This window comes from Leucobacter luti, from assembly GCF_019464495.1.
GTDB lineage: Bacteria > Actinomycetota > Actinomycetes > Actinomycetales > Microbacteriaceae > Leucobacter > Leucobacter luti_A.
Genome location: NZ_CP080492.1, coordinates 1267834 through 1323080, shown reverse-complemented (window position 1 = coordinate 1323080; position 55247 = coordinate 1267834). Strand labels below are relative to the sequence as shown.

Sequence of the window (55247 nt, the reverse complement as noted above, 5' to 3'; positions counted from 1 at the left end):
CATGAACCCGGTCCCACAGCACGGCACCCCTCGAACCCTCACCACGCCGAGTGAGCTTCCCGGCAGCACGCGGGTGAGCGCGCTCCTGAAACAACTGTGTGAAAACGCTCCAGTCGCAGGTGGCACCCTCGCGGTGGCGACCCCGCACGGTGCGGTTGCCTACGCCTTCGGCTCCCGCGGTGCACACGGCGGTCCGGTTACCGTCGGTGATCGCTTCGAAATCGGTTCGATTTCCAAGACCGTTGCTGCGCTCGCCGCAGCGCGACTTGCCGTGACGGGGCAGTGGAGCCTCGACGATCACGTGTGTGATCTCCTGCCCTGGCTTCGCCTCCCCGCGGAGGCGGGAAATCCCAGCATCCGGCATCTGCTGACACACACCACCGGGTGGATCACGGGCAACGATGCCCTGCCAGGAGAGGCGGGCCAAGCGTGGGGACTGGCCAGCACGCGTGCCGGGAGTCCGCCAGGCGCTTTTTTCCACTACAGCAACATCGGATATGTGGTGCTGGGCCTGGCCATAGCGGAAGTGACGGGCACGCCATTCCACCGTGCGGTGCGCGAACTCGTGCTCGATCCGCTCGGGATGAGTGGGACGCTTGCGCAGGTGACCGGTGCAGAACGCGAGAGCATCGTTCCTGGCACCGTGCCCTCCCGCGACGATGCTCCGTGGACGCCGGGTGACTCGCTCGCAGATGCCGCCTGGGTGGAACCGGCCGGAGCAGACGGAAACGTCGCAGCGAACGTGAGCGAGTTGCTTGCCTTCGCAGTGCATCTCACGGACCCCACCGCCACCCCAGAGGCGGAGTGGCTCCCCGCGGCGGTCGCACTGTTGTCGCGCGAACGCGCTCCCGGCGGCGAGGACGTTCTGGCCGCCGGACGCCACCTCCCCGTCGTTGCGGCGCGATACGGGCTTGGCGTGAATGTGGAGGAGACGTCCGAGGGGACGCTGCTCACCCACGGCGGCGGAATGATTGGCTACGGCTCATTCATGATCTCCGATTCCGCTTCAGGAATCGCAGTGGCGGTGCTGCTGTCCGCACCGGGTGAACGGCCATACGCCGAGCTCCTGGCGCGCGAGGTGCATGCATCGGCTGTGCTCGACGCCGCCAACGCGATCAACGTCGAAGCTCCCGTGCTGAGCGCGGGGCAGCTGGATCCCGTTGCATCACTCCTCCCAGTCCGTGCCCCACTGCAGCCTGGCACCGACGAGCTCGCTGGAATCACCGGGTGCTTCCGCAGCTACTCTCCGTGGTTCCCCCACCTGGAGCTCGGAGTGGACGGTGCGGGAACACTGGTGCTTCGGGCGTACGCCGGAGTCGAAGCACCGACAGCAGACGTGCCGCTCGTGCGGTTGCCCGGCCACAGACTCCGCTTCCGGATCGGCGCCGATCCCCGGCTGCCAGAAACCATCGAGTGTGATGCGATCATCGACGGAATCGTCCATGTGCTCGATCGCGATGGCTGCCGCTACTCACGGGTGGCAGCCCGATGACCACGACGCGATCCCGGAATGACCACGCCATGCGCACAGTGCCAGAACGAGAAGAGGCCCATCCGATGAATGTTGCTGTGTACACCTCCCGTGAAGCGCTCGGACGTGCAGTCGCCGCGCGAATCGTCGCTGAGATCCGGGTCAATCCTCACACCGTCGTGGGGCTGGCGACCGGATCATCGCCCGTCGCCGCGTATGCCGCCTGGGGTGAACTCGCTCGGGCGGAGGAACTCGATCAGAGCCGTGTTCGCGGCTTCGCGCTTGATGAGTACATTGGTATCGATCCAGCGCATCCCGAGAGCTTTCACGCGGTCATCGCTCGGGAGGCCGTCGGGCCGGCGGGGTTGGTTCCGGAGCTGGTGCGGGTGCCGCGCGCGGCAACGCTGGCGGAATCACAGGCCGCTGGAATCGAGTACGAGCGGGAGATGGCGCAGGCCGGCGGGGTCGCGATTCAGATCCTCGGAGTGGGACGCAACGGCCACCTGGCGTTCAACGAACCAGGATCTGATCTTGAATCCCGGACCAGAGGGGTCACACTGACCGAGGAGACTCGAGCAGATAACGCCCGGTTCTTTGACCAGCCGGAGCAGGTCCCTGAGCACGCAATAACACAGGGAATCGACACCATTTTTCAGGCCGATGAACTGCTGGTGATCGCGAGTGGGGCAGCGAAGGCCGCAGCAGTAGCTGCTGCGCTCGAAGGCCCTGAAACGCTCGAGGTGCCGGCAAGTTTGCTGCGTCGGCACCCGCGTGTGAGGTGGTTCCTCGATCAAGCTGCTGCGGCTGATTTGAGCTCCGAAGCGCTCGTACTCGCGCAGCAGGCTTAGCGTTCGTTTCGCGCTACAGCGCTGCGCACGAGCGCGGTGAGAGCTGTCTCATCGACCGTATCGGTTTCGTGAAGATCAATGGCGCGGCGTGTGCCTGCGGTGAGACTGGCATTGAACAGCCCAGCTGGATCCGGCACCGAGGCTCCGCGTGCGAACGTGATCTTGACGGTATCGCGATATGTCTCGACGGTGCAGATGAGGCCATTGAGCGAGAACGCCGGCACCCCATCCGGGTTCGAGGCCTTCGCCCACTTCCGCTCTTCGGTGATACCCGGGTGCGCAGCCAAAATCGCAGATCGTGCTCTGTCGACCGTGGTTGCGCGCCAATCTTCTGCGGTCATCGTGTTGGCCCTTTCCGCTCGGAGCACGCTAGGCCCGGCTCAGCCTGGGCGCCCGGTGCGCGCCAGCCTAGCCCCATGGAAGCGGAAGCGGAAGAACCCTGTCGGATCAGGCTCTGGGGCGACTGCTCCTTGAATTCGCCGGAAATCGATAGGCTCGGGGCATGGGTGATTACGTCTCGACCGGCATGTTCTGGGGTACGCTCGCCCTGATCAATGCTGGGCTGGCGGAGCAGAAGGGGAGATCTCGGCTGAACTGGTTCCTGCTGAGCCTCGTGTTCGGACCCATCGCGACCGCGCTGATCGTGGTATGGGAGCGTCCGGACTCGCCTCACGAGACCTACGGTGATGCCTGGGCTCGGAGCTGGTCGCGGCGGAACGCGAAGCGTGCTCGGAAACGGTCTGGGGCAGAAACACGCTGAGGCGAGTGCAGTCAGTCCGGCCGATCCCCTGATGCGGAGGCAGCAACCAGGCGAATCTCTGCGAGCGTGCGTGGGTGCGCGAGAATGCGGAAATGACCGCCGGTATCAACGCACACATTGTGAGCGCCCAAGAGAGCACTCTGCTCGGGAACGTGCGGATCAAAACGGGGATACACCGAGGTGATTCGCGCGTTGACGGCGGTTGTGTGCATGAGGTGCACGAGTGTCGCATCCGCTGGCGAGAATGCGCGCAGCGTCGGTCCACGAAAGTACTGGGCGTAGCGTGAGCCACCAAATGGGGTGGCGATCGCCACCATCGTCTGGATCCGAAAGGTGTCGGCACCGAAAGACATTGCGTGTTTTCCGATCAAGCCCCCTTTGCTGTGCGCAACGATGGCCACATCAGTTAGATCCTGTGCCGCCAGGTAATCTCCAACGAGGCGTGCTCCGTCCGCAACCGGAACTCGGTTGTATCGCAACGGGTCGAGGATATGCACCGGGTGGCCCCGATCGGTGAGATCGGTGATGATCGGCATCATGAATCGCCAGGGCTCGTAGACGCCTGGCAGGATCAGAACCGGCCTGGCGCTGCCACGCAGCAGCAGTTGCGGGTCTTGCCGTCGCCAGAGCGCACTGAGCTGCCACTTCGCGGCATACAAGTAGTCGGCCATCCACCAGTAGGTGCGCTGCAAGATCGTCATCGGTGGCCTCCGGTGAGCACACTACTTCATCGAAGGCTCGGGCGGCCCGAAGCGGATCAGGAAATGGCCTGACCCGCCCCGACCCGACTCGAAAGTGGCCGGGCTCTGTCGCGCACCCTTCGCCCCGCGACAGGCGCGCCACGACTCGGCAGTTGCGTGCTTTGATATGGTGAAGAGGTGCTCGCGCGGTGATTCGTTTGGGTACCTGAAGCGAATGAGGTGGCCTTGGGAAACGAGTCGCTCCTGGGAAGTGATGAGGTCGCTCTCACGTGGTCATGCGTCGAGGAAGGCTTCTACGTTGCAAGCGTTGGCGTCCTCATGGTCGGGTTCATCGACCAGATCGAGCCAGCCCTCTTCGAAGTGTGTGATTCGCGCGCGCGGGTGCTTGGCCTCTTTGACCGGTTGGAGACTGCCATGGGTCGACTGTCAGAGGCAGGCACAACCGTGAGTGCGGACCCGCAGATAGACGCGCTCGGCGCAGCAGAGGAGCCGCGTGATGAGCAGTAACCCAGTGGATCTGCGCGCGATTGTGTACTCGAGCGATGCCACCGCTCCGGTGGACGAACCGCAGCTCATTGAGCTGCTTGAACGGGCGCGGTCGAAGAATGGGCGGCTGGGGATCACCGGCATCCTGTTTTTCCGGGGCGGGCGTTTCTTGCAGTACATCGAAGGTCCGCGCACAGCGCTCGATGAACTGTACGACGATATCTCGCGGGACTCGCGCCACACCCATCTGCGGGTACTCCTCAACGCGGAAATCTCCGAGCGCAGGTTTGATACGTGGCGCATGGGCTACGAGGCTCTGCGCCCCACCTCGCCGCAGCTGCCCGAAGGGTTCCGCGACACATTCGCGGAGATCGAGCGGGCGGACTCCCCAGAACACGTGATGCGGGCGCTCAACGAGCTCACCATCTGGTTCCGTGCGAGGTCCGCGCGCGGGTAACGCGGAGGTGACGATGCGAGCGAGCAAGCGGCAGGAGCAAGATTCACACACAGTGCCGGATCCCGGCGTCCAGTGCGTGGCGAAGCTCACCGGTATGCGCGAGAGCGCGGCGCTCCTGCGAGCGAAAGGTGCAACCACGCAGGCGGGGTTCACGTCGGAGCGCATTCCCGCGCGGCTCTTCAGACACCGGCCGATTCTGATGGACGACGGTCCCGAGCATCTTGAGCATCGGAAGCGGCTGGTCAGGTTTTTTAGTCCGCGCACACTGGAAGTCACGCATCGCGCGTTCATCGAGCGCGCAGCCGCGGATCTCGTGGCGGATGCGCAGCGCGAGGGGAGGTGCCGGATCGACGATCTCGCGCTGATCTATTCGGTGCGTGTCGCATCGGAGATCGTGGGGCTGAATGGCGGAGATACGGAAGCTCTCGCACGGCGCCTTGAAGCGTTCTTCCGGCAACCACCGGTAGACCATACGCGCAGGGATCACGGCCGCACGCAGCGTCAGTGGGCGCGGGCCGCCAAAGAAGCGCTGGTGCCACTTATGAGCTTCTACTGGCGCGACGTGCGTCCTGCGATCCGGGCGAGACGGGCCCAGCCTGCCGACGACATCATCAGCCATCTCCTCGCGCACGGATACCGTCCCCGTGAGATCCTGATGGAGTGCCTCACGTACGGTACGGCCGGGATGGTGACCACGCGCGAATTCATGACCATGGCGCTGTGGCGGCTCTTGCGGGATCCTGCCCTGTGCGCCGAGTATCTCGCGGCGGACGTGACCGGGCGCACTGAGCTCTTGAGTGAAATGATCCGGCTTGAGCCGCCGGTGGCTCACCTCTATCGCCGGGTGCGCGAACAAGCCGCGGGCTGCCCGCACGACCCGGGCACGCTCGTGGATATCGACGTGCGCGCAGCAAACCTTGATCCTGACGTCTTTGGTCCGGAACCGGCAACGATCGAGCGGGGCCGGGGCCTCCCAGCGGCCGAGCGGACCGGTCTGAGTTTTGGCGACGGGGCGCACCGCTGCCCAGGGTCGCACCTCGCGCTGCTCGAGACCGAGACACTGCTCACCACGCTACTCGAAGCCGGGATCACGCTTGCGCGAGAACCAGATCGCGGCTTCGACACTCTGGTGCAGGGCTATCAGCTGCGTGGGCTTGAGGTGAGCTTCACCTCCACGGCAGCTGCGCCATAAGCTTCCGCGACACCCTCGGCCACCGGTGGCGGCCGTGGGTAGGCACGCTCCAGAGCGTGTGTCCCGCAGCTCCCCAGCCGCAGAGCAGTTCGTTCGCCGCCATCCAGCCAGTCGTCGCGGCCCGTTCCATGAGCGCGATCGGGAGGTCGCTGCGCACCCAATCGCCCGCAAGCACCAGGCCGTGAGCCGGAGTGATCACCTGCGGACGATCGTCCCAGGAGTCCGTGCCGATGAGTGCGCAGTCGCGTTCAACAAGGAGGATCTCCGCGGTCGCAGTCAGCGCAGCGGTCTCAGGGTACACGCGTTCGAGTTCCCTTCGGAGCTGAGCGGCAAGCTCCCGCTGCCGCTCAGGATCGTCCAGGTCTGCGGGGTCAATGGCATACGCGTGGAGTTCCACCACGCTCCCGCCGTGTTCGCGCGACCACGCCAGAGCGCCGGCCTCGAACCGTTCGAGCACACTGACATTGTCGAGCGGCCCGAACCCCGCGGTGCCGAGAAATGGTGGACGGTCCGGGTGGACCACCCCGTCGAACCAGAGCCGAAGCACAGCGAACGGCGGTGCGAGCTCAATGCGCTCGATGCTCTGCCGCCAGCGGTCCGTACCGAGCTCTGGCGAGGCCGCAATGATCTCGCGCGTGGCTTCGGGGCCCGCAGCGAGCACAATGGCATCTGCCGTTTCGATGCTTCCATCGGCTAAGAAGACGCGCCACTCGGGTTCCGGAGCTGCCAGCGACTCCGGAGTTCCTTCTCGCCCGGTTCCGGAGAAAGCTTCCGGCCCGGACTCATGGTGCGCTCGGCGCTGCTCGACGCTCGTCACGGCTCCGCGCACTCGCCGCATCCCTGCCGCTTCGAGAGCCCGACCCAGTGGCGCCCAGAGTGAGGTGTCGAAGTCATCGCGTGGCACGTCGAAGAGCAGGCCTTCCGCGGAACCGAGGAAGTACGCGTGGAACATTGCGACGAGTTCGCCCGCGGAGAAGTCGCTCGGATCCGCGAAGAAACTGCGCGCGAAGACTTCGAGCGCGAGATGTCGGGCTCGATCTGGGAAGCGCAACTGGTCGAGGAACTCGGCGGCGCTCACTCCGTCAAGTTTCCGGAACGTCTCAGGAAACTCGACGTCCAGCAGCGAAAGCGCCGTGTCGATGTCGACGTGCGCGAGGTCGCGGGCCCGGAACGTCGGGCTCCGCGCGACGAACGTCATGAAGTTCCAGGGAGGAGTGCGGGGGATCTTGGCGAACGAGTCGGCGTCGCCGCGCGCGCTCACTACCGGGTAGTCGGCGATGGGGCTGAGCATCGTATCCAGATCGCCCGCCCGGGTGAGGAGCTCGCGCAGGTTGTAGTACTGCCGGAAGAATGCGTGGAACCCGCGGCTCATCGTCACGTCTCCGGCGTCGGTCGTGGCCTCCCAGGAGCGCACTCTGCCGCCCAAACGATCCTCTGCCTCGATGAGTGTGACCTCGACGCCGCGCTCAGCGAGTCCGCACGCGGCGGCGAGCCCGGCGATCCGCCCCCAACCACCACCACTTTGCGCGGTTGGGTCACACGGGGTGTGCCGGGGTGGGCAGGGAATTCAGCGGCGCGGCGATCGCGCCGGGGGCTCGCTGGGTCATACTCAGCCTCTCGTCGTTTCGTGCGGCATCTGCGTCGGCGTTGGGATCTGCGGTGGCATCTCCGTCTGCGTTGGCGCGTGCCTCCGCGTTGGCGAGGGGCGCACCGAGCGCCGTGCCGTGACTTTCCACACCAGAAGCGTGAGGGTGAGCATTGCAAAACCAAACCCGAAGTCCTCAACCGGAATGTCCCAGGGGAACCTCACTCCGAGCATGGTCTCGGGCGTGTAGATCACGATCGGGTTGGAGAGTTTGGTGAGCCAGCCGTCGACGAGCACTTGGAACGAGAGCATGATCACCATTGCGACCCAGTACTGGGCGGTGCGGAAGATCCCGGTCTTCAGCCAGAGCAACTCGATGAGGATCACCGCGATCATGGTGAGGAGTGTTGCGACGGGGTACAACGCCCAGGGATTCATCGTTCGTTCCTCATTGAATCGGTCGTGTGCCGTCGTGTGAGGCGACGCAGCCACGTGAGGACACGGCCCACCGCCTCATAGGTGAGCACACCACAGATGGGGATCGCGATAAAGAAGACGAGTTCTTCGAGCGGGAGACCAAATGGAAGCATGATCCCGGTGGTGAACTGTGGGTTATAGCTCCACATTCCAGCACCGATAGCCGCGATATCCCAGACCGAGAACACGATCACCGTCACCAGAATCGCCTGAAGGAGCCGCAACGGAGCGCGGTAGACGCGCGCTCCCAGCACGAACTCAAGCGGCAGCGTCAGGAGGAGACAGCCGGCCATGAGCGCGAGGTACTGGAGAGAATCGGGGATTGTCATCGGGTCGTGTGCTCCCTTCGAAGGGTCGAACGGGGTCGTGGTTCGGGGGCAGGGTCGCCCCAGTACCGTGCGAGAGATCTGAGGCGTCGTCCGCGCCAACGCCAGGTGACCCACAGCACGGGTGCACCTATCAGTGCGGCACCGCCGGAAACGGTGAGTTCGTCGAGCCAGATGGTGCGTCCGTGTGCATCAGACTGAACGGTCATCTCATGGTGCCACCCTCGGAGGAGTGCGAGCGGACCGGACACAGGATGGCCGATGTCTCGCATCGTGCGGTGTGCGGGACCCAGCTCGCCGGGAGCTGCGTCCTCGATCACGATCAGTTGCCTCCCGAGCGGCACGACTCCGAGGAGCCTGATCCGCACGAGCAGGCGAGTCCCAGACACGAAGGCTTCGGGGAGTGCGCCGCGCACGGGGGCCATGCGAAGGATCGGCGCGTACAGCTGGGCCGCAACCGTGGGGTCGTGGAGCGCTCGCCATGCGCTGTCGGAATCGCAGTCGAGCAGGATCTTGACGCGGATGCGGGGCGCGCGCAGCCGGGCAGCGAGCGAGCGCCGCCATGCCGGGCCACGGTGCCGGGTCACGCCTGCCCTCCTCGGTCACGCCTGAGTGGCTGGGCTCGGTCGCGGTCGCCTGATTTCGCGGGGCGATCGGGGCGGTGGGGCCCGCAGTGCGATCACCGCGGATCCGCTTCAGCACGAGCTCGGCGCTGATGAGACACATGGGCACTCCCACCCCCGGGGCGGTCGTGGCCCCGGCGTAGTACAGCCCCGAGACCCGAGGTGAGGCGTTCTGCGCCCGAAACATCGCGCTCTGGCGAAGAATATGCGAGGGTCCGAGCATGCCGCCCCGCCAGGAGTGGTAGTCGTGTGCAAAATCGTTTGGCCCGATCGTTTCACGGGTGATGATCCGATCAGCGAGATCGGGGATCTGGGCCCAGCTCGCGATGTGTGCGATTGCACGATCCGCCACTGCCTCGATCGCTGGGTCACCTGCGCCGTCGATCCCGCCTGAGCCGTAGGACACGTCGGCGGGGATGGGGACGAGCACGAAGAGGTTTTCGGAACCCGGGGGCGCCACCGCAGGGTCTGTCGCGCTCGGCTTGCACACGTAGAGAGATGCCGGATCTGGCAGCTCCGGCTCGGCGCCAAAGATAGCGTCGAAGTTCGTGTTCCAGTCTGAGGTGAAGAACAGCGAATGGTGAGAGAGCTGCGGCAGTTCCCCGCGCACCCCCAGCAGCACAAGGACCGCACCCGGCCCGCTCTCCCGGTGCTGCCACCAGTGCTCGTCATAGCTGCGCGCCTCGGCAGGCAGCAGCACCGTTTCGGTGTGGTGCAGATCGGCGGCCGAGACGACCACGTTTGCGTGCTCGACGCGCTCGGTGCCCGATGCGTCGCGCCATCGGACGCCGCTCGCGTGTAGCCCCGCCTCCTCACGCCGAGTGAGGATCTTGGTGACCTCCGCCCCGGTGACGATCTCCACGCCTTGTGCGCGGGCAAGTGCCTCGAAACGTTCGACGAGGCCCCAGAAACCCCCCATCGGGTACTGCACCCCCTCATCGAGGTCGAGCGTGCTCATGAGGTGGTAGATCGCCGGTGCTGTGCGCGGATCGGTGCCGAGGAAAATCGCCGGATACTCGAGTATCTGTCGCAACACCGGGTGTGTGAAGCGCCGCTCGACGAAGCGCTGCAGCGTGGTCGTGAGGAGGGTGGTGAGGCGCGGCAACCCGCGGAGCACCCGCGCAGTGAGGAGCGAGCGCCAACTCGTGAACGGGTTGTAGAGGAAGGTGCGCTCTGCCATGTCCGAGGTGTATTTGGCCGAACGGAGATACCGGCGTAGCTTGGCGGAGCTTCCTGGTTCGAGCTCCTCGAAGAGCGTGACAACGCGATCTGAGCCGTAGGGGACCTCCACACAGTTCGGTCTGGTGTCGGCTCCGGGCTCGGTGAAGACACGGTACCCGGGATCGAGCGTCCGCAGGTCGAGCTGCTCGCGTGCGGAAGTGCCCAGGAGTGCGAAGAAGTGTTCAAAGACGCTCGGCATGAGGTACCACGATGGGCCGGTATCGAAGCGGAACCCCGCTCGGGTGACGGTGCCGGCGCGCCCACCCACGCGGGAATTCTGCTCGAGCAGGAGCACCTGGTGTCCCTCGCGTGCGAGGAGCGCCGCAGTTGCAAGGCCGCCGATTCCGCCGCCGATCACAATGGTGCGGGTCATGCTGCACGTCGACTTCCTGCGCCGGCCACTGACTGGAGCACGAGGAGCGTCTTTGCCGCGCCGGAGACGCGCACCCGGTGCTCGAGCAACTCGGTGACCGGGGTGTGTTCGATCCGATCAGTCAGACGAGTGAAGAGCCTCCGCGCACAGTCGACCGCCCTGCGGGCGTCCGGCGGAAGCATGGGGATGACTTCCTGTGCGTCGGCGAGCTGAGCGCGGATCGTTGCGATCCACTGCGCTTTGAGGGCTTCGGTGAGCTGCGCGTCAGCGCTGAGATAACTGCGTGAGAGCTGCTGGGTGTCCTCGGCGAGATCGCGGAGGAAATTCACATTCTGAAACGCGGCGCCCAGGCTTCGCGCACCCTGCTCAAGCCGCGCCAGCGCCTCGGGAGTGACGCGGCTGTCGCGGAGGAATACGCGGAGGCACATGAGGCCGATGACCTCCGCGGATCCATACACATACGCGCTGTGTGCCGCGGCGTCGAAGCGATGATGTACCTCGCCGTGTGGCACGCCGTGCACCACAGCGCCCGCTGGTGTGGGCGCCGCCATCAGGTCGGTGCGCATAGACGCGAAGAACGGAGACGTGAGTGTGGCGTCAATGCCCGAAGCTCGTGCGGTGCAGGCAAACGCGTGCACGATCGGGTTGCTGCTGTATCCGGAACGCAGCGCTCCGTCCGTTTCGGCTTCGAGGGCTCCGAGACGTTCCTGCTGCTCGACGAGGGAGAGTCCGCTGCCAGCTGCGACGCCATCGACCAGCTCATCGGCGATGCGCACCAGTGCGTAGATATTGCGCACGTGCCGGCGATGCCGTGCTCCCAGGAGGCGCGTTGCTGCGCCGAACGACGTCGAGTACACACGTATCACCTGGTCTGCGGCCTGTTCGCACGCTTCTCGGTAATCGTCGAGTGCGTTGCACTCCGACGCACGCCGCTTCATGCGCGCCTCCCGTCGAGCGAGTCGACGAGCCCCAAAATGAACCGGGAAGTCGCCTGGGGGACCGCGCAGTCGTCCCGTGTGAGGACCTGGAGCGCGGTCCGGATCTGATCCTGCACGAGGGTTTCGATGAACTCACGCGCGCCGCATTCCGTGAGCAGCCGCTGAATCCTGCGGCCAGAATCGTCAGAGAACCCCTCAGTGCCGAGGAGCTGCTCGACGCTCGGCCACGCATTCGTCATTCGTGCGTACGCAATGAGCGCGGTCTCCTTGCCCTCCCGGAAATCGGAGAACTGGTCCTTGCCGTGGGAGTCGCTCGGTGAAAACGCGGACAGGAGATCGTCCTGCAACTGGAAGGCGAGGCCAAGATGGCGGCCGACCTCTCCGAGTTGGATCTCTGCGGCAGGAGGCGCTTCGGAAATGACCGCCGCGATACGCAGTGGCAACTCAAAGGTGTAGCTCGCCGTCTTCATCCGCGTCATGTCGAGCACGAGGCTCAGATCAGGAACGAACGCTCCGTCCGCGAGCCCCACGTCACAGTACTCTCCGGCCACGGTTTCGGTGACGGCGGCCTCGAGGAGATCAAGGACCCGCGTGCGAGCGTGCTCAGGGAGGTGAAGCCGCGCAATGATCTGGTGCGCGATCGTGAGCATGAGATCGCCGACCAGGAGGCCGCTGCTGCGGGCCCAGTGGAGCGTGCGGTTCGTGGTGTCTCCTGAGCCGTCCGCTGGGGGCGCTGCAATCGTGTTGCCGGGCATCTTGCCAGCGACGAGACAACCGACCAGATTGGGTTCGCCGCGGCGAACGAGATCCTCGTCGATGACGTCATCGTGGAGCAAGAATGAGAAGTGCAGAATTTCGAGGGCCGCCGCAATTTCGAGTGCGGCGGCACGCGGCGCTGCTGTGGTGCCGCTCGCGAGCGAGTCGAACGCACCCATCACCAGGCGGGGGCGGAGGAGCTTTCCGCCCTGGAGCCGCCGAACGGCGAGTTCCCAGAGCTCAGCGAAGTGCGGCCCGTGCGCGGCGACGCGGGCTGATCGGGCGTCCACCAGTCGGTCGATCTGTGCACAGATCTCCCGGGTCGTGGTGTCTCTTGCGGCTGGCGATCGCGTGTCGGTCCTGGTCATGCCGTGACCATCCTGTCGAGTGCGCCGCGTGCGGTGAGGAGCGGGAGCTGCTCTCGAAGCCAGGGGCTGAACACGAAGGGAGTTGCTGCAAGTGCGACAGCCAGATCGCCCGGGGCCACCCACGCCCACTCCGCCACTTCACTGGCTTCGGGCGCGAGATCGCCGCGGACTCGCGCGGTGAACACCGGGCAGATCTCGTTTTCGACCGTGCCAGCTGAGTCGACTGCCCGGTAGCGGAAGTCTGGGAGCGCCGAGTTCAGCTCATCAAGTTCGACGCCCAGCTCCTGGTGGGCGCGGCGCGTGAGTGCGCGCTCGAACGATTCGCCTGGGGCAGGGTGTCCGCAAAAACTGTTGGTCCACACGCCCGGCCACGCCTGCTTGCTGAGGGCTCTGCGGGTCAGGAGGACGCGGCCTGCCGAGTCGGTGAGGTAGCAGGAGAAGGCGAGGTGGAGCGGGGTGTCGGCACTGTGGACCCGAGATTTTTCTGCGGTGCCCACGGCTTCTCCCTCGGCGCTCATGAGCACCACCAATTCGGGATGTGTGGTCATCTCGCCTCCTTGCGCTGTGGTGACTCAGTGCCGTGCAATTTAGTAGCTATCGAGTTATATTAAACCACAGGATAATAAATCCTGAAGGAACCAACGCTGATTCGAGGGATCCACGAGGCAACTACTATTGACTGCAATGGAAGAGCGCGCGAACCACGAGACCCCACCGTTCGCCGCACTCGGCGAGGCGGGGCTCGAGGTCCCCGGCGATCCTGCAACTGAGGCGCATGAGATCGCCGAGGTGACGCGCGCGCTCGAGCGGCTCCGTGAGGCCGAACGGGGCCTCGCGCTCGCCTCTCGCGCTGCACTCGGGGTGAACTCGACGGAACTGCGAGCGTTGCAGTACGTCGTCGCAGTCCGGCAGCGCGAGGAACTCGTGACGCCAAGCGACCTTGCCGCGCGCCTGCGCATCTCGGCAGCATCCACCACCAAACTCTTGAATCGACTCGAACTCAATGGGCACATCATCAGGGGCGTGCATCCGCGCGACCGCCGGGCCTTCAGCATCGATGTGACCCCAGCCACTCAAGCCCGCATGCAGCGGGCAATCGGGCGTCAGAACGCGCGGCGAATGACCGCTGCCGAGGGCCTGAGCCGTGATGAGCGTCTTGTTGTCGCGGGCTTCCTCAACCGCGTCTCACGGGAGATCTCGGGGGACAGTGAAACGCTCTCGGGAAGCCGCTGAAGTGGGCTGCGCTGGCTGTGCTGGCTGCCTGCGTTGGCTGAGTTGGCTGCCTGCCTGCGTTGGCTGGCGTGATCTCGAGCACACTCATGCCCGATACCGTGCTGGTGCTCGGGCTCCCTCTCGTGCTCAAGATCGCCCGCTAGCTTCTCAGTAGGATCGCCACGTTCTGGACCCTCTGGGCGGCCAGCCGTTCAGCGATGCTCTCGGCGTTGCGCATGCACGCGGCAGAGTGGCGGAGATGCCGCGCGCCTCAGGGCCACCGCGGTGCAGGTCGGCGTGCACGATGCGGTTCGCGCGGCACATGACAAAGGCCCTGACTCTCCCGAAGTGTCGGGGAGTCAGGGCCTTCGCGCTGGCGGTGACGGTGGGATTTGAACCCCCCAGGGCTGAATCTAAGTCAGGGCTTCCTTGCCGTCGAGCCAAGTTTGGGGGAGCGTGAGGGGGTATCAAGGTAGGTGAAATAGGTGCGAGTGTGGGCAAAAAGTGGGCACGGGGCTCCCCCCGATACGCTGGCATCATGTTTGCTCGTGCTCGTATTGCTCTCGGTGCCGCCATGGTCGAGCACCCCCACCTCCGCGACTTCTCCACGTTCGAGATCATCGACGTGGTGGGGGAAGGTGCGGACTGGACGGCCGCGAAAGCCGCATGCCAAATCCCGGACGGCGCCCTGCTGTTGTCCTGGATCAACGAGTGATTCCGATATCTAGATCGTGACTCAAGCAGAGTCAGAGTCAGAGGGCTGGCTCTTGTCGTGAAAATCGATGGAGCCGGTCGAGAACCAACCGACGATTAAGGATGCAAGCATTACGTGGGCCTGCGCTTGCCCAAAAGTCGGATCCTCGCCACCATGCCGATTCTGCTGTGCTAGCGCAAGTGTTTCTAAGGCGCCAATGACCAATGAATGATGGTCGGGGTGCCCATCATCGCGTTGATCGAGAACGAGGTCCCAGTCCTGCTTGTCCTTGAGTCGGTTGACATACTTGGCCATGCGCAGCCGGTCGTCTTTAGGCGCGACGACACTCGCTACTGCAACTTCAGCGGCCTTCATTGCTTCAGTCATCGCCTTGCCCGTGTCGGGATCGAGCGCTCTAATGGCATCCCAGGCCGCCGACAGGTGTCGACCCGCAACGCCTGGAGCGGCTTCCGTTGCAACGAGGCCAGCCTCCTCAACGCCTGACACCAGACGATTGCTGAGCCTATAAGCGCCGTCGACTCTCGCGACCTCCACAGCAGATCCCGTGTGATCCAGATGCCAGATGAGGTTTTCAACTGAGTTAGGATACGAATTCGAGTAGTACTCGCTTTCGTGAAGCAAGAAGTCGACGAGTCGGAGAAGCCAGTCGTCACCAAGGGCGGCTGCTGACTCAACGAAGAAGTCGGCCTTCATGCGGTTATCCGCGCGTATTGTGCCATCCAAAAATGGAAACTGAACTGCCGAGCAGAGCATGTGTATACGATCTCCCGAGGTCCAGCCATAGGCGTCGCGGCCAACGTGTTTGATGGCCCAGGCTTGAATTGGGGCGTAAAGCTCCTTGGGAATCTGCTCGCGAATCGTCATTCGCTGCTGGATCTCGGATTCGTCAGCGTCCCAGGGTATCCAAACATTCATGGTTCGACTCTACTGAGAACCCACTTTCGAGCAACCCAGCCCCTATGAAGATTTACCCCATCCGCTTGACGGCGGACGCCCATATCCAAATCTCGCGTGGCGCCGTTGAGGGTGGAATGACGACGCGGATCTTCACCGCAACTTTCGTCCACTCGATCACCTTGCACTCGGCTATGAGGACATCGTTGAACGAGTAGTTGACAGGGATCGCAGCTCGCACCTTCACCCGGTTGCCTGTGCACCGTGGACCCGTGCGAGTCACGGGGCTGTGCGGCAGGGTGATGGGTTGCGGGGGCGCGTTCCCAACGTTGCGCCAAGCCCTCGATGTCCCGCATGCCTTTCGGGGGGCGGCTTACTGCTCACCGGGAACCTCCTCGGCCCTCCACAGGGTGCCCTCGCGGCGCACGGCCAGCACGAGCTTCGTGGTGAGGTCTTCGGATCCCATCACGCAACGCCACCCCATGAAAGCTGGAGTTGGGTGGGTGATGAGCGGGTGGTACTGGTGATTGGGGATCTCCGTGATCGCCACGGGCTCGCCCTCAACGCTCCACCTGGCCTCCCTGAAGAACAGTCGGACGGGGCGATCGCGCTCGGTCCACACGACAGCCCTTTCGTCCTCGGCAAGCGTTTCTACACCAGTCCATCATTCGAACATTTGTTCGATTGTGAACCTATCTCAGCGGAGTATTCATCTGTGACAGCACGGGCAAAAATGTAAAACATGGGCTCCGGTCAGCTTCGGGCGAACAAGCCTGCATTTGTGCGTCCGCTTTGAGAAACTAGGGGAATCTCTTCCGTCGGCGAGGAGTGTCAAATTCAAACAGGGAGGATCCTTGATTTATGCAACTGATGTAACGAAGTATCCGTACAACGCTTTCTGCTGCGGCTGCGGGATGCCGATCGAGTTCTGTGATCGCCGTGGACTATTCCACGTCAACGAAAGGCTCACGAGACATGGCTTCGCCCCGATACGGGACGCACAAACCACGTAGTTACCAACAGAAATAGCCCCCTCGCTCAGCGTAATGCTGATTCGAGGGGGCATTTTTGTTTCTGGACTAGGTAGTGCCGTGGCGTCCTTCAACGTTCTTCGCTGACGGCCAGAGCAGCGTGTATGCCGCCTGTGACACGACGAGGGCGAGAAGTAGCAGCACAGGCCATTGCGGGATTGTGTCACCGGTTTGGAGGTAGTACAGCGCGAGCACCGCGACCGTGAGCATGAAGCTCACCGCGATTGCGACGAGGCGCTTTGAGCCGGCCTTCCAACCGGGATGGTTGATAAGTGCGATCGCATACGGCGCGAAGAAGCTCAGCAGCGTGAGCACTCCGACCGGGATCGCGGGAATCTGAATCTCCAAGGTGTGTCCTTTCAGCGAGGGAGGTCCGACGGATACGGCGGGAGCGGGATGCCATGCTCGGCCATGTGGTCACGCTGCACGCCGATGAAAGCTCGGTAGCCGCGGTTCTCCGCGGTGAGGTCTTCGACGCGCTGCTCGAGCCGGTCGACACGCTTGTCGTTGTCGTCCCGATAGCGGCCGAGCTCTTCCTGCAGCTGATCGATGAGGCGGTCCTGGGCGGTGCGCTCTGTGGCTTTCACAGTGGCGGCAGCCGTGACCTCGGCGGTGTGCTCGGAGGCCTCAGCAACGCGCTTCTGCGCACGCGAGGTGAGCCCCGCTCCAACGACACCGCCAAGCGCGGTGCAGACGATCGCAAGTCCACCGATCAGCGCGACAAGTACCGTCGGACTCATTCGCGCCGCCGATTGATCGACCAACCGATCGCGAGCACCGCACTTAGCAAGAGCAGCGCGAAGCCCGCGACGGCGAGGGTCGCAGCTATTGCACTCACGCCTTCCCCGATCGCAGCGCCGCCGCATCGCGCTTGACAGCGTCGTAGTGCGACACCGAAACGAGCGACGTCGGGTCTTTCACGCCGAAGGTTCGTGCGACGTTCGTGTTGTACACACCGTCCTTGGACTCGAACTCGTGGAAGAATCCCGACGTCGTGTTGAAGATCGCATTGATCTGCCTGCCTGCCGGCATCGGACTTCGCGATGTAGTGATTTGCCATTTCAGTCTCCTCGGTCTTCTCACTCGCGGTGAGCGTTGGGGTTTTCTCTGCATTGGGGGTGCCAGCGATCGCGACTCGCGGCCGCAAATAGCCGACGATGCCGTTGGTAATCAGGTCTGCGATCTGCACGGCGCCCGGGTTTTGAGTGAGGCAGCGCAGCATTCGCCCGCCGGGCAACACCTCGAGCACGGTCGCGACGTGTGACCACGGATACCAGGCGGATCCGTAGTCCCAGAACGCAACGTCGCCTTTGCGGGGCGCCGCGCTAGCGGGCAGAATCTCGAACCATTCGCCCAGTCCCGCCGACGCTGCGTTGTGGTGCACGTTGCAGGGGTATCCACCGTGCGGAAAGGACCCGCCTGCGCTGGTGTAGGTCGGCCATGCTGGGACGCCCAACCACATTGCGTAGTGACTGAACTGGTCCCAGCACTGTGCTCCGAATACGCCGTCCACGTCGATGAACTGACCGCGTACGCCAGCGATATATGCTTCTATGTCTTTCGCCATAGGTCCTCCTGGAATGAATAAAGCCCCGCTACTCGGCGGGGCTTGCGTGGGATGAGAAGGGGAAGGCTGGCTAGAGCGCGTAGGTGATGGTGAATTGGGCCGAACTGCGGCTAGCGCCCGAGCGGTTCGCTACAGCGATCGTCCCGTTCGGTCGAATCCAGGCGACGCCGGCGTAGCCACCATCGAGCCAGGCTGCGGCCTGCCTGTTTTGCGGCGGGCAGAGCGCTCCACCCACACCAGACCACACATCGACACCAGCGCCTTGTGGGATCGTCCCAGTCACGTTCAGCGTGATGGACACAATGCCCTGTGTTTGAACCGCTACAGCGGTAATGACGGTAAACCCTGGTTCCCGGCTCCCACTGAGCGCGCCCCTGTAATCACCGACAAAAGTCGCAAACCGAAAATCAACCTCACCAGTTACATAGAGCTTTCCAGTCTGGAGGTCGCTGGTGGTGGTCTTCCCGCTGAGTGACACGCTCTTGTACCCAGAAACCGAGAATGCCGCGTTCTGCTTTCCGGAGGTGGTGCCTACTGGCCCTCGAAAGTAGGCGTGCCCCTGGGTTACGAAATCACTTTCGCCAGCCATCAGGAAACGAGTGGTCCTATTGCCGGGGAGCACTTGGACAGAAAAGTCGCTCCCCGGGCCTGAGGATCTTCCCCTGCCATGCGCCGCATGCGCTACACGCAGAGGATCCAATCACAGGGGTGAATGTCGTGATCCCGGCCTGGGCCATGCTTGCGACGCTTTGGTCTCGCCATGCGCGCGCTGACGCGCTGCGGGTGGCCATTTCGGAGTATGCGCCGATCGTCCACCGGCGCCCGCTCTTGTCGATGAAGCCGGTGACACTGTCGGCAATGTACTCGTCGAGCATGCGCCGGTGCAGCGCCCGCGACGTCGTCACCCCTGCGAGGAGATCGCCAACGTGCTTCGACGTCATCGCCTGGTATGCGTCTACGGGGGCGCGGAGGATGCGCTCGTTCAGTGCGCGTAGCGAGTCGCGCAGATCGAGCTCCGCCGCTGCCACGGCGTACGCGCCGCCTGCGGTGAGTGCGGTTACACCTGCACTGGTGTAAGCGGGAAAGTCAAGCAGTGTGCGCGCGATTCCGGCAGATGCGCCAGTCGCGGCCTGCTCAGCCGTCCAGCGTGCGAGCTCGTCCGGGTCGACCGTCCGGACCAGCTGCTCGGCCTGCTCGCGCAGTTCCCGGATGATGCGATGCCGTGTCGCGAGGTCTGCCGGGGTGGCGACGTGCTGGTCGGCAAGCGCTTCTAACTGGGCGCGGAGGACGTCCTCGATGCGGCGGTAGCGTTCCGCGATTGCGTGCCCGATGTCGTCGATCCATGTGGCTGGTGAGTCGCCTGGCCAGGTTTGATTGGTTGCCATTTGATCCTCCAAGTTGGGGTTGAAGGGAGGATCTTGTCGGGGCGGAAGCCAGACCCGTGTTGCTTAACTGCTTGACTTACTCGCGATCTCTCGCAATAGCGGCGTTCGCCCAGAACATCGCCTGTTCCAGATTCGTTATCGCGAGCGACTTCTCATAGCCCTCGGGCACGTGCTCGTTGATGAAGTGGGCGAGCGTTGCGCAGGCGTTGCGCACGCTGCCATGCTCTCCGCGCTTCTCTACTGTGGTTGCGGGGTGGAAGTCGAAGCGGTTGTTGATGTCTTCGGTCTGCACGGTTATTTCTCTGGTTCGTTGACCCGGTCGATGGTGAACGGATCTGGTGGTTGCTCGGCGTCGCGCTTGTTCTGGATGCGCTTGACCTCTTCGGTGACAGTGGTGTCGTCCCAGTCGGGGTTCGCACGCCGCACCGCGGTCTCGGTGCTGATCGCCCCGGCGACGTTGAGCAGCCCGATTGTCTCGGCCTCGGTCTTCGGGTCCGTGCGGCTCAGGTCGGGGAACACGACGTTGAGGTCGTACTGCCCGCCGCCCTTGCCCGAGAACAGGAGCCCGTCAAGTTCGAGTGCGACCGAGCCCATGCGGGACAGCACGCGCCGGTCGTAGAGGTTCTTCCGGGACCGCGTCCGTTCGGTCTGCTCGGTGCGTGACTGGATCTCCGTCGCGGTTGCCTGCCCGCCGGCCTGGTCAGGGTCTCCCCATGACGAGGGCGAGTAACCGGCTTTGCGGAGGATCTCGCGCACGATGCCGCGCATGGTGCGCTCGTGCTCCTCGACACGGATTGCGAACTGCGATGGGGTGAGTTCCATCCCTTCGCCGGCCTTTCCGGGCACCTGCAGGCCAACGAACATTTCTTGGAACAGGTCGAAAGACGCGCCCGCACCCGGCCCGTTCGACTTGAGGTATGCGTCGGGGACGAACATGCGTCCGGCGCCGAGCTTGAGGTCGCGCATCCACGACGAGAACGCCTCGTCGAGTGCGTCGAAGAGTGGGATGCACTGGTTGAAGTCTGAGCGGCCCGCATCCTTGAGCGCGCCCTGTTTGCGCCACGAGAGCGCGGGGGCGTTCGGCAGGTAGCCCGCGGTGAGCCGGTCGATGAACGTCGGGATGCGAGAGTCACCGTCGACGAGAGCCGCGTAGTTCTCAGTCTCTGGGCGGTCCTGTAGTGGGACGCGAGCGCTGAGGCTGGACTGCGTGCCACGGAATAGGGCGTGCTCGACGTAGCCGGGGGCGTGGTGTTCGAGGTGTCGCCAGTAGACGTGCCCGTCGAGGTACTCGGACCAGAGCGTGACCTCGACGAGTCGGCCATGCCGGAACACGGGGATTGCGGTGTCTGCTGCGGCGTGGTCGAGCCAGACGTGGTCCTCGATGCTGGTGTCCCAGCGGGGGAGGATGATCGTCGCGCCGAGCGCGCTTTTGATTTCACCCTGCGCGTTAAACGTCGCGTGGGCTTCGTCGCTGTTCATGAGCAGGTCGAGGCGCGCCTTCGCCACGGGCTCGGCCTTTGCGTCGCCGAGGAAGTTGGTGACGGGCGGGTCGCTGTACTGCAGGTCGGAGGCGAGCGTCGCAAGGTCCGCGGGTGCGGGGACGTGCAGTCGGGTTCGTGACTCACCGGCAGCGACTGGGCGGCCCCAGAACGCGCGCGCCATGGTGCCAACGAGGCCGCCGCGGTGCGCCTGTCCTGCACGGGTGTGCGTCGCGCCGCCCTGCCCTGAGTAGAGCGTGGCGAGGGTCTTCGTGTCGCCGGTGAGCCAGGCATCGTTCTCGGCATACTGTGCGTACGCGGGCGCCCAGGCCTTCGGGGGCCATGGGGTGTTCGCGGCAGGCATCGGCATTTGGTTACCTCCCGGTAAGGTCAGAACATCTACGAACGTTGGGAAAGGGTCTCGGATGCTTAAAGACTTTGTTTATTTCGACGAAGGACTGGTACTTAAGTTCGCTGCCCAGCTTGATGGTGGCCAGCGAACCCGTCTGACAGAGAAGAAGTCGCGACGTCGTCGGGGCGGCGTGACATTTGGTACGAAAGCTGCGGGGGCTGAGGGATCTCGAGAGTCCGGTGAGGATCGTGAAGTTGAGTTCACGGATGACCCGCTTGCAGCGTTCGACCGGCTGCTTGCTGCCGGTTCAGAGCGCCCTGATGAACTCTCATGGGTCGATGTAAATGATCCTGAAACGGATCTCGCTGGAGTGGGGCGTGGTTTTACTATTCATGGAGAAGTCGACTTCGCTGTTCCCCCTTTTAGTCGTGTCGTAGGCAGCAAAGAACAGCTCCAGAGCCTCGCTCAACTCTCAACACTGATGGCCGGGCTCGCCCCGCTCATGGGGAATGACACGCCCGTGTCTCAACTCGACATGGAACGCGTCGAAGGCGTCACGAAACTCGCCGATTCGATGGGGGGCCAGATCAGTGTTATTGGGGCCTTTAATGAAAGTGCGTGGTCTGTGGCCGGACCGCTAAGCGGAGAGGTAGACATTGAGGACCTTGATGGACCCCTCATCTTTGTTGGGAAGATACTAGAAGTTGTTCCCGCGGGAAGCCACAAGTCCTTGATGGCGCTTCCCGGTATGGCGGTGCTGACTCGCGAGCAGAGGCGCAAGATGCAGCAGGAGCCGAGCGAGGGACAAGAAGACAACTGGGTCAGTGGGCCTGCGCTCGTCCTGAAGTTCCTTGCAATCTATCGCTAGGCTGCGAGCGAGTAGACCTCGTGTTGCCACTGTCCGACCGTGGACCGGATCGCGTATCTCGCGGCGTCCATGGCGTGGTCGTCTCGTTTGACGACTTCGTCTCGGCCCTCGTCTGAGGCTTTCTCGTCCCACTCGTACTCGGTGACCTCAGCGAGGAACGTCTTGCACCGTGACGACACGATGAGCTTGTCCTGCGAGAGCAGGTTCGCGATGTCGGCGATGCCGTCGAGCACGGCGTTGTCGGCCGCCCATGGTGTGAGGTTGTCGGAGTGGAGCTGCGCGCGCATGGACGCGGCGGATGGGTCGAGGAACACGTACTCGGGTTGCGGAATGTAGACACCTTCGGGGCCGTGCTTGCCCTTGAGCCAGTCCCGGAACAGCCGACTGAGTTCGACGTCGGGGATCGTTTCGCCGTGGTGCTCGGCGGCTGAGTAGTGCCATTCGTCGATGAAGACGAGGCGCGGCTGTGGTTCGTCGGTGAGGCCGAGCAGCAGGGCGGCGGTGGTGTTGGTGGTTCCGTAGTCCATGCCGACGGCGAGGGTGCGCGCGATCGGTGGCAGATCGGCGTGGTCGATGAGGTGTCGGTCCTCGTTCCACATGGAGTAGACCGCCCCGGCGGCGTTGGTCCACTGTCCCTCGATGAAGCGGAGGTAGAAGACGCCCGCATAGCTGGCTTTCATCTCTGTCTTGAACTGTGCCGAGAGACTCGGGTTGTCGTCCATGTTGAATGCGAAGTGGACGAGGTTCTTCTCGCGGGCCTTGAGGATCCAGTTCTTCCGCAGCCAGTGGTTCTTGCTGCCCGGGTTCGTGGTCGCGAGCAGGCGTGCGCCGTCTACTGACAGGCGGGTGACGAGCATGTCCCAGAACGCTTCCGGAATGATCGTTGCTTCGTCGACGTAGGCGAGGCTGACGGTGAGGCCGCGGATCTTCGTCTCACTGGATGCGTCGTTGGCGCCGTAGAGGTGCACGGTGCGGCCGAGGATGGTCGCTGTCTTCGCTCCTGGCGTGTACTTGATGTACTTCGTCAGGGCGCCGAAGATCTCCGGGTTCGTGAGCAAGCTGAACAAGTTGCCGTTGATCGTGTCCAGGGTTCGACCAACGATGATGATCACGCCAGTCTTTGGTGCGCGCAGCACTGCGAACAGGAACGCGAACAAACTGATGAATGTCTTGCCTGAGCGGACAGCGCCGGACCAGGATGCGATCTTCGCGGTGGTGCAGTCAGCGACGCTGAGCAGCTGCGCGCGCGACATGATCGACGTGAGACCGGCGAGGGCATCCAATTGCTGCCCTCCTCATCGTCACTCTGCGCTGGTGTCGGTCTCCGTCTCGGGGGTACGCAGCACCGCCGCAGCCGCGAGGATCCCCGCCTCGAGCGACTGCACCACCGACTGAGCGCCGCTGACGTCGGGATCCTTCTCCACGATGCGGGTCAGCTTGTCAAACGTGATCCCAGCCATAGTGAGAGCGTTGCGCCGTACCTCGATCGGAGCGCGCTTGAGCTCGTGCTCCTCGTAGGTGTTGTCCTTGCCGCCGAAGTTGTACACAAGATACGGCTTGTCCAGATCGTCGAGCGCTTCCTCCGCCCGCTGCAGCATCTTCTCCGCAAGACGCTGACGCCCCGCTGCAAGATCAATCGAATGCGCAGCCACAGCCTGAGCCGTACGAGCACGATCAAACGCAAGCCCATCCTCCTTTGCCCACCGCGACACCGTCGACCTGGACACACCAAGCCTCTCCGCGATCGCCCGCACACTCAGCTCCTGCGAGTGCAGCTTCCGCAGTTGAGCGCGTTTAGGATCGGGACGTCTCGCGGCGTTGGTCATTGGTTGCTCCTCGAGGGGGTTCGGGGATGGGTAAGGCCCGCGTTCCTACTATGAAGCGCGGGCCTTTGGCTTGTGACGTTAGGCGTTTCGTTCGATGAGGAGGTTGAGTCCGCTGTCAGGGTGGTAGGTCCACTGGGCGGCGAAGTCTCCCCATGTTGCTTCTCTGGTTCCGTCGAGTGAGCGGGTTTGGCCGATCTTGGTTTCGAGTGACTCGGGGGCCTCGAGTTCTTTGAGGAAACAGAAGACTTCTTCGCCTGATGCTCCGTAGGAGAGTGTGGCGCCGGAAAACTCGATCGAGTTTCCGTCATCCATGACGGTATATGCGTCGCGGCCGATCAAGCATTCGTCTGCGGCGTCTTTGAACTGGGTGCTGCGCGCGTTGTTTGCGAGGACGAGCGGGATCGTGATCGCGGCGGTTGCGAGGAGTACCGCCCCTGCAGCGATGCCGATGATGAGTGGTTTCTTTGACTTCTTTGGCTGCAAACCGGAGAGAGAGTTCAGGGCGTTGGTCGCGTGTTCATTGTTTGCCTGCGATTCAGGCAGCGGCGGCGGTGCGTAGGTCATGGTGTCTAAGTTAGCCGACGGTGCGCGCGAGCTGGGGGGGCGCCGTTGCTCGCGCGCACTGCGACGTTCGGAAGGAATGAGAAAGGGCCGGCGCTTTCGCGTTCCGGCCCACTTACTCATTGATTACATTAGGGGGGTTCACCGTAGGTCGAGCAAGTCCTCGGCGCTTAACGGCGTGTCTCGCATGATTCCGCGGTTTCTGTCGTCTCGCTCGATGGTCTTGCGTAGCCATGTGAGCAGGGTTTCGTGGTCGACAATTCGGCGCCGCTGGTCGTCCCAAGTCATGGGCATCCCGTGCCGTCTCCACCGCTTTATGGTGATGACGGCACGGCCTACGCGCGCGGAGGCTTCGCGGTAGGTGTACCAGGGGCGGTTGGTGATCATGTGGTGCGTTTCTCCCAGGTTTGTTCGCAGCTGTCACATCTTGCGCCAGTGAGACCGTCAGGCCCCCATAGTGGGCGGATGGTGCGCTCGCCGCAGGTGGGGCATGGTCGGGGCCGGTACGCCTTGAACGCGGGTTCTGCGCGGGGGTAGCGACCGCGCATCTTGCGCACCACGTCGGCGAGCTGGTCTGGTGCGTCGTGCAGGGTGCTGTCGTGTGCGATCTGGTGTGTGCAGGCGAGTAGCCAGGTGACGATCTCTGTGGTCATGGCGAATGCCTCGTCGGGGCGGCACAGGGGGATGCCCTGGGGTTCGTCGCGGCCTCGCCACATTCCCTCACGGAGTGCGCGCGGGGAAGCGCCGCCGATCTTCTCTGCGACCTCGCGACCGAAGAGCACGAGGGTGGCGTAGAGCAGGGCGGCGTCGTCTGCCGGATCTACCCGATAAGGGAGGCGGGCCTGCTCGCTGCTGCCGCTCACGCGTACCGCGGTGGTGTCCTGCGCGGCGAGTGTGTTCTCTGCGAGCTCGCGCATGTGGAGGATCTGGAACGGGGCCTGGCGAAGGTGCCAGGCGAACCACTTAGACCAGATGCGCTCAGACTGCTGGCTAGCCACTTGCATTCTCGACTCGGATAGGCTTCGATGCGTGAACGGTGGTGAGCTTGCGGTAACAACGGTTCTCGTGATCGTTGTCGCAAGTTGGCTCTTGCGGCGAATGACCTTGTGGCTCAACAAGGCAGCCTTCGCTGTTGTTCCGCCTTTGAAGGAACCTCTTCTGTATCGAGCGGGAAGGCCGCTGATCGTGTTCGCTTGGACCGTCTCCGTCATTGCGGTAGGAGGAGCGCTGGTGCTTCCCTACCCAGGCCTCTGGGGGCCAGCCGTGCTGGTTTTTTCGGTGGTCTGGACGATCAATCGGAAGACTCTTGTGGCATACATCTCTTGGCTTGCTCCGGTCGACATTGCCCTTGAAAAGGGTGATCGAATTGTTCTTCTTGGAGGTGCTGCTGGCACTCTGGTTGCTTATGTAGCAACGATTCCTGTCTAGGGCCGCGCTCATCGCCCAACACCTCCCAGTGGGAAGACTTTCAGTGTGCGCCCGTCGTCCTGCACGGATAGCTCGACGCCGGTGTAATCCCAGTGCTCAGAGGACCGTCCACCGGTCCGCCCGACCAGGGTCACACGCGTAATGTGGGACAGCTTCGCTTGATGGACCTGGTGCTCATCCGGATGGTTCTTGTACCAGCACCGCCAGCAATGCGGGTAGCCGCCTTCACCGTCGAGTCCGGCGACGTAGTCGAGCTTGTCGCCGCAGTCGCCGCACCGCTCGCTCGTAGGTTCCTGTGGTGTGACACCAGCAGCAGCCAGGAGAGCAGAGCGAACTGTCTCCGCGCTAGGTGGCTGAGCGCCGCCGCCCTCCTCGAGCCATGCGACCCCCAGAATCTCGCGTGCGGCTTCGATCTGTTCGGGTTTTGGGTTGGTCATCAGCGAGCGTCCTTTCCCTGAAAAATGAATAGCCGCTCGGTGCGCATCTCTCGGGTCCCAGACCCAATGACCAGGGACTGCCTCTTGGTGCCCTCCCAAACTGCGCCCCACCTGGGCGGAGCTTCGTACTCCGAAACGAAAACGTCATGCGATTCGGATTGAGTTTCTGCCCACTCCCAAAACTCTGCAGAGTCGAAGCCAACCGCATAGCGCTTCGCCCTTGCAGATGCAGCGTAGGGCGGGTCACAGTAGATCGCTGACGGTTCCCCACAGTCCAGGGGCCAGGCTCGATAGTCCTTATGGAACACATGAACACGACCACGCATCATGTTGTCGCGGTCCCTGAGAACCGCTCGCACTGATTCGGCCTGATGATTTCGTGGCTCACCATTCGCATTGAACCCTCCACGAGCGAAACCTTCGAACCAGCGCCCTCCGAAGCTTCCACCTGCCCCGGCAAACCCTCGTTCCGCGCTCGGCTCGGTCGCGTACCTGAGCTCCTGGTAGCGCTCGTAGGTGACCGCAGGAGGAACCCAGCCGGAGAGTACTGCTTGCCACATCAGCGCGATGTCCTCATGCCCGTCACCTGCCAGAACCTCGTCGAAATGCGGTGCGAGGGCGGCAGTCATGGCTCCCCCTCCCAAGAATGGTTCGTAGATTGTTTCTGCAAGTGTGCGAGCCCGGATCGTCTCAGCCACAACCTTCGCGATCCTCCCTTTGCCACCGACATACCTCATTCGTTCTCTCCTTACTTCCCGTGGTGCGGGGCTGGTCGTGCTGGAAAAATTGTGAAGCTGCTCCGGATTCGGGGAAATCTGCATAGATTTACCTGCGGTTGTCGTGCTCATCCGGCGACCTCCGCGAACACGTTGTCCCACGCGTCACGCTCAGCTGGCGGAGCGAGCAGCGCACCGAGGATCGCAGCGGCCATTAGCGGCGGCACCGCGTTGCCGATCGCGAGGAAACGCTCACCCTGGTTGCCCGGCCACACCATGTCAGGCGGGAAGCTCTGCAGCGCAGCCGCCTCGAGGTAGGTCAACCGCAGCGACGTGCCCGACTGCTCGCTGTGCTCGTGGTGCTCGCGAGCTGTGATGCGCGGATCCGCGGCAATGGTCGTCGCCGGGGCGTCGAGCCATTCCCAATCGCGCAGTTCCTCACGGAAGACGAACCCGCCAGGTTCCATCCCGCCGGCATTTCCGCGAATGGTGAAAGCCGGTTGATCGAGCGTGCGACCCGGGCGATCACCGTGCCGCTCGACCATGCCTGCGCCCATCGCCTTGCGCACTACCCACTGCGAGCGGTCTGCCTTGCTCGTGATCGTGGATGAAGGGTGATCCCCGTCGCGAACGCCTCGATTCTCATAGTCTCCGTTCGTGCTGTAGGTGCTCATGAGGCTGCCCGGCGTTCCGCCCAGCGCCTCGGCCATGCTCACCCACTTCTCGACGCCCGGATCCAGTCGGCCCGGATCCGTCGAGTAGTAACGGGAGTGTGTCGGGGTCGGCGGTACGACCTTGCCGTCGAGCCGCGCGATGAGGATCGCGCGCTTCCTGGTCTGCGGAACACCAAACTGCTCCGCCCTCATGACCTCGACATGCACTGAATACCCGAGGCCACGCATCACGTTCGCGTATGCGTGCCACACGGGAAGCGCCTCGGGCACCTGCTCGAGGGCGACCAGCTCGGGGCGGTGCTGCCAGATGTGAGCGAGCGGGACAAGCACCAGCGCCGTGCGCGGATCCAGACGCTCGCCCAACGCGATCAGCTTGTCGACGTCCCTGTATAGGCCCGCGTCGATCGCATCGAGCACGTCGCCGAGCGCCTTCCGACCCTCACCGCCACCCGCGATCGAAAACGTCTGGCACGGAGGCGAAGCGATGTATAGCCGGTGCGCGGGCACTATCCACGGGAAACACAGACCCGACCACACATCCCGGTAGATCGTGTGCATTCCGCTCGCGGTGCGGAGCCGAATCGCTGAGGGCGCGATCTCAACCCCGTACTCACGGACCCCGAGCCACCCGCACGCGACACCCCAACCGACGCCGGCGAAGACGTCGAGGGCCGTTGTTTCGCTCATTCGTTCTTCTCCTGTCTGATGTCGGCACGGAACGCGGCGAGGCAGTCCTTGCATGTCGCCTGTGGCGCGGGCACAACCGGGGTTCCGGTGCGCCCGCAGTACGCCCGGCGGGGACGGTCCCCTGCCATGCACTTTCGGTCTGCCGTCTTCACAGCACAACCTCGCCACGAGGTGTCATGAGCTGCTCGCGCAACTGCCGGATGCTGCGCACTTCCATGTCCTCCGCGATCGCCGCGTCGGCGCGCTCGGCGGCCTCGATGAGTTCGAGAGCGAGATCGCGGGCCTGTTGGGACGAGTACGCGGTGAGCTTCTTTTCCTGACGGAGCTCAACCCGGTATTCGTCGGAGACCACGACCGAGGCGATCTCGATGGTGATCTTCTCGCTGATCGCCATTAGAACGGCTGCTCATCGTCGAAACCGTCGGTGGTCGCCGCGGCTTCTGCTTGCTGTTCTGCGGCCGGTCTTCCCCACGCTGATTGTCCCTGTGCAGCGCCGTACCCGCCGCCGTCGGTCTGCCCGTACGCCGGCTGCTGCCCGTAACCCTGGCTCGCGAAGCCGCCACCGGCAGGCCCACCGGATCCGGCCCGCGTGATTGACGTCGTGGCGTAGCGGAGCGACGGCCCGATTTCTTCCACCTCAAGGTCGAGGGAGGTGCGCTGCTGTCCATGGTTGTCGGTGTAGATGTGCTGCGTGAGACGACCCTGCACGATGACACGTGCGCCCTTCGTAAGCGAAGCGGCAATGTTGTCGGCGTACTCTCCGTACGCGCGGCAACCGAGCCACAACGCTTCGCCGTCCGACCAGTCGCCCGATTGGCGATCGCGAACGCGCGGCGTGCTCGCGATACGGAACGTCACCCAGGGCTTACCTCCCTGCGATACCCGCGGCTCCCGGTCCGCGACGAGATTTCCAGCAACGGTGATGAGTGGTTCTCCGGCCATGATCTATACCTCTCCCGGCTCAAGCAGAGCCGGTGGTTTCGTGTTCCTTCTGGACGATGCGTGCGAACTGCCCCTCGAAGCGGAGCGTCCTGGTTCCGGATTCCCCTTGTCGGTTCTTCGCGGTGATGAACTCCACGTCGGAGGTCTTGACGAGCTTTCCGCCGGTCTGTTCCTCGCCGCGGTGCATGAGCGCGACCGCATCAGATGCGTGTTCAAGTCAGGCGGATCCGCGCAAATTAGAGATGATCGGGCGCGGGTTTGGGCGGTTCGTCACGTTGCGGTTGAGCAGCTCGAGGATCAGCACCGAGCAGTCGAGATGCTTCGCGAGCTGCTTACTGGCGTTCGCTCAGTCCTCAAGGTCCTGCTGACGAGACGCCGAACCCGGAGGAGACTTCACGAGGCCGAGGTAACCGATCGCGATCAGCCGCAGATCCCCTTTCCGGTGCAGAGCGTTTGCAAAGCCGGTGATGTCCTCGAAGCGTGCGCCGGGCCGATCGTACGCCTCGAGCGGGAGCGCCTGAATCGTGGCCTCGGCGGCTTTGACAGTTGCCCACCCGCTCGCGGTGAGCTTATGGTTCTGCAGGGCACCCTGGTGGACTCCCTGCATCATCGAGATCAGACGCTTGAGCAGTTCCCTCTCGGTCATCTCAAGAGAGAGGTACCCGACCCGTCCGCCAAGCTCCGCGACATGCTGAACGAGCTGTAAGCCAATGAACGACTTGCCACCACCTGAGCGAGCCGCGACCGTGTACAACGACTTCGGCCTGAGACCGCCGATCATCGCGTTCAGTGACGGCTACAGCGTCGGCGTGAACGACGCCTGAGGCTACATCCCCTCGACCACCGTGCAGCACATAGTCCGGCCCATGGCGGCAGCGATGACAATAAATACCTACGCGGACCAGTTCGCCGATGATCTCGATTCTGTCGCTCAGAAACTCGATGAGGAGGTCGATCCGTTCCTCGATGCGAAGCGGGGTCACTGAAGCGTCTCGCGTATCTCGCCCCCGGAATCACAGAAAGTTCCGCGGCCAAGAATCGGCTGCGGAACTTCGGGGTTTCTCACCTTTGGGCAAAAGTGGGCAAGCGCCTCGTCTGAGCAAAAAGAGAAACCCTCGCGATCCCAATGCTGGAAAGGGATCTGCGGGGGTTTCTACTGGCGGTGACGGTGGGATTTGAACCCACGGTAGGGGGTTACCCTACACGACTTTTCGAGAGTCGCACCTTCGGCCGCTCGGACACGTCACCGCGGAAAAGCATACGTGACTCCGGGGGTGAAACGGAAATCGATGGCGGCCGGCCGGGCGAGTCGGTCGTTCCTGGCGCGAGCGAGAACAGTCGTGGAAGGGAGGAGAAGCCCGAGCTAACGACGATCAAACCGAACTTCTTATGCAGATAAATCCGTTTGACGCGTTGAAGTCGCGCGCAGCATGCTGTGTCCAGTCCCGTAGCTCAGCCGCGGTGAACTCAGCAGACACATCAGACAAAGGAGTCGTGTACATGTCTTCACCGGTGAAGGTGCGCCCACGGAATGAAGGGCGTCGAGTCGCAGTCGCCACGATGATCGGCACCACGATTGAATGGTATGACTTTTTCATCTACGCGAACACGGCAGCGCTCGTGTTCGCCCAGCTGTTCTTTGAACCGCTGGGAGCACAGGCTGCGCTGCTCGTCTCGTTCGCCACGGTCGGGATCAGCTTCCTGTTTCGGCCGCTCGGCGCGATTGTGGCAGGACACCTCGGTGATCGCGTCGGACGGCGGGCGATGCTCGTGGCCACGCTGGTGCTGATGGGGGCGGCCACCACTCTTATCGGGCTGCTCCCGACGTATGAGCAAGCGGGCCTCCTCGCGCCCATCCTGCTCGTGCTGCTCCGGATCCTGCAGGGCTTCTCAGCGGGCGGGGAGTGGGGCGGGGCGGCACTCATGGCAGTCGAGCACGCCCCCGAGGGTAAGCGTGGACTCTACGGTTCCGCACCTCAGCTCGGGGTTCCGATCGGCATGCTGCTCGCTTCCGGGGTGCTCGCCATCACCACTGCAGCATTTGGTCTCGAGGGCTTCCTCGAAGTGGGCTGGCGGATTCCGTTCCTCCTCGGTGTCGTGCTGTTGGTGGTGGGGTACTTCATTCGACGATCCGTCGAGGAGAGCCCGGTGTTCCTCGAATTGCGTGAGCACAAAGCACGGGCCAAGATGCCACTCGTTGAACTGTTGCGGAAGCACTGGTGGCTGGTCATTCTTGCTGCACTGACCTTCGCTGGGAACAACGCCGCTGGCTACATGTCCACTGGGGGGTACGTGCTCTCATATGCCACCACAGTGCACGAGATGGATCGCACGGCCGTGCTGTGGTGCGTCACTGCGGCATCCGCCGTGTGGGCCATGACGACGCTGCTCGGCGGCTGGCTCTCAGATCGGTGGAAGAGCCGGCGCAACGTCTATCTGCTCGGGTACGCGCTGCAAATCCTGTGGGCCTTCCCGCTGTTCATGTTGGTCGACACACAGATCGTTGCAATGGTCTTGATCTCACTCTGCGCGTGGATGCTTTCCACCGGCCTCACATACGGGCCTCAGGCCGCGTACTTTGCTGAGATCTTCCCCTCGCACCTGCGCTACTCGGGCGTCTCGCTCTCGTACGCGCTTGGAGCGATCCTTGGCGGTGCCTTCGCGCCCACGATTGCCACCTGGCTTCAGCAGAGCACCGGTTGGATCGGATCGGTTTCGATCTACCTCGCGTTGATGGCAGTGGTCTCCATCGTCGCACTGCTGGTGATCAAGGATCGGTGGGGGCGGCCACTGATCGAGCGCGACGTGGTGCAGGCGGAGGCTGAGGCCCCAGCCCCAGTGCGCTAACGGGCTCTGGGGCCCGTCAAGACGGTTGCGTTACAGATCTGTGGCCGGCCAGTTCACTCCCTGCGCGAACTCGATCAACGCGTGAGTGCGCGCGGGGAGTGGGCGGTCAGGAGCCCAGATCATGCTCACGCCAACCGGTCGGACTGCGGGCGCTATCGACTTGGAGACCAGCGGTAGACCCTCATTGCTGTTCGGGTTCGCGACCCGAGAGACGAGAATGCCGTAGCCGAGCCCACGCGCGACCAGCGTCCGCACGACTTCGTAGCTGGCAGTGCGGTGCCGGATCTTGGGGACGAGACCGTGTTCCGCAAAGAGCGAGAGTGTGTGCTCACTGGAGGGCTGCGCGTCGAGGAGCACCATGTCGAGTTCTCCGAGTTCCTCCAATCGAACCTCCGCTCGGCTCGCGAGTGGGTGCCCAGCCGCGAACAGTGCGTGAGCTCGCAGCTCGTAGAGGCGCGCGCGGTGCGCGTGCGCGGGAAGAAGCATGTCGTAGACGACGGCGACATCGATGCGCCCAGAAGTCAGATCGTCCGCCAACTGATCCTGAGTGGCTTCTTTGATCGAGAGTTCGATCTCCGGATGCAGCGCTGCAAAGTCTTGCAGAAGCGGGGGGAAGACGGTGGGCGCGAGTGTCGGATAGCAGCCGACCACTATGGGGCCTGCGAGGCGGCCGTTTCCGCCGATCATTCGGCTCAGCTCTTCAGCCTCTGCGAGAATGCGCCGTGCGTGGCGCAGCAGGTGTTCCCCCACCGGGGTCAGCGTCAGCCCGTGTGCACGACGCCGAATGCAGAGCTGCTCACCCATCACCGTCTCCAGCTCGGTGATGGCGTCGGACATGGCTGACGGTGAGATTCGCAGCGCTGCGGCCGCTGCGGCGATCGTGCCCTCATCTGCCGCGGCCGTGAGGTAGGCGAGCTGTCGCAGCGTGAATGCGGGCAGCGCAGCTTCGCTGGAGCTCATCGGATCTCGCGCACGACAGGGTCAGCGAGAAGTGTGCCGGGGGCGTACGGGCCAGCGAGAAAGAGCTCGCTCCCCGCTGCGGTGAGCTCAGTCCCCGATCCCACGAGTGACCCGGTGGCATCGCGAGTGACTTGGCCCAGGCTGGCGAACTCGAGCCGGGCCCCGGGTGCAAACGGATCTGCGATCGTGAGGAGCCAGGCACTTTGGCTCGTGGAAAGTGGTTCCAGCCAGGGGTCCGCGATGACGATCCGGAGCATTCCGCTGTGCCCGGTCAGCGTCACTGTGCCGGAGAAACGCAACTCCGCGGCAGCCGCAGGCACCGTGCTGGCTGCGAAACGAAAGCCGGTGTCCGTCTCAGTGGCCGGATCGATCGTGCTGACCACACCATCTGGCATGTCCCGCACGTAGGTGATCAGAGACTCCTTGATGCCCCACTCGAGGTGGCTGCCACCAGCGCCATCGCTTTGCATGCGCTCATTCTCACATGAAACCGAATTGATAGGCCAGATAATTCCGCTTTTGCCTTGCTTTGAGATTCTCCATACTCAGAAGACGAGCTGCGGATCGAGCGCGGCCTTCCGCCCACACGAATCACGAGGAAGTGACATGACCGGCACCACTGCACCCGTCGCCGACTGGGTGACGATCCCCGATCTGTACCGCGACCCCTTCCCCATTTACGAGCGTCTGCGCGCGGAGGGCGGCGTGCACTGGGTGCCGAGTGTGAACCGCTACCTCGTGACGAGCTACGCGGCCGTCCACGAGACGGAACTGGACCAGGGAGTGTTCTCCGCAAACGAGCAGGGCTCGCTCCAGATCCGGGCGATGGGCCACTCCATGCTGCGCCGCGATGACCCCGAGCACTACGTCGAACGGAAGGCGTGGCAGCCCGCGTTGCGCCCGGGAGCAGTGAAGCGCGTGTGGACAGGCAAGTTTCGTGCGAACGCAGAACGGTATCTCGCTGAACTGATCGAGAAGGGTCCCGGAGCAGACCTCGTGTGGGATTTTGCAGCCCCCTACGCGGCCGAGAACCTGCGCCAGATCATCGGACTGGAGAACTCAACTCAGGAGGATCTGCAGCGATGGTCGCAGACAATGATCGATGCGACAGGAAACTACGCCGATGATCCCGAGGTGTGGCGGCTGGGGGAGCAGTCGTATGCCGAAGTCGATGACGCGCTCGACGACATGCTTCGCTGGCACGCCACGAACCCCAATGACTCGCTGATCTCGCAGCTGCTGCGGATCCCCGACTATGAAATGCCGCTCGAACGAATCAGAGCCAATCTCAAAATGACGATCGGTGGGGGGCTCAACGAGCCGAGAGACGCGCTCGGCGTAACGGCCTGGGCGCTCATGCAGAATCCCGAGCAATTGGCCGCGGTGCGCTCAGATCCAGCGCTCTGGCACACCGCATTCGATGAGTCCATCCGTTGGATCGCGCCGATCGGCATGTACTCCCGGCAGACCACCAGAGCGGTGGATCTCGGAGGTGTGCGCCTCCCCGCTGGCGCGCGGCTCGGGATCTGCATCCTCTCCGCGAACCGGGACGAAACGGTGTGGGAGCATCCGGATCGCTTCGATCTCCGGCGTGAGGTGAAACCACATCTCGCCTTCGGGAAGGGCGTGCACGTGTGCCTCGGTGCCTGGGTCGCCCGGGCCGAGGTGGCTGACGTGGGGCTTCCCCTGCTCTTCGAGCGGCTGCGCGGATTGCGCGTCACCGGGAGCCAGGCAGCTGAGGTTGGAGGGTGGGTGTTCCGCGGGATGACCAAGCTCCCCGTTACATGGGATGGCCTCGGTGAGGAGGCCGCTCCGGTGGCCGCCACCGCAGTGAGTGCCGCGCCGGCACCCAGGATCGCCATCGTGGGATCTGGGCCCGCAGGGTGTTTCACCGCGCAAGCTGCGCGCCGCGCCTTCCCCTCTGCCCCCATCGACGTCTTCGAGAATCTCCCGACCCCATACGGTTTGCTGCGCTCCGGCGTGGCGGGGGACCATCCAGGCACGAAGGCCGTGTCCCGGCAGTTCGACCGCCTATTCACACAAGAGGGGGTCGCATTTCGGGGCAATGTGTCGTTGGGGCGCGACGTGGCCCTACCGCAGCTCCGCGCGCGGTATGACGCGGTGGTGCTGGCCACGGGCATGCACGCCGACGCACGTCTCGATACTCCCGGGTCCGAGTACGCCCGAGGGGCCGGCGCAGTCACTCGGTACCTGAATCGGCACCCGGACGAGCCGCCACAGACGCCGCTCGGAGAACACGTCGCGGTGATCGGGCACGGGAACGTTGCGCTCGATGTCGCTCGGCTGCTCGCGCAGGATTCTGCGGGGCTTGCGGGCTCAGATATTGACGATGCCGTCCACCACCAGCTCGCTGGGTCCGTGCGCGTGGTGCATCTCATCGGCAGAAGTATGCCCAGCGAAGCCAAATGCGATCCCGTGATGGTGCGCGAACTGGCTGCGCTGCCGGGAGTAGCGCACGTCGTCCACGGCGCGGGAGTGCTTCCCGCAGACGGCCGCGATGCGCGCGTCGACGCCGTGCGGGAGCTGCAGGCAGCCACTTCGGTACGTGGGGATACTGAGCACGTGCGCGTTCGGATCGAGTGGTGGTTTGGCGCGCGGCCGCACCTGATCGAACAGGGAGATAGCGGTGAGTACCTCATGCACCTCACTCACGACGACGGTGCCGTCCGCCTGCGCGTTACCGACGTCATAACGGCGATCGGCTTTGACGCAAACGCGGATTCCCCGGTCACACCCGGAGCCTTTCCCACCGGTCGCATCGAGGCGGGGCTCTACGTCGCGGGGTGGTTGCGGAAGGGCCCGCGCGGCACGATTCCGGACCAGCGAGCGGACGCGCGCAGCCTGATGCAATTGCTCGCGGATGATGTCCGTGTGGGGGCCATCGGCACAGCTGCCAGCGGGCTTCCTGCGTTGCCACACGAAATCGGGTTCACTGGGTGGAATCGGATCGACTTCACCGAACGCCGCGACGCCGCACCGGACCGCACCCGTCTGAAGCTGCCCACGCGCGGTGCGCTGCTCGAGGCCGCAGCAGACCAGAGCTGTGACCCGGTCGCAGCGGATGCCTCGTGGGCCCAGCCTGTCCCGTCGGTGCCGGTCTCGATCTATTTCGGCACCGAGTCAGGTGGGGCCGAGCTAGTCGCGGAGGACCTGGCACAGCTGCTGCCAGACGCGGAGGTGTTCGATCTTGCGGATGTCCGTCCGGACCGTTTGCGCACCGATCGGCTCGCGCTTCTGGTGTGCGCCACCTACGGAGATGGGGAAGTGCCTGCCGCGGCCCGGCCGTTTTACGAGGCGCTCGCCGCAGCGGGGCTTCGCTTGGACGGTCTGAGATACGCAGTGTTCGGCTTGGGGGATCGCAGTTACACCCGAACCTACTCGCGGGGGAGCGAGCTCATTGACGAGGCGCTCGCGGCGTGCGGCGCGAGACGCATCGGGGAATATGGGCGGCACGACGCAGCTGGCCCGATCGACGCGACCGAGGCAGCGCAGGACTGGGTCGCCGGTGTGCTTACGGAGGCAGCTGCGGAACTGGTGCACACCCCAGCACAGTAGCGAGCGGCGTCTGAGACTCGGCCATCCGGCCGCTCCGCACCGCCAGCGCAACGAATGTCAGGGGTGATCGATAGTCTCGCAGGCATGGCGAAGACGAGTAGCGCGTACACCTGCACCGAGTGCGGCTGGCAGGCTTCCAAGTGGGTGGGCCGCTGCGGCGAGTGTCAGCAGTGGGGCACCGTTGTTGAGCGCGCTCGCGAGGGCGCGACAATCGCGCGTACCACCAGGGCAGTGCAGCCGCTCGCAGGCCGTGAGGCACGCCCCATCACCGAGCTCACGGGCGACGCGGTGCGGCATCGGACCACGGGCATTGGCGAACTGGATCGCGTGCTCGGAGGCGGCGTCGTTCCGGGCGCCGCAATCCTCTTCTCGGGTGAGCCCGGCGTCGGAAAATCGACGCTGCTGCTCGACACCGCAGCACGCGCGGCCGCGCGCGGGGAGCGGATCCTGTACGCCAGCGGCGAGGAATCAACGGGGCAGATCCGCATGCGCGCTGAGCGCACTGGCGCAATGCACGACACACTCTTTCTCGCGAGCGAGACGGACTTGGCCACAGTGCTCGGGCATATCGAGACGGTGGACCCTGCGCTCGTCATTATTGACTCGGTGCAAACTATGGCGAGCGACCAGGTCGAAGGTAGCGCTGGCGGGCCCTCCCAGGTGCGCGAGGTCGCTGCCGCATTGATCCGGGTTGCGAAGGGGCGAGGCACGCCCGTGATTCTCGTTGGCCATGTTACGAAAGACGGCTCAGTTGCCGGCCCACGGCTGCTCGAACACCTGGTCGATGTGGTGTGCCACTTCGAAGGCGACCGGCAGACGTCACTCCGCTTCTTGCGCACGCTGAAGAATCGCTTCGGCCCCACCGATGAAGTCGGCTGCTTCGAAATGACGGGGGACGGGATCCGGGAGGTGCCGGATCCCAGCGGCCTTTTCCTCAGTCGCGCTCCTGCACCTGTGAGCGGAACCTGCGCCACAGTCGCGATGGAGGGGCGCCGCGCGCTTCCCGTTGAGGTGCAGGCGCTCGTCGCCAAGAGTGCGACGCCCAACCCGAGGCGGGTCACCAGTGGGGTCGATCCGGCCCGTGTCGCCATGATTCTCGCTGTGCTCGAACGCCGCGTCGGTGCCCGTCTCCACGACCAAGACGTCTACGTCTCAACTGTCGGCGGCGTGAAACTCGGGGAGCCCGCAGCGGATCTCGCGATTGCGCTCGCAGTGCTTTCGGCCGTCCGGGATCGCCCGCTACCACACGATCTCGCGGCGTTTGGTGAGATCAGTCTGGCCGGAGAAGTCCGGCCAGTTGCGAGCGGAGCACAGCGCGCTCAGGAGGCGAAACGACTGGGGTACACGCGCATCATCGATGCCGCGGCAGAGACGCTCGATCAGGCCCGAAAGGGCGCTGGGCTGTAGCGCAGCTTGTGTCGGAGTAGACTTACCCCTCGTGAGTAAGAACACGGTAGACGTCGTCCTCGTAGGCGGCGGAATCATGAGCGCCACCCTCGGTACCCTGATCAATCAGGTGCAGCCCGATTGGTCGATCGAAATCTTCGAGTCGCAGGCGGAAGTTGCCACGGAGAGTACGAACGCGTGGAACAACGCGGGCACCGGCCACGCAGCCCTCTGCGAGCTGAACTACATGCCCGAGGCAGCCGACGGCAGCCTCTCCGCCGCCAAGGCCATCGACATCAACGAGCAGTTCCAGCTGTCTCGTCAGTGGTGGTCCACCCTCGTCAAGAAGGGGATCCTCGGCACGCCCTCGTCGTTCATCAACGCGACCCCGCACATGACCTTCGTGCGCGGCGAGTCCAACGTTGACTACCTTCGTCGCCGCTACGAGCTGCTCAAGGAGCAGCCCCTGTTCTCCGACATGGAGTTCAGCGATGACCCCGCGCAGATCGCCGAGTGGGCTCCGCTGCTCGTCGATCGCCGCGCCAAAGACGAGGTCTTTGCAGCAACCCGCTCCGAGAGTGGCACCGACGTCGACTTCGGCGCGGTCAGCCACCAGCTGTTCGACCACCTGGTCGCGGCAGGCGCCAAGCTCCACCTCAACCACCACATCCGCAAGGTCAAGCGTGTCGCCGACGGAACCTGGAATGTCCACGTGCGCAACCGCTCCGGATACGGCAGCCACATCGTCAACGCGAAGTTCGTGTTCGTCGGCGCTGGCGGCGGCGCACTGCAGCTGCTGCAGTCCTCCAAGATCCCCGAGATCCGTGGCTTCGGTGGCTTCCCGATTAGCGGCAAGTTCCTGAAGACAGACAACCCCGAGATTGTCGCGCACCACCGCGCGAAGGTTTACGGCAAGGCCGCAGTCGGCGCACCCCCGATGTCGGTACCGCACCTCGATACGCGCATCGTCGACGGCAAGGAGAGCATCCTCTTCGGGCCCTACGCAGGATTCAGCCCCAACTTCCTCAAGAAGGGATCGTGGTGGGATCTGCCCGGCTCGATCCGGTTGCACAACCTCGGCCCCATGATCAAGGTCGGTCTCACGCAGTGGGGACTCGAGAAGTACCTCCTCGGTGAGCTCATGGCGAGCCGTGAGAAGCAGATGAACACGCTCCGCGAATACATGCCGGCAGCGCGCACCGCCGACTGGGAAATGATCACCGCAGGTCAGCGCGTGCAGGTCATGAAGAAGGACCCTGAAAAGGGTGGCATCCTGCAGTTCGGCACCGAGGTCATCACCGGTGCGGACGGCTCGATCGCCGGCCTGCTGGGTGCGTCGCCTGGAGCGTCGACCGCGGTGCACGCCATGCTCGGTGTGCTGCGCAAGTGCTTCCCGGAGCAGTACGCGAACGAGTGGGAGCAGGTCTTCACCGAGCAGATTCCCGTGCTCGCAACCGGCGGCCTGAACGGTGACGCAGCAGCAGCAGCGGCCTCGCTCGCTGAGACCGGCCGCGTGCTGGGCCTGATCGCTGAGACCGACGCTCCTGGTGCGGTCGCTCCTGTCGATGCTCAGGCTGACGCATAGCCGATTGAAGCACTGAGAACGGGCGGGTCACCTGAACGGGTGACTCGCCCGTTTGCGTGCTGAATGCTTCTGGCCGGGCCTGGTCTGGCGGGGCCTAAGCCTGGCCTGGCGGGGCCCTATGCCAGGCGGGCCCCGCTTAGGCCTCGCCACAGTCGCACGCGGGGCACGCGGGGCTCGCGCAGACGCCATGCGCGGCCCGCTTCGATCCGGCACTCTCCGCGCTGGTGTGAGCGCAAGTGGTCGAATAGGGGCCCTAATTCAGCCACTCGCGCTCACACTGCGGAACGCGGGGGAGTGGCGGCACCTCTTCGAGTGCGGGACCCCTTGGAGGGCCTCTTGCAGCAGTGCTGCCGAGCTAGTGCCTGAGGAGCTCGTCGAGGAACGCCACAGTGTCTTCCCAGCCAGTCACTGCGTGGCAGGTGACGCCGAGCGCAAGCACCGGGTAGTCGTTGCCGTCAGGGTCGAGCCGATCACCGACGAAGAGCATCTCGTCGAGCGAGATTCCCGTGTGCTCCTCGAGCTTGCGCATCCCGTAGGCCTTGTCGATCCCGCGCCTGGTGATGTCCACAGACGTGGATCCGCCGCTGCGAACCTCCAGCTCGGGGAGTCGGGCGGCAACTGCGGCGCGCAGCGCGTTTTTCTTCACGCCGTCTGGATCCCACGCGTGCTTCGCCGCGACGGGAGCGCGCTGCCCCAGAGCCGAGAACGTCACCTGCGATCCGCGATCCTCCAGGATCTCTCCCCACGGCTCCGACTCCCACAGGCCTAAGCGCGCGGCCTCCTCGCGCAGTGCGATCAGCGCGCTGTCGCGTTCCACCTCGCTCAGGTGCTCGCGGTACACGGTTGCCCACGCGCCGTGCTCCCGCCGTTCATAGCGCGTGCCGCAGGTGGGGAGCAAATGCAGTCGGCTCAACGCCGTCTCATCGATAACACTGGCGGAGCTCGCGGATCCAGCCGCCGCAACTGCTCGCTCCGTCGCTGCGTCCCCCGCCGCTGCGTCCCCCGCCGCTGCGTCCCCCGTCGCTGCGTCCTCCGCCGACCCTGCAGCGCGAGAAGCCGCGGCTGCGTCAGCGAGCCGAGTGAGCAGTTGTGATTCGAATTGCTCGAAGTTCCCGCCCGAGATCACGGCGACGTTGGTGCGCGCGAGCAGCCGGGCGAACACCTCTAGCATGCGCGGTTCCACCGGGGACTTCGAGGGCGCGAGAGTGTCATCGAGATCGAAGGCGACGAGGCGCGGCAGCGGAGACATTCCTCCATTCTCCCACGGGGAATCGGGGCCAGCTATGCGTCGGTAGACTGTGATGGTGACCCGACATTTCCTGCGTGATGACGATCTGAGCCCGGCCGAGCAGCGCGAGGTCCTCGATCTCGCTGCCCGACTCAAGCGAGCGCCGTTCTCGCAGCGTCCGCTCGAGGGGCCGCAATCTGCTGCCGTGTTCTTCGACAAGACTTCGACGCGCACACGTTTCAGCTTCGCCGCTGGCATCTCAGAGCTGGGTGGATCACCAATCATCGTGAACCCCGGCGAAGCGCAGCTCGGAGTGAAGGAGACGATCGCGGATACCGCGAAGGTGCTCTCGCGCATGGTCTCTCTGATCGTGTGGCGTACCTTCGACCACGCCGGCCTCGTGGAGATGGCAGAGCACGCGACGGTGCCAGTCATCAATTCCCTCTCGGACGACTTCCACCCGTGCCAGATCCTCGCAGACCTGCAGACGATTCGCGAGCGCAAGGGCGAGCTCGCGGGCCTCACCGCGACCTACGTGGGTGACGCCGCGAACAACATGGGGCACTCTTATCTGCTTGGCTTCGCGACCGCCGGAATGCATATTCGTGTCGCCGGCCCAGCTGGCTTCCACCCCCGGGCCGACATCGTCGCCGATGCGGAACGGATCGCTGCGCGGACAGGCGGCAGCGTGAGCGTGTTCACCGATCCGGTCGCCGCAGTTTCTGGAGCTGACGCCGTGATCACTGACACTTGGGTCTCGATGGGGCAGGAAGACGAAAAAGCCGCCCGCGTCGCCACCTTTGGGGCCTATCGGATCACGCCTGAGCTGATGGCGCACGCGGAGGCCGATGCGGTGTTTCTGCATTGCCTTCCCGCCTACCGCGAGTTTGAGGTGGCCCCCGAGGTCATCGACGGCCCGCAGAGTGTGGTCTGGGATGAAGCGGAGAACCGCGTTCACGCCCAGAAAGCACTGATGACCTGGCTGCTGGATCGCGCGTAGTCGCGCCCCGCAGATGAACGACTGAGTGAAGGACAACATGAGCAACGAGAACACCACCGCAGCCGGGACCGAGGGCGAGGGCAACCGCGCGGCGGAGGCCGGATCGCTGTGGGGAGGCCGCTTCGCCAGCGGCCCGTCACCCGCGCTTGCTGCGCTGTCAAAGTCGACCCAGTTCGACTGGGTGCTCGCCCCCTACGACATCCGAGGGTCGAAAGCGCACGCGACGGCACTCGCCGCTGCGGGGTACCTTGACGCGCAGGAGCTCGCCGATATGCGTGCCGGGCTCGACGAACTCGCGGCGCGCGTCTCCGACGGCCGCGCGGTCGCGGGCGACGACGACGAGGATGTGCACTCGGCACTCGAACGTTTGCTGATTGAGATCGTGGGGGTGCAGCTCGGTGGCAAGCTCCGCGCTGGCCGCAGCCGCAACGACCAGATTGCGACGCTCGTGCGGCTCTACCTGCTCGATCACACCGCAGTGATCCGCGAGATGCTGCTCGACCTGCTCGATGCGATCGCCGAGCAGGCGCACCGGCACCCGGATGCGATCCTCCCGGGCCGTACGCACCTGCAGCACGCGCAGCCGGTGCTGCTCGCGCACCAACTCGCGGCCCACGCGTGGCCGATCGTGCGGGACCTCGAGCGCTTGCGCGACTGGTCAGTCCGCGCGAGCGCCTCACCGTATGGGGAGGAGCGCTTGCCGGGTCGTCGCTGGGACTGGATCCCCGGCTCGTGTCCGCCGAGCTCGGCCTCGGTGATCCGCTGGAGAACTCGATTGATGGTACGGCCGCCCGCGACGTCGTCGCTGAGTTCGCGTTCATTTGCGCGCAGATCGGGATCGATCTTTCGCGCCTCAGCGAGGAGATCATCCTCTGGAACACGAAGGAATTCGGCTTCGTGCGGCTGCACGATGGCTACTCAACGGGCTCTTCGATCATGCCGCAGAAGAAGAACCCGGATATCGCCGAGCTGGCGCGTGGCAAGTCGGGGCGTCTGATCGGCAACCTTACCGGCCTCCTTGCGACATTGAAGGGCATGCCGCTCGCGTACAACCGCGATCTGCAGGAGGACAAGGAGCCGGTGTTCGACTCTGTCGCCCAGCTTGAAGTGCTGCTCCCAGCCTTCGCTGGCATGATCGCGACGATGACGCTCAACACGGAACGCATGGCTGAGCTCGCACCGCAGGGGTTCTCGCTCGCCACCGACGTGGCCGAGTGGCTCGTGAAGCGCGGCGTGATCTTCCGCGATGCACACGAGATCTCAGGTGAGCTGGTGCGTTTCTGTGAGGAGCGCGGCCTCGAGTTGCACGAGCCGAGCGACGAGGAGCTCGCGAGCGTGTCCGAACACCTGACACCGGACGTGCGCGCCGTGCTGACGATCGAGGGCTCAGTGAACTCACGAGTCGGCGCAGGCGGCACCGCCCGCGTGCGCGTCGATGAGCAGCTCGCGCGCCTCGCCGAACGCATCGCCGAGTTCCGGGCATAGCTGTTCCGGCATCCCTCCGGGCGTAGCCAAGAGCCGTGCGGTGCGGGTCACCTGTGAAGAGTGACCCGCACCGCACGGCTCTCGGCATGTTCGGGGAGGCATCGGGGGCGCAGAGCGCCCCCGAACCCGAGTACGATGGCAATCGTGTCTGAAACGAATGCTCGCACCCAGATCCTGGCAGCCCAGCGCAACGACGACAGCTTCCCCACCCTGTGGGATGAGCTGGAGTGGCGTGGGCTGATCCACGTCTCGACGGACGCAACGGCGCTGTCGGAACTGATCGAGGGCGAGCCGTTCGCGTATTACTGTGGCTTTGATCCCACGGCTCCGAGTCTGCACCTGGGACACCTGGTGCAGCTGCTGTTGATGCGCAGGCTCCAGCTGAAGGGCCACTTGCCTCTCGGCCTTGTGGGAGGCTCCACAGGTCTGATCGGGGATCCGCGCCCGACGGCAGAACGCACCCTGAACTCGCGTGAGACGGTGGCGCAGTGGGTCGACTCCCTGCGCGATCAGATCTCCCGCTACCTCAGCTTCGACGGCGACAACGCTGCCCGATTCGTCAACAACCTTGACTGGACGGCGCCGCTGTCCGCGATCGACTTCCTGCGTGAGATCGGCAAGCACTTCCGTGTCGGAACGATGATCAAAAAGGACATCGTGGCCAAGCGCCTGAACTCAGAAGAGGGAATCAGCTACACCGAGTTCAGCTACCAGATCCTGCAGGGGCTCGACTTCCTTGAGCTCTACCGCCAGTACGACTGCAAGTTGCAATCCGGCGGCAGTGATCAGTGGGGCAACCTGACGAGCGGTACGGAGCTGATCCGCAAGGCTGAGGGCGGAACCGCCCACGCAATTGGAACGCCGCTGATCACGAACGCCGACGGCACGAAGTTTGGCAAGAGCGAGGGCAACGCAATCTGGCTGAACCCGGAGATGTGCTCGCCGTACGCGTTCTACCAGTTCTGGCTCAACCAGGCTGACGCGGATGTGGTGGATCGCCTCAAAGTCTTCACCTTCTTGTCTCGGGCGGAGATCGCGGAGTTCGAGCGCCAGGTCGCAGAGGAGCCATTTAAGCGCGCAGCGCAGAAGCACCTCGCACTCGAGGTCACCACGCTCGTGCACGGCACCGAGGCAACTCAGGGCGCGATTGACGCGTCAGAGGCGCTTTTTGGCCGTGGAGATCTCACCGCGCTTGATGCGCTGACCGTCGCCGGCGCGGTTGAGGCACTCCCGCAGGCTGTTGGATCGGTCGGCTCCACGATCGCTCAGCTCATGGTTGATGCCGAGCTCGTGAAGAGCCTGGGTGAGGCCCGCCGCGCAATTGCTCAGGGCGGCGTGTACGTGAACAATGTCGCAGTCGCCGCCGAGGACCAGGCAGTGAGTGCCGACGATCTGCTGCACGGCAAGTTTGCGATCCTGCGCCGGGGGAAGAAGACGCTCGCGGGCGTCGTCGCCGGTTAGTCTCGCTTCGATCGGCGCGCTGGCTGCGGGACCTGTCCGTGCGGCCAGCGCGCCGAGCTGTCTGTGCATGATCCTCATCGGCCCCCGAACTCGCGGCTAGGATCGGGCGACGAGCGTGCACGCGGGGGCTCGGCTCGCGCGATGCGCGCTCTCCGCACCCCTGAGTCATCCGTGTCGCACCGTTCCCGTGTTGCCGGACCACCGCACACCACTCCCCACTATCCGCACCATCCCAGAGGAGCCAGCTGATGAGGATCGCGCTGCTGCAGGCCGCTGCCACCCCACTCGACCCGGAGGCGAACCTTGCCGCGCTGCGGGAGCGCGCGGCAGCTGCTGTCGCCGAGGGGGCCGAATTGATTCTGACCCCTGAACTGTTCATCAGTGGGTACGCGCCGCTCGAACTCGCGAGCTGGCTGACTCCCGAGCGGGTGTCGGGGATCCCGGCGGCAGTTGCTGAGATCGCTCGTGCGACGGGGATCGCGATCGCCGCGAGCTTCCCTCTTACACGCCCCGATGGTTCCTACGCGATCGCGGCCGGGTTGTGGGACGCAACGGGTGCTGAGGTGCTTCGCTACGAAAAGGTGCACCTCTGGGGCGAGATCGAGCCACGTGCGTTCACACCGAGTGAGGACGCGCCGAAGGTCGCGGAGTGGAACGGCCGCCGTGTCGGATTCCAGATCTGCTATGACATCGAGTTCCCGGAACCGGCGCGTGGACTCGCGGCACAGGGCGTGGATCTGCTCCTCGTGCCGACCGCGATCGACGGCCAATCACAGTATGTTCCCGAGGTGCTGATTCGCGCACGCGCCGCCGAAAATGCCATGGTCGTGGCTTACGCTGATCACCCCGCTGCGCCTGGGCAAAGCGACGATCCTGCCGCAGGCTTTGCTGGCCTCAGCACCGTGGCCGGGCGCGAGGGCCGAGTGCTCGCAGCTGCCGGACGCGAGGCTGAATTGCTGATTGCGGATCTCCCGGAGCTCGCACCGATCGCCCCAGGCGAGGCCAACTACCTCGGCGACCGCCGCCCGGACCTGTATACCCGCTGGGGATAGCGTTCCAAGTCTCTCGCTTTCCCAGCGCGAGGCATTCGATTTGCCAGACATCGAGTCTCCGCGGGGGCTGAAACTCGGCTCTGCGTCGTGGCAGTGGGGTGCGCTGCGAGCCGTGCAACGAGGCCCACACGGGGTGCGCTGTGAGTTCCCGCAGTGGGGTCGACTCGGAGTCAGAGCGGGCTCGGCTGTGCTCTGCGCGCGCTCGTGATGATGCGGTCGCCCTCGCCGTACTGCTCTTTCACGATGCGCAGGTTCGCCCAAGAATCGATGCGCGAGATCTCCGGGAACGACCGCAAGCGATCGACAAGCTCGAGCACGTCGTCGTTGCTTTCGCCGGACAGTGTGAGGATCATGTCGTAGCCGCCGACCGCGACGGCAAGGAACTCTGGATCCAGCTCGCGCACCCGCGCAATTGCGTCAGCAACCGCGGAGGTGACCTGCACGCCCACGCCGAGCGTCGGTGCCTCGGGCAGATTGCCCCGCACCGGGATCCCGACCACTTTCACTGCGCCGCGATCCATGAGCCGCCGCAACCGCAGCCGCGCGCCGCTCGGTGACACTCCAGCGGCGTCGCCGAGCTCACGGAATGACGCCCTCCCATCCTGTTGCAGATGCTGCACGATCGCACGATCCGCGTCATCGACCTGCATGCCTGCCCCGCCAGTGCGGATGGGAGAGTACAGGTTGATCTCGATGCTCTCATAGAGGTGCAGCCGGATCTCGCGCACGTGCGGCAGGGCCCGGATTCGATCGACTGTCTCGCGCAGATGCGGATCTGCGCCCACGCGGATTTCTGCGTCGATCGCAAAACTCCCGCTGATCTCTGCGACGAACGTGGTCTCCGGCATGGCAACGAGTGCCTCGCGAATCTCGGCGATCGGCCCGTCGACGGCGATCTGGAGGTAGGCGAAGCGCTCGTGTCCGAGAAGATCGGGACTAATGGAGACCGTGATGCGGAGCAGGCCGCGATCAATCGCATGCTGCACGATCTGTGTGACCTGGCGGCGCGTAGTGCCGTGCCGCTCAGCGATTCGCGCAAAGCTGGCGCGTCCGTCGTCGCGTAGTTCGCGCAGGATTCTGGTGCGGAGTTCGTCGGTGCTGCTCGCCGATGCGGCGCGCTGCATCGGAGCGATCGACTGTGGCATCACGCCTCCTCGGGGCTCAGGACGGTGAGAACGTCTCGTGCCATTTTGCACCATTTCTCACCAATATCGGGGTGAAAGTTCTGCTTTTGTGCTGCCTGTGTCTATTTGCGCAGAATGTGCGCTTTCTGCCTGCTCAAGCGTTTGTATCGAAGTGCAAGTCTGCTTAGGCTTGCACGGATTACACCGTAGTGACGCGGGACTCACGAGGAGGTCAGACCCAGATGTCTGAAGGAACACAGCTTGAACAGGAACTTGAACGGCGCCTTGCCGTCATCGAGGCCGAGGAATTGGACGATCCGGTGCACGCAGCACTGAGCGGCCGCAGCCTCGCGGTTTTCCTGGCGGTCGCCGCCGGAATCGTCGTCCTCTCTGCTCTCGGAGTCGCGCTGTGAGCGCCGAGACGAAGCGGGCCGGTGTCGACGCCGAGGTCTCGCAGGAAGCGACCTACGGTTCGCTGCCGCTGCTGAAGCAGGAGCGGAGCTGGAGCGCAGGCGACTTCAGCTGGGTGACGCTGAGCCTCGCGATCGCGACCTGGGCCTTCCTCACCGGTGGTTCAACGGTGCTCCTCGTCGGCTTCACCGATGGCATCGCCGCAATGCTGATCGGCAACAGCATCGGGCTCGCGATCATGGTGCTCGGCAGCGTCGTGCTGAGCCAGCGGCTTGGCGTCGAGCAGTACCGCGCCCTCAAGTCGGTGTTTGGCATCGTGGGCGTCGGAATCGTCGTGTTCGTCGTCGTGTTGCTGACTGAGATGGGGTGGACGTCGCTGCTCGGCGTGATGTTCGGCCGTGCGTTTAGCGAGATTTCGAACCAGGCTTTTGGGACCGAATTCGATCAGTTCGGGCCGCTGGTCACCGTGTTCTCGCTCGCCGCGATCTTCGTCGGTTGGATCATCCTCTCCCGTGGACCGGTGACGATCAGCAAGCTCAACCGCTTCGTCGCACCTGGCCTGCTGGTGGTCGTCGCCCTCATGATGGTGCTGCTGATGTCGAACTACGAGTGGAGCGACCTGCTGGCCGCTGAACCCATCGCTCCGTTCGCGGACGAGCAGCTCAACTTCATGATGGCCGTCGAATTCAATCTCGGCGCGGGGTTGTCGTGGTGGCCCGTGATGGGCACGCTGTCGCGGCTGACCCGTGGCCCGCGTGCCGCGGTGTGGCCGGCGTACGCCGGAATTCTTGTCGGCACCGTGGTGGCGCAGCTCGTCGGGATGGCTGCCGGACTGCTGTTCGGCCAGGCCGATCCCACATCCTGGATGGTGCCACTTGGTGGCCCGATCCTGGGAGTCCTGACGCTGCTCTTCGTGGGGTTCGCCAACGTCACCAGCATGGCCTCCATCGCCTACTCCACGGTGCTTGCTGTGAAGCAGTCGAGTGGCAAGGCGCTGTCGCGGCTGCGCTGGCCAGCGCTCTGCGCCGCGTTCCTCGCGCTACCGGCGATCCTGAGCTTCTTCCCCGGCTTCATGTACGAGCAATTCATGACCTTCGTGGTGATCAGCGGGGCCTTTATCGCTGCCCTGTGCGGTGTGATCATCGCCGACTACTTCATCCTGCGACGCCAGGTCGTCCCGCTGCGCGCGCTCTACGCATCCGGTCCGAGCGATCCGCTCCGCTTCACGGGCGGCGTCAACATCGCCGCCCTGGTCTCGGTGGCAATCGCTTCGGCGTTCTACCTCTGGGTGTACAACCCGATCACGCTCGAGACTCAGGAGTTCTTCCGCTTTGGAACGGCCACGCTGCCAGCGGTGCTGATCGCGATGATCAGCTACCTGATCTTGAGCACCCTGCTCTACGTGCGCCGCGGCCGCGGTGCGTACGGCGGAACCGACCTCTTCGCGGCCGCCGGAAGGAAGTAACCAGCATGGCAACGATCGAGGTGCGCGCGGCGGTCTACCGCGGGGACAACGGGGATCGCCTCGGGATCGAGCAGCTGCAACTGGCTGATCCCGAGCATGGCGAGGTCCGCGTGCGGGTGCGCGCTGCCGGAGTGTGCGGCTCTGATCGGCACGTGATCGATGGCGAGTGGCAGGTGCCGCTTCCCGCGGTCATGGGGCACGAGGCCGCCGGAGTGGTCGAGGCGATCGGCGCGGGCGTGCGTGAGCTCGCAGTGGGCGATCACGTGATCATCGCCTGGCACCAAGCCTGCCAGCGGTGCGCCGAGTGTACGGGGGCAAGCCCTGGGCCTGCACGCGCGTGCGCTCCAACGACTCGCAGCTGCCCGATGGCACCACCCGGTGGCACACCGCAGATGGAGCAGCCGCCTGGCCGTACCTTGCGGTCGGCGCGATGAGCGAGCGCATCGTCGTGCCAGACTTTGCGGCGATTCGTGTTGATCCCCGCGTGCCGTTTGATGTGGCGAGCCTCATCGGCTGCTCGGTCGGGACGGGGTACGGCGCCGTGGTGAACAATGCGCGCGTGGTCGCAGGGGAGTCCGCCGTGGTCGTCGGCGCTGGTGGGGTCGGAATGTCGATCATCTCCTCGTTGCGGCTCGCGGGAGCCTCTCCGATCATCGCGGTGGACGTGTCTGAAGCGAAGCTCGCTGAAGCGAAGCGCGCCGGTGCGACACACGGCCTGATCGGGGGCGCGGATCTCGCCGAGCGCGTCGCAGAATTGACCGGCGGGGGAGCAGACGCGGCGTTTGAGGCAATCGGTCGTGTCGCAACGATGGAGCAGCTGCCTGATCTGATCCGACCCGGTGGGCGCGCGGTGTTTGTCGGTCTGCCTCCGGAGGGTCAGGAGCTCCGGATCGACGGGCTGCAGCTCGCCTACGACGGCAAAACGCTGATCGGCTCGAACTACGGTGGCCTGGTGCCGGCCCGGGATTTCCCGCGGGTGGCGCAGGCCTACCTCGCGGGTGAACTCCCGCTCGACGATCTCATCAGTACGCGTGTGCCCCTCGAAGAGGTGAACGAGGCGTTCGATGCCATGCGCCGCAGCGAGCGCACACGCACCGTGATCGTGTTTGACGAGGGTGACACCGCGGGAGCGGCGAGCTAGCTCGATCCGCTCCAGGCTGCCGGCACGAGAATCCACACCATCTCGGCGCCGGCAGCCCCGGCAACCCACGTGTGCGGGGTGAGCCCGGGGAAGGTGAGCGTATCGCCAGCGGCCAGCTGAGTATCCCGGCCCGAGAACCGGACGGTGACCTCGCCGGAGATCACGTGCAGAGATTCCACCGCGCAGCTCACGGTGTACAGCGCGTCTCCGCCCGAGCCGTGCGGGCCAACTGAGGAGCGCAGGACTTGCATCCGTTCTTCGGAGCGCGGGGTGACCAGTCGCTCGTCAGCCTCGATCCCGCCCATGTTGATGCGGGGAGCGTCCACAAGCGCCACATGCTGGACGTCGGGTTCTTCGAACAGGGCACCGACGGGAAGTGACAGGGCGTGGCAGATCTGCACGAGCGTCGGAACGCTCGGCATCGTATCGTCGCGCTCGATCCGGCTCAGGAACCCTTTAGTGAGCCCGGCTGCCTGCGCGAGTTGCTCGAGGGTGAGGCCCTGGGCCACGCGCGAGGAGCGGAGCTTCGCCCCGATCCGAACGGGATCGTCGCCTGCACTGAGATGGATCGCTCGCACTGTCTCACCTTTCTGAGGTAGTGGCTGGGGGCTGCCACCCGGCTGGAGCTGCGCTTCCCGCGTTGACCGCATCGCGGGTCCAGCATATAGTGAAGTAAAGTTCTCTGGTAGAACTCACAAGTTTACTCTTAGAAAACATTTTGAGAGCTGACCCGAAAGGACCGCTGTGACTGCACACACCCCCCAGGGGCCCGTCGACGCGAGCAAGACCCCTCGCTACGCAGGCATCGCCACGTTCGCCAAGCTGCCTCGTATCGAAGACGTGCCCGAAGCAGACATCGCGATCGTCGGCGTGCCGTTCGACACTGGCGTGAGCTTCCGACCCGGTGCGCGCTTCGGCCCCTCGCACGTGCGCGAAGCCTCGCGCCTCCTGCGCCCCTACAACCCCGCGCAGGATGTCTCTCCCTTCTCCGTCAAGCAGGTGGTTGACGCCGGCGATATCGTGGCGAACCCCTTCAACCTGGACGAAGCTGTTCAGCAGGTTGAGGATGCGGCGACCGAGCTTGGAGAACGAGTCGACAAGATTGTCACCGTAGGCGGCGACCACACCATCGCCCTTCCGCTGCTGCGCGCCATCAACAAGAAGCACGGCCCCGTCGCGGTGCTCCACTTCGATGCTCACCTCGACACCTGGGACACCTACTTCGGCGCGCCCACCACGCACGGCACACCATTCCGCCGCGCGTCGGAAGAAGGCCTCATCGACCTCACCGCCAGCATGCACGGCGGCACCCGTGGGCCGCTCTACGGCAAGCAGGATCTCGAAGACGACGCAATGCTCGGCTTCCAGATCGTGACCTCTGAGTTCATCGAGGAGCACGGAATTCCCGCCGCGCTCGAGAAGATCCGTGCGCGCGTCGGCGACAAGCCGCTCTACATCTCCATCGACATCGATGTGCTCGATCCGGCTCATGCCCCGGGCACCGGAACGCCCGAGGCCGGTGGCCTCACGAGCCGAGAGATGCTGCGCCTCATCCGCGGGCTCGCAGATCTGCACATCGTTGGCGCTGACGTCGTCGAGGTCGCACCTGCATACGACCACGCACAGATCACCGCTGTTGCCGCGAGCCACGTCGTGTACGAGCTCGTCTCGGCAATGGCAGCGCGCGACTAGTTTCACATTCAGGTGGTGGTGACGGGAATGCCTCGTCACCACCACCTGTGTGTTTCCGCCACGCACCACCCTGCGCGGGGTGAAACGGCTCGGACTCCGAGACGCGCGGGACGCCGAGACGCGCGGGACGCCGAGACGCGCGGGACGCCGAGCCAACCGGGCACCTGCGTGCTGGCGCCGAGGCGACGTCCGCGCTGCGCGTGGGCGGATAGCTGCGAGCTCGGCCGTGCGGGGGGCTTCGGACCCTCGCTACAAGAGCGGGGCTGCACGTTCACTGCGCTGGCAACGGGGACAGCAGCGGGCTAGCGTGAGGCCATGCAGATCATCGATTTGAGCCAGCCGATCTCGGACGGCATGGCCGTGTACCCGGGGGACCCGCGAGCCTCGATCCGTCCGGCCCTCTCGGTGGAGCACGACGGGGTGGCCGTCGCCAGGCTTGATTTCGGCTCTCACACAGGCACGCACCTCGACGCGCCGTCGCACGTGATCGCGGGTGGGCGCACCGTAGATCAGATTCCACTCGAGTGGCTCATCGGCCCAGCCGCGATCCTGCGGGTTTCGGACGCCGTGGCTGCGCAGCGTATCGATGCTGCTGCGCTCGATGACACGCTGCCCGAGACACTTCCCCGAATCGTCTGCGTGCAGACCGGGTGGGATCGACACTTCGGCAGTGCGGAGATGCTGCGGCACCCGTATCTCGCGCTCGAGCTCGCCGAACACCTGTGGGCCCGAGGCGCCCGAGTGCTTGGGGTCGACGCGCTGAGCCCAGATCCCACAGCGGATCTGTCCGAGCACAGCGAGCTCCCGGTGCACGAGTTCTGGTTGGGTGGCAGCGGCGTAATCGTGGAGAACCTGCGCGGGCTTTCGCAAATCGCGGGGTCAGCGGAGCTCTCACTCCTGCCGCTCGCCCTGCACGGCGGAGACGGTGCGCCGATCCGCGCGGTTGCCCGAGTGTGAAGTCGGGCATCTGCTCCGGGGACGCTGAGAACGTGCAGCGGTGGGCGCGAGGAGTGCGCTTCGGGCCCAGGGCGGATCTAGCGCTGCCAGGCGCGGCCCGGTCCTGATCTGTTCTGCCCGGTTCGATGTTGCTCTGTGCGGCACTGCCCGGTTCTGCCCGTCGCTGCCCGGTCTCCTGCCCTCTCCTGCGTTGTGTGTGGGTCTGTGGGGTGTGGGCGCGCCCGGGATGTGGGGGTGTGGGGGGTGTTTTGGTGGGTTTTGGGGTGTGGGTGGTGGGTGTGGGGTGGGTGGTGTGGTGTGGGTGGTTTGTGAAAAGTGGCGGTTTTATGCGGGGGCGCGCCCGAGATGTGGGTGTGGTTTGCGGGTGGGGGTGGATCCACGTAATCTATTCCCTTGTCACCGCAACGGAGCCGGGCAGCGAGGCAGAAGCTGAGCGGTCCGGCTTATAGGAATGCGAGCAGCGCAAGTTTCTTGTGCTAAGCTAGACAGGTTGCCGTTCGGAAGGGCCGTGAGGGTTCTGACGGGTGGTGTCTGGTCTTTGAGAACTCAATAGTGTGCACTTTATTGTCAAGTGCCAATTTTATCCCGTCGCCAAGTTTTCTTGGTTGATGGCGATTCCTTTTGGACAAATTATATGAACGTCAGTAATGATGTTCGTTTTGTCAGGTTGAACTCGTTCATGGGTGGCTTATTCCGCTGCTTGTGGGCATGTAATTTTTACGGAGAGTTTGATCCTGGCTCAGGACGAACGCTGGCGGCGTGCTTAACACATGCAAGTCGAACGATGAAGCCTAGCTTGCTAGGTGGAAGAGTGGCGAACGGGTGAGTAACACGTGAGCAACCTGCCCTTCACTCTGGGATACGCACTGGAAACGGTGTCTAATACTGGATATGACCCATCACCGCATGGTGTGTGGGTGGAAAGATTTATCGGTGAAGGATGGGCTCGCGGCCTATCAGCTTGTTGGTGAGGTAGTGGCTCACCAAGGCGACGACGGGTAGCCGGCCTGAGAGGGTGACCGGCCACACTGGGACTGAGACACGGCCCAGACTCCTACGGGAGGCAGCAGTGGGGAATATTGCACAATGGGCGCAAGCCTGATGCAGCAACGCCGCGTGAGGGATGACGGCCTTCGGGTTGTAAACCTCTTTTAGTAGGGAAGAAGCGAAAGTGACGGTACCTGCAGAAAAAGCACCGGCTAACTACGTGCCAGCAGCCGCGGTAATACGTAGGGTGCAAGCGTTGTCCGGAATTATTGGGCGTAAAGAGCTCGTAGGCGGCTTGTCGCGTCTGCTGTGAAAACCCGAGGCTCAACCTCGGGCCTGCAGTGGGTACGGGCAAGCTAGAGTGCGGTAGGGGAGATTGGAATTCCTGGTGTAGCGGTGGAATGCGCAGATATCAGGAGGAACACCGATGGCGAAGGCAGATCTCTGGGCCGTAACTGACGCTGAGGAGCGAAAGCATGGGGAGCGAACAGGATTAGATACCCTGGTAGTCCATGCCGTAAACGTTGGGAACTAGATGTAGGGCCTGTTCCACGGGTTCTGTGTCGTAGCTAACGCATTAAGTTCCCCGCCTGGGGAGTACGGCCGCAAGGCTAAAACTCAAAGGAATTGACGGGGGCCCGCACAAGCGGCGGAGCATGCGGATTAATTCGATGCAACGCGAAGAACCTTACCAAGGCTTGACATATACGAGAACGGGCGAGAGATCGTCAACTCTTTGGACACTCGTAAACAGGTGGTGCATGGTTGTCGTCAGCTCGTGTCGTGAGATGTTCGGTTAAGTCCGGCAACGAGCGCAACCCTCGTCCTATGTTGCCAGCACGTTATGGTGGGAACTCATGGGATACTGCCGTGGTCAACACGGAGGAAGGTGGGGATGACGTCAAATCATCATGCCCCTTATGTCTTGGGCTTCACGCATGCTACAATGGCCGATACAATGGGCTGCGATACCGCGAGGTGGAGCGAATCCCAAAAAGTCGGTCTCAGTTCGGATTGGGGTCTGCAACTCGACCCCATGAAGTCGGAGTCGCTAGTAATCGCAGATCAGCAACGCTGCGGTGAATACGTTCCCGGGCCTTGTACACACCGCCCGTCAAGTCATGAAAGTCGGTAACACCCGAAGCCGGTGGCCTAACCCTTGTGGAGGGAGCCGTCGAAGGTGGGACTGGTGATTAGGACTAAGTCGTAACAAGGTAGCCGTACCGGAAGGTGCGGCTGGATCACCTCCTTTCTAAGGAGCACTCACACCCTTTGGGTGTGCAGAATGGATTGTTCATCACCGAATGTGTGATGCAGTCTGCTCATGGGTGGAACATTTGACAACGTGGATTGTTGTTTGTGGCAGTGTTTTGAGTACGCCGGTGACGGTTGGAAAGAAATGGTGTTGTGGATGATGGTTTCTAGAGTGCATACTATTGGGTCCTGAAGGACCAGCCGGCTTGAGCATCTTTTGGGTGTTTGGGTGGACTGCCTTCTGACTCTTGGGCGGGGAACGTGTTGTTCTCGTTTGGGAG

At 64.1% G+C, this 55247-nt stretch carries 57 protein-coding genes, 1 tRNA gene, 1 rRNA gene and 3 pseudogenes (1 of these 62 running past the window's edge); 26 read left to right on the top strand and 36 right to left on the bottom strand.

The features are described 5' to 3' along the window. The 3 genes in view from K1X41_RS06100 to K1X41_RS06090 are tightly spaced (at most 29 nt apart) and all read left to right on the top strand, a layout consistent with a single transcriptional unit that may run on beyond the window. Window positions 1-5, top strand: partial view of a xylulokinase gene (locus K1X41_RS06100; protein WP_133617666.1) — the final stretch only. 1462 nt of this gene lie to the left of the window's left edge; 5 of the gene's 1467 nt are visible here — the last part of the coding sequence; the start codon falls outside the window, past its left edge; the stop codon is at window positions 3-5. Further along, on the top strand, window positions 2-1492 hold the full coding sequence (locus tag K1X41_RS06095; protein ID WP_133617665.1) for a serine hydrolase domain-containing protein: 1491 nt from the start codon (window positions 2-4) through the stop codon (window positions 1490-1492). Before K1X41_RS06100 ends, K1X41_RS06095 begins: the two co-directional genes overlap by 4 nt. A 29-nt stretch (window positions 1493-1521) precedes the next feature. Next, window positions 1522-2319, top strand: coding sequence for a glucosamine-6-phosphate deaminase (locus K1X41_RS06090; protein WP_220175583.1), 798 nt, complete (start codon window positions 1522-1524; stop codon window positions 2317-2319). Here the strand turns inward: K1X41_RS06090 and K1X41_RS06085 are convergent. After that, the gene (locus K1X41_RS06085; RefSeq protein WP_220175582.1) at window positions 2316-2660 is read right to left on the bottom strand and encodes a DUF1801 domain-containing protein; all 345 of its coding nucleotides are present in this window, start codon (window positions 2658-2660) and stop codon (window positions 2316-2318) included. The genes K1X41_RS06090 and K1X41_RS06085 overlap by 4 nt on opposite strands. A 161-nt stretch (window positions 2661-2821) precedes the next feature. Between K1X41_RS06085 and K1X41_RS06080 the strand changes: the two genes are divergently transcribed. Next, complete coding sequence (locus K1X41_RS06080; RefSeq protein WP_133617663.1) at window positions 2822-3079, top strand: hypothetical protein; 258 nt, start codon at window positions 2822-2824, stop codon at window positions 3077-3079. A gap of 11 nt (window positions 3080-3090) precedes the next feature. Here the strand turns inward: K1X41_RS06080 and K1X41_RS06075 are convergent, their stop codons facing one another. Next, a complete protein-coding gene (locus K1X41_RS06075; protein ID WP_220175581.1) occupies window positions 3091-3780 on the bottom strand; it encodes an esterase/lipase family protein in 690 nt (229 codons plus the stop codon). Between the two features lie 225 nt (window positions 3781-4005). Here K1X41_RS06075 and K1X41_RS06070 point away from each other — a divergent pair, with 225 nt between their 5' ends. From K1X41_RS06070 to K1X41_RS06060, 3 genes are read left to right on the top strand one after another with little or no spacing between them, the layout of a single operon-like run. After that, the gene (locus K1X41_RS06070; RefSeq protein ID WP_133617661.1) at window positions 4006-4287 is read left to right on the top strand and encodes a hypothetical protein; all 282 of its coding nucleotides are present in this window, start codon (window positions 4006-4008) and stop codon (window positions 4285-4287) included. Beyond that, complete coding sequence (locus tag K1X41_RS06065) at window positions 4277-4723, top strand: BLUF domain-containing protein (protein WP_133617660.1); 447 nt, start codon at window positions 4277-4279, stop codon at window positions 4721-4723. Before K1X41_RS06070 ends, K1X41_RS06065 begins: the two co-directional genes overlap by 11 nt. A 13-nt stretch (window positions 4724-4736) precedes the next feature. Continuing rightward, window positions 4737-5915: a cytochrome P450 gene (locus tag K1X41_RS06060; RefSeq protein WP_220175580.1), complete on the top strand. Its 1179-nt coding sequence runs from the start codon at window positions 4737-4739 to the stop codon at window positions 5913-5915. On the opposite strand, the gene K1X41_RS06055 is transcribed toward K1X41_RS06060, so the two are convergent. The 7 genes and pseudogenes from K1X41_RS06055 to idi form a co-directional block, all read right to left on the bottom strand. Further along, window positions 5890-7359, bottom strand: a complete 1470-nt coding sequence (locus K1X41_RS06055) for an FAD-dependent oxidoreductase (RefSeq protein ID WP_258566720.1) — start codon at window positions 7357-7359, stop codon at window positions 5890-5892. The genes K1X41_RS06060 and K1X41_RS06055 overlap by 26 nt on opposite strands. A 165-nt stretch (window positions 7360-7524) precedes the next feature. Continuing rightward, window positions 7525-7938 (bottom strand): lycopene cyclase domain-containing protein, encoded by a 414-nt coding sequence (locus K1X41_RS06050; protein WP_258566674.1) that lies wholly within the window; start codon window positions 7936-7938, stop codon window positions 7525-7527. Further along, window positions 7935-8306, bottom strand: coding sequence for a lycopene cyclase domain-containing protein (locus K1X41_RS06045; RefSeq protein WP_220175579.1), 372 nt, complete (start codon window positions 8304-8306; stop codon window positions 7935-7937). The genes K1X41_RS06050 and K1X41_RS06045 overlap by 4 nt, the downstream gene beginning before the upstream one ends. Before the next feature lie 639 nt (window positions 8307-8945). Further along, window positions 8946-10520: pseudogene (gene crtI, locus K1X41_RS06040) on the bottom strand (phytoene desaturase family protein); the annotation flags it as partial. Next, on the bottom strand, window positions 10517-11458 hold the full coding sequence (locus K1X41_RS06035) for a phytoene/squalene synthase family protein (protein WP_220175577.1): 942 nt from the start codon (window positions 11456-11458) through the stop codon (window positions 10517-10519). The gene K1X41_RS06035 and the pseudogene crtI, both read right to left, overlap by 4 nt. Next, entirely contained in the window at window positions 11455-12582 is a 1128-nt protein-coding gene (locus tag K1X41_RS06030; protein WP_220175576.1) for a polyprenyl synthetase family protein, read from the bottom strand. The genes K1X41_RS06035 and K1X41_RS06030 overlap by 4 nt, the downstream gene beginning before the upstream one ends. Beyond that, the gene (idi, locus tag K1X41_RS06025) at window positions 12579-13130 is read right to left on the bottom strand and encodes an isopentenyl-diphosphate Delta-isomerase (protein WP_132206478.1); all 552 of its coding nucleotides are present in this window, start codon (window positions 13128-13130) and stop codon (window positions 12579-12581) included. The genes K1X41_RS06030 and idi overlap by 4 nt, the downstream gene beginning before the upstream one ends. Before the next feature lie 136 nt (window positions 13131-13266). Between idi and K1X41_RS06020 the strand changes: the two genes are divergently transcribed. Further along, window positions 13267-13815: a MarR family winged helix-turn-helix transcriptional regulator gene (locus K1X41_RS06020; protein ID WP_132206480.1), complete on the top strand. Its 549-nt coding sequence runs from the start codon at window positions 13267-13269 to the stop codon at window positions 13813-13815. Window positions 13816-14332: 517 nt separating this feature from the next. Then, on the top strand, window positions 14333-14509 hold the full coding sequence (locus K1X41_RS06015) for a hypothetical protein (protein WP_220175575.1): 177 nt from the start codon (window positions 14333-14335) through the stop codon (window positions 14507-14509). Window positions 14510-14530: 21 nt separating this feature from the next. Here K1X41_RS06015 and K1X41_RS06010 read toward each other — a convergent pair whose 3' ends face one another. The 9 genes from K1X41_RS06010 to K1X41_RS05970 all read right to left on the bottom strand — a co-directional run bounded on the left by K1X41_RS06010 (window position 14531) and on the right by K1X41_RS05970 (window position 21228). Continuing rightward, window positions 14531-15424 carry a hypothetical protein gene (locus tag K1X41_RS06010; protein WP_220175574.1) on the bottom strand — a complete coding sequence of 298 codons (894 nt, stop codon included), beginning with the start codon at window positions 15422-15424 and terminating at the stop codon, window positions 14531-14533. 352 nt (window positions 15425-15776) lie between these two features. Continuing rightward, window positions 15777-16025: a hypothetical protein gene (locus K1X41_RS06005; RefSeq protein WP_220175573.1), complete on the bottom strand. Its 249-nt coding sequence runs from the start codon at window positions 16023-16025 to the stop codon at window positions 15777-15779. A 457-nt stretch (window positions 16026-16482) separates the two neighbouring features. Beyond that, window positions 16483-16782, bottom strand: a complete 300-nt coding sequence (locus tag K1X41_RS06000; RefSeq protein ID WP_220175572.1) for a hypothetical protein — start codon at window positions 16780-16782, stop codon at window positions 16483-16485. A gap of 11 nt (window positions 16783-16793) precedes the next feature. Beyond that, the gene (locus K1X41_RS05995; RefSeq protein WP_220175571.1) at window positions 16794-17174 is read right to left on the bottom strand and encodes a hypothetical protein; all 381 of its coding nucleotides are present in this window, start codon (window positions 17172-17174) and stop codon (window positions 16794-16796) included. Further along, window positions 17171-18001 carry a CHAP domain-containing protein gene (locus K1X41_RS05990; RefSeq protein ID WP_220175570.1) on the bottom strand — a complete coding sequence of 277 codons (831 nt, stop codon included), beginning with the start codon at window positions 17999-18001 and terminating at the stop codon, window positions 17171-17173. The genes K1X41_RS05995 and K1X41_RS05990 overlap by 4 nt, the downstream gene beginning before the upstream one ends. Before the next feature lie 70 nt (window positions 18002-18071). Beyond that, complete coding sequence (locus K1X41_RS05985; RefSeq protein ID WP_220175569.1) at window positions 18072-18590, bottom strand: hypothetical protein; 519 nt, start codon at window positions 18588-18590, stop codon at window positions 18072-18074. A gap of 16 nt (window positions 18591-18606) precedes the next feature. Then, the gene (locus tag K1X41_RS05980; protein WP_220175568.1) at window positions 18607-19386 is read right to left on the bottom strand and encodes a phage minor capsid protein; all 780 of its coding nucleotides are present in this window, start codon (window positions 19384-19386) and stop codon (window positions 18607-18609) included. 76 nt (window positions 19387-19462) lie between these two features. Beyond that, the gene (locus K1X41_RS05975) at window positions 19463-19678 is read right to left on the bottom strand and encodes an Acb2/Tad1 domain-containing protein (protein ID WP_220175567.1); all 216 of its coding nucleotides are present in this window, start codon (window positions 19676-19678) and stop codon (window positions 19463-19465) included. A gap of 2 nt (window positions 19679-19680) precedes the next feature. Next, window positions 19681-21228, bottom strand: coding sequence for a phage portal protein (locus tag K1X41_RS05970; RefSeq protein WP_220175566.1), 1548 nt, complete (start codon window positions 21226-21228; stop codon window positions 19681-19683). Window positions 21229-21289: 61 nt separating this feature from the next. On the opposite strand from K1X41_RS05970, the gene K1X41_RS05965 reads away from it, so the two are divergent. Then, window positions 21290-22084, top strand: a complete 795-nt coding sequence (locus K1X41_RS05965; RefSeq protein ID WP_220175565.1) for a DUF6414 family protein — start codon at window positions 21290-21292, stop codon at window positions 22082-22084. Here the strand turns inward: K1X41_RS05965 and K1X41_RS05960 are convergent. The 5 genes from K1X41_RS05960 to K1X41_RS05940 form a co-directional block, all read right to left on the bottom strand. Continuing rightward, window positions 22081-23367 (bottom strand): PBSX family phage terminase large subunit, encoded by a 1287-nt coding sequence (locus tag K1X41_RS05960; protein ID WP_220175564.1) that lies wholly within the window; start codon window positions 23365-23367, stop codon window positions 22081-22083. The two genes, K1X41_RS05965 and K1X41_RS05960, sit on opposite strands and share 4 nt — an antisense overlap. Window positions 23368-23385: 18 nt before the next feature. Further along, window positions 23386-23910: a helix-turn-helix domain-containing protein gene (locus tag K1X41_RS05955; protein ID WP_220175563.1), complete on the bottom strand. Its 525-nt coding sequence runs from the start codon at window positions 23908-23910 to the stop codon at window positions 23386-23388. A 78-nt stretch (window positions 23911-23988) separates the two neighbouring features. Next, window positions 23989-24474, bottom strand: coding sequence for a hypothetical protein (locus K1X41_RS05950; RefSeq protein ID WP_220175562.1), 486 nt, complete (start codon window positions 24472-24474; stop codon window positions 23989-23991). Window positions 24475-24612: 138 nt separating this feature from the next. Further along, complete coding sequence (locus K1X41_RS05945; protein ID WP_220175561.1) at window positions 24613-24759, bottom strand: hypothetical protein; 147 nt, start codon at window positions 24757-24759, stop codon at window positions 24613-24615. A gap of 95 nt (window positions 24760-24854) precedes the next feature. Then, window positions 24855-25469 carry a hypothetical protein gene (locus K1X41_RS05940; RefSeq protein ID WP_220175560.1) on the bottom strand — a complete coding sequence of 205 codons (615 nt, stop codon included), beginning with the start codon at window positions 25467-25469 and terminating at the stop codon, window positions 24855-24857. Between the two features lie 31 nt (window positions 25470-25500). On the opposite strand from K1X41_RS05940, the gene K1X41_RS05935 reads away from it, so the two are divergent. After that, window positions 25501-25899 carry a hypothetical protein gene (locus K1X41_RS05935; protein ID WP_220175559.1) on the top strand — a complete coding sequence of 133 codons (399 nt, stop codon included), beginning with the start codon at window positions 25501-25503 and terminating at the stop codon, window positions 25897-25899. An 8-nt stretch (window positions 25900-25907) separates the two neighbouring features. Here K1X41_RS05935 and K1X41_RS05930 read toward each other — a convergent pair whose 3' ends face one another. The 8 genes and pseudogenes from K1X41_RS05930 to K1X41_RS05890 all read right to left on the bottom strand — a co-directional run bounded on the left by K1X41_RS05930 (window position 25908) and on the right by K1X41_RS05890 (window position 30603). Next, window positions 25908-26336 carry a hypothetical protein gene (locus K1X41_RS05930; RefSeq protein WP_220175558.1) on the bottom strand — a complete coding sequence of 143 codons (429 nt, stop codon included), beginning with the start codon at window positions 26334-26336 and terminating at the stop codon, window positions 25908-25910. Continuing rightward, window positions 26336-27073 (bottom strand): DNA adenine methylase, encoded by a 738-nt coding sequence (locus tag K1X41_RS05925; protein WP_220175557.1) that lies wholly within the window; start codon window positions 27071-27073, stop codon window positions 26336-26338. The genes K1X41_RS05930 and K1X41_RS05925 overlap by 1 nt, the downstream gene beginning before the upstream one ends. A gap of 107 nt (window positions 27074-27180) precedes the next feature. Beyond that, window positions 27181-28413, bottom strand: a complete 1233-nt coding sequence (locus K1X41_RS05920) for a DNA cytosine methyltransferase (protein WP_220175556.1) — start codon at window positions 28411-28413, stop codon at window positions 27181-27183. Window positions 28414-28561: 148 nt separating this feature from the next. Further along, window positions 28562-28807, bottom strand: a complete 246-nt coding sequence (locus K1X41_RS05915; RefSeq protein WP_220175555.1) for a hypothetical protein — start codon at window positions 28805-28807, stop codon at window positions 28562-28564. Next, a complete protein-coding gene (gene ssb, locus K1X41_RS05910; protein ID WP_220175554.1) occupies window positions 28807-29355 on the bottom strand; it encodes a single-stranded DNA-binding protein in 549 nt (182 codons plus the stop codon). Before ssb ends, K1X41_RS05915 begins: the two co-directional genes overlap by 1 nt. A gap of 19 nt (window positions 29356-29374) precedes the next feature. Further along, the gene (locus K1X41_RS15930; RefSeq protein WP_220175553.1) at window positions 29375-29542 is read right to left on the bottom strand and encodes a DnaB-like helicase C-terminal domain-containing protein; all 168 of its coding nucleotides are present in this window, start codon (window positions 29540-29542) and stop codon (window positions 29375-29377) included. A 30-nt stretch (window positions 29543-29572) separates the two neighbouring features. Next, a pseudogene (locus K1X41_RS15440) lies at window positions 29573-30109 on the bottom strand (DnaB-like helicase C-terminal domain-containing protein). Between the two features lie 403 nt (window positions 30110-30512). Next, window positions 30513-30603 (bottom strand) — tRNA-Ser (locus K1X41_RS05890). A 252-nt stretch (window positions 30604-30855) separates the two neighbouring features. Here K1X41_RS05890 and K1X41_RS05885 point away from each other — a divergent pair. Then, window positions 30856-32202 (top strand): MFS transporter, encoded by a 1347-nt coding sequence (locus tag K1X41_RS05885; protein WP_220175551.1) that lies wholly within the window; start codon window positions 30856-30858, stop codon window positions 32200-32202. Window positions 32203-32232: 30 nt separating this feature from the next. Here the strand turns inward: K1X41_RS05885 and K1X41_RS05880 are convergent, their stop codons facing one another. Continuing rightward, window positions 32233-33162 (bottom strand): LysR substrate-binding domain-containing protein, encoded by a 930-nt coding sequence (locus K1X41_RS05880; RefSeq protein ID WP_220175550.1) that lies wholly within the window; start codon window positions 33160-33162, stop codon window positions 32233-32235. Continuing rightward, the gene (locus K1X41_RS05875) at window positions 33159-33632 is read right to left on the bottom strand and encodes an HtaA domain-containing protein (RefSeq protein WP_220175549.1); all 474 of its coding nucleotides are present in this window, start codon (window positions 33630-33632) and stop codon (window positions 33159-33161) included. The genes K1X41_RS05880 and K1X41_RS05875 overlap by 4 nt, the downstream gene beginning before the upstream one ends. 136 nt (window positions 33633-33768) lie before the next feature. Between K1X41_RS05875 and K1X41_RS05870 the strand changes: the two genes are divergently transcribed. From K1X41_RS05870 to mqo, 3 genes are all read left to right on the top strand, one after another. Further along, window positions 33769-36738: a cytochrome P450 gene (locus K1X41_RS05870; protein WP_220175548.1), complete on the top strand. Its 2970-nt coding sequence runs from the start codon at window positions 33769-33771 to the stop codon at window positions 36736-36738. An 84-nt stretch (window positions 36739-36822) separates the two neighbouring features. Then, window positions 36823-38145 (top strand): DNA repair protein RadA, encoded by a 1323-nt coding sequence (radA, locus tag K1X41_RS05865; protein ID WP_132206488.1) that lies wholly within the window; start codon window positions 36823-36825, stop codon window positions 38143-38145. 31 nt (window positions 38146-38176) lie between these two features. Further along, window positions 38177-39709: a malate dehydrogenase (quinone) gene (gene mqo / locus K1X41_RS05860; RefSeq protein ID WP_243736128.1), complete on the top strand. Its 1533-nt coding sequence runs from the start codon at window positions 38177-38179 to the stop codon at window positions 39707-39709. Between the two features lie 355 nt (window positions 39710-40064). Here mqo and K1X41_RS15435 read toward each other — a convergent pair whose 3' ends face one another. Further along, entirely contained in the window at window positions 40065-40958 is an 894-nt protein-coding gene (locus tag K1X41_RS15435) for an HAD-IIB family hydrolase (RefSeq protein WP_258566673.1), read from the bottom strand. Window positions 40959-41013: 55 nt separating this feature from the next. On the opposite strand from K1X41_RS15435, the gene argF reads away from it, so the two are divergent. The 4 genes and pseudogenes from argF to K1X41_RS05830 all read left to right on the top strand — a co-directional run bounded on the left by argF (window position 41014) and on the right by K1X41_RS05830 (window position 45935). Beyond that, complete coding sequence (argF, locus tag K1X41_RS05845) at window positions 41014-41937, top strand: ornithine carbamoyltransferase (protein ID WP_132206494.1); 924 nt, start codon at window positions 41014-41016, stop codon at window positions 41935-41937. 37 nt (window positions 41938-41974) lie between these two features. Next, window positions 41975-43422, top strand: a pseudogene (argH, locus tag K1X41_RS05840) (argininosuccinate lyase). Between the two features lie 144 nt (window positions 43423-43566). Continuing rightward, window positions 43567-44883 (top strand): tyrosine--tRNA ligase, encoded by a 1317-nt coding sequence (gene tyrS, locus K1X41_RS05835; RefSeq protein WP_279513128.1) that lies wholly within the window; start codon window positions 43567-43569, stop codon window positions 44881-44883. 248 nt (window positions 44884-45131) lie between these two features. After that, window positions 45132-45935, top strand: a complete 804-nt coding sequence (locus K1X41_RS05830; RefSeq protein WP_220175546.1) for a nitrilase-related carbon-nitrogen hydrolase — start codon at window positions 45132-45134, stop codon at window positions 45933-45935. Between the two features lie 170 nt (window positions 45936-46105). Here the strand turns inward: K1X41_RS05830 and K1X41_RS05825 are convergent, their stop codons facing one another. Beyond that, the gene (locus K1X41_RS05825; protein WP_133617569.1) at window positions 46106-47080 is read right to left on the bottom strand and encodes an Lrp/AsnC family transcriptional regulator; all 975 of its coding nucleotides are present in this window, start codon (window positions 47078-47080) and stop codon (window positions 46106-46108) included. 221 nt (window positions 47081-47301) lie between these two features. Between K1X41_RS05825 and K1X41_RS05820 the strand changes: the two genes are divergently transcribed. The 4 genes from K1X41_RS05820 to K1X41_RS15425 are packed head-to-tail and all read left to right on the top strand — an operon-like array spanning window position 47302 to window position 50076. Next, on the top strand, window positions 47302-47472 hold the full coding sequence (locus K1X41_RS05820; protein ID WP_165875709.1) for a hypothetical protein: 171 nt from the start codon (window positions 47302-47304) through the stop codon (window positions 47470-47472). Continuing rightward, on the top strand, window positions 47469-48935 hold the full coding sequence (locus K1X41_RS05815) for a purine-cytosine permease family protein (RefSeq protein WP_133617568.1): 1467 nt from the start codon (window positions 47469-47471) through the stop codon (window positions 48933-48935). The genes K1X41_RS05820 and K1X41_RS05815 overlap by 4 nt, the downstream gene beginning before the upstream one ends. 5 nt (window positions 48936-48940) lie before the next feature. Continuing rightward, window positions 48941-49369, top strand: coding sequence for an alcohol dehydrogenase catalytic domain-containing protein (locus tag K1X41_RS15430; RefSeq protein WP_258566672.1), 429 nt, complete (start codon window positions 48941-48943; stop codon window positions 49367-49369). Beyond that, a complete protein-coding gene (locus tag K1X41_RS15425; RefSeq protein WP_258566671.1) occupies window positions 49366-50076 on the top strand; it encodes a zinc-binding dehydrogenase in 711 nt (236 codons plus the stop codon). The genes K1X41_RS15430 and K1X41_RS15425 overlap by 4 nt, the downstream gene beginning before the upstream one ends. Here the strand turns inward: K1X41_RS15425 and K1X41_RS05805 are convergent. Continuing rightward, window positions 50073-50654, bottom strand: coding sequence for a helix-turn-helix domain-containing protein (locus K1X41_RS05805; RefSeq protein ID WP_132206859.1), 582 nt, complete (start codon window positions 50652-50654; stop codon window positions 50073-50075). The genes K1X41_RS15425 and K1X41_RS05805 overlap by 4 nt on opposite strands. Before the next feature lie 166 nt (window positions 50655-50820). Here K1X41_RS05805 and speB point away from each other — a divergent pair, with 166 nt between their 5' ends. The 3 genes from speB (at window position 50821) to K1X41_RS05790 (ending at window position 54964) form a co-directional block, all read left to right on the top strand. Next, a complete protein-coding gene (gene speB, locus K1X41_RS05800; protein ID WP_133617565.1) occupies window positions 50821-51768 on the top strand; it encodes an agmatinase in 948 nt (315 codons plus the stop codon). Between the two features lie 315 nt (window positions 51769-52083). Continuing rightward, window positions 52084-52725 carry a cyclase family protein gene (locus K1X41_RS05795; RefSeq protein WP_220175545.1) on the top strand — a complete coding sequence of 214 codons (642 nt, stop codon included), beginning with the start codon at window positions 52084-52086 and terminating at the stop codon, window positions 52723-52725. Between the two features lie 716 nt (window positions 52726-53441). Beyond that, a 16S ribosomal RNA gene (locus tag K1X41_RS05790) occupies window positions 53442-54964 on the top strand. The last annotated feature ends 283 nt before the right edge of the window (window positions 54965-55247 follow it).

Excerpts from the sequence above, each read along its gene's own strand:
- K1X41_RS05965 (WP_220175565.1), top strand. The coding sequence starts at position 21,290 with ATGCTTAAAGACTTTGTTTATTTCGACGAAGGACTGGTACTTAAGTTC.
- K1X41_RS06065 (WP_133617660.1), top strand. The coding sequence starts at position 4,277 with ATGAGCAGTAACCCAGTGGATCTGCGCGCGATTGTGTACTCGAGCGAT.
- K1X41_RS05985 (WP_220175569.1), bottom strand. The coding sequence starts at position 18,590 with ATGGCTGGCGAAAGTGATTTCGTAACCCAGGGGCACGCCTACTTTCGA.
- K1X41_RS05950 (WP_220175562.1), bottom strand. The coding sequence starts at position 24,474 with ATGACCTACGCACCGCCGCCGCTGCCTGAATCGCAGGCAAACAATGAA.
- K1X41_RS06035 (WP_220175577.1), bottom strand. The coding sequence starts at position 11,458 with ATGAAGCGGCGTGCGTCGGAGTGCAACGCACTCGACGATTACCGAGAA.
- K1X41_RS05980 (WP_220175568.1), bottom strand. The coding sequence starts at position 19,386 with ATGGCAACCAATCAAACCTGGCCAGGCGACTCACCAGCCACATGGATC.
- K1X41_RS05970 (WP_220175566.1), bottom strand. The coding sequence starts at position 21,228 with ATGCCTGCCGCGAACACCCCATGGCCCCCGAAGGCCTGGGCGCCCGCG.
- K1X41_RS15425 (WP_258566671.1), top strand. The coding sequence starts at position 49,366 with ATGAGCGAGCGCATCGTCGTGCCAGACTTTGCGGCGATTCGTGTTGAT.
- K1X41_RS05915 (WP_220175555.1), bottom strand. The coding sequence starts at position 28,807 with ATGGCGATCAGCGAGAAGATCACCATCGAGATCGCCTCGGTCGTGGTC.
- K1X41_RS06085 (WP_220175582.1), bottom strand. The coding sequence starts at position 2,660 with ATGACCGCAGAAGATTGGCGCGCAACCACGGTCGACAGAGCACGATCT.
- K1X41_RS05990 (WP_220175570.1), bottom strand. The coding sequence starts at position 18,001 with ATGGCGAAAGACATAGAAGCATATATCGCTGGCGTACGCGGTCAGTTC.
- K1X41_RS15930 (WP_220175553.1), bottom strand. The coding sequence starts at position 29,542 with ATGCACCGCGGCGAGGAACAGACCGGCGGAAAGCTCGTCAAGACCTCC.
- K1X41_RS15435 (WP_258566673.1), bottom strand. The coding sequence starts at position 40,958 with ATGTCTCCGCTGCCGCGCCTCGTCGCCTTCGATCTCGATGACACTCTC.
- K1X41_RS06030 (WP_220175576.1), bottom strand. The coding sequence starts at position 12,582 with ATGACCAGGACCGACACGCGATCGCCAGCCGCAAGAGACACCACGACC.
- K1X41_RS05920 (WP_220175556.1), bottom strand. The coding sequence starts at position 28,413 with ATGAGCGAAACAACGGCCCTCGACGTCTTCGCCGGCGTCGGTTGGGGT.
- K1X41_RS06060 (WP_220175580.1), top strand. The coding sequence starts at position 4,737 with ATGCGAGCGAGCAAGCGGCAGGAGCAAGATTCACACACAGTGCCGGAT.
- K1X41_RS15430 (WP_258566672.1), top strand. The coding sequence starts at position 48,941 with ATGGCAACGATCGAGGTGCGCGCGGCGGTCTACCGCGGGGACAACGGG.
- K1X41_RS06050 (WP_258566674.1), bottom strand. The coding sequence starts at position 7,938 with ATGAATCCCTGGGCGTTGTACCCCGTCGCAACACTCCTCACCATGATC.
- K1X41_RS06080 (WP_133617663.1), top strand. The coding sequence starts at position 2,822 with ATGGGTGATTACGTCTCGACCGGCATGTTCTGGGGTACGCTCGCCCTG.
- K1X41_RS05955 (WP_220175563.1), bottom strand. The coding sequence starts at position 23,910 with ATGACCAACGCCGCGAGACGTCCCGATCCTAAACGCGCTCAACTGCGG.
- K1X41_RS05995 (WP_220175571.1), bottom strand. The coding sequence starts at position 17,174 with ATGAGTCCGACGGTACTTGTCGCGCTGATCGGTGGACTTGCGATCGTC.
- K1X41_RS06015 (WP_220175575.1), top strand. The coding sequence starts at position 14,333 with ATGTTTGCTCGTGCTCGTATTGCTCTCGGTGCCGCCATGGTCGAGCAC.
- radA (WP_132206488.1), top strand. The coding sequence starts at position 36,823 with ATGGCGAAGACGAGTAGCGCGTACACCTGCACCGAGTGCGGCTGGCAG.
- K1X41_RS05880 (WP_220175550.1), bottom strand. The coding sequence starts at position 33,162 with ATGAGCTCCAGCGAAGCTGCGCTGCCCGCATTCACGCTGCGACAGCTC.
- K1X41_RS05875 (WP_220175549.1), bottom strand. The coding sequence starts at position 33,632 with ATGCAAAGCGATGGCGCTGGTGGCAGCCACCTCGAGTGGGGCATCAAG.
- K1X41_RS05945 (WP_220175561.1), bottom strand. The coding sequence starts at position 24,759 with ATGACTTGGGACGACCAGCGGCGCCGAATTGTCGACCACGAAACCCTG.
- K1X41_RS05795 (WP_220175545.1), top strand. The coding sequence starts at position 52,084 with ATGCAGATCATCGATTTGAGCCAGCCGATCTCGGACGGCATGGCCGTG.
- K1X41_RS06090 (WP_220175583.1), top strand. The coding sequence starts at position 1,522 with ATGCGCACAGTGCCAGAACGAGAAGAGGCCCATCCGATGAATGTTGCT.
- K1X41_RS06045 (WP_220175579.1), bottom strand. The coding sequence starts at position 8,306 with ATGACAATCCCCGATTCTCTCCAGTACCTCGCGCTCATGGCCGGCTGT.
- K1X41_RS06075 (WP_220175581.1), bottom strand. The coding sequence starts at position 3,780 with ATGACGATCTTGCAGCGCACCTACTGGTGGATGGCCGACTACTTGTAT.
- K1X41_RS05830 (WP_220175546.1), top strand. The coding sequence starts at position 45,132 with ATGAGGATCGCGCTGCTGCAGGCCGCTGCCACCCCACTCGACCCGGAG.
- K1X41_RS06020 (WP_132206480.1), top strand. The coding sequence starts at position 13,267 with ATGGAAGAGCGCGCGAACCACGAGACCCCACCGTTCGCCGCACTCGGC.
- K1X41_RS05825 (WP_133617569.1), bottom strand. The coding sequence starts at position 47,080 with ATGCCACAGTCGATCGCTCCGATGCAGCGCGCCGCATCGGCGAGCAGC.
- K1X41_RS05820 (WP_165875709.1), top strand. The coding sequence starts at position 47,302 with ATGTCTGAAGGAACACAGCTTGAACAGGAACTTGAACGGCGCCTTGCC.
- K1X41_RS05870 (WP_220175548.1), top strand. The coding sequence starts at position 33,769 with ATGACCGGCACCACTGCACCCGTCGCCGACTGGGTGACGATCCCCGAT.
- K1X41_RS06010 (WP_220175574.1), bottom strand. The coding sequence starts at position 15,424 with ATGAATGTTTGGATACCCTGGGACGCTGACGAATCCGAGATCCAGCAG.
- K1X41_RS06095 (WP_133617665.1), top strand. The coding sequence starts at position 2 with ATGAACCCGGTCCCACAGCACGGCACCCCTCGAACCCTCACCACGCCG.
- K1X41_RS05930 (WP_220175558.1), bottom strand. The coding sequence starts at position 26,336 with ATGACCAACCCAAAACCCGAACAGATCGAAGCCGCACGCGAGATTCTG.
- K1X41_RS05925 (WP_220175557.1), bottom strand. The coding sequence starts at position 27,073 with ATGAGGTATGTCGGTGGCAAAGGGAGGATCGCGAAGGTTGTGGCTGAG.
- K1X41_RS05885 (WP_220175551.1), top strand. The coding sequence starts at position 30,856 with ATGTCTTCACCGGTGAAGGTGCGCCCACGGAATGAAGGGCGTCGAGTC.
- idi (WP_132206478.1), bottom strand. The coding sequence starts at position 13,130 with ATGACCACACATCCCGAATTGGTGGTGCTCATGAGCGCCGAGGGAGAA.
- ssb (WP_220175554.1), bottom strand. The coding sequence starts at position 29,355 with ATGGCCGGAGAACCACTCATCACCGTTGCTGGAAATCTCGTCGCGGAC.